Origin of the sequence: Nostoc sp. LEGE 06077, from assembly GCF_015207705.1 — a bacterium.
GTDB lineage: Bacteria > Cyanobacteriota > Cyanobacteriia > Cyanobacteriales > Nostocaceae > Nostoc_B.
Genome location: NZ_JADEWI010000011.1, coordinates 115344 through 157110, shown reverse-complemented (window position 1 = coordinate 157110; position 41767 = coordinate 115344). Strand labels below are relative to the sequence as shown.

The window sequence follows — 41767 nt, the reverse complement described above, 5'->3', positions numbered from 1 at the left end:
CCCCTGCCCCCTGCCTCCTGCCTCCCTCTCACCTTCCCTTCACCGGCGGTTGGCTAGGATGGCTTGGCTATGATGTGGCTTGGGAAATTGAACAGCTACCTTTTGTTAAATCTGACACCTTACCCTTCCCTGTAGCTTTTTGGTATGAACCCGCCTCTTTTGCCATTTTGGATCATGTTAAACAAATTCTCTGGTTGGCAGGTAGTGACATTGATGATGTTAATAGGTTAAAAATTCTTTTAGAAGAGAAAAAATCAGGGGATTCACTCTACCAAGTTACCTCCTCACAAGATAAACCCATCAGTTTCGCCCCTGAGTTCTTCACATCGCAGTCAGATTATGAAACATCCGTCAACCGCGTCAAAAAATATATTCAGGCTGGAGATATCTTTCAGGCAAATCTTTCTTTGCGATTTGCAGCATCTACAACAGCTTCTGGCTGGTCAATCTACCAAGCATTACAAAAAATTAATCCTTCACCTTTTGCCAGCTACTGGCAGACTCCTTGGGGTGAAGTAGTTAGCTGTTCACCAGAACGGTTGGTGCTATTACAAAATCAGCAAGCCGAGACTCGACCAATTGCCGGAACGCGATCGCGTGGTGCTACCCCAGAACAAGATAATCAATTGGCACAAGAACTACTCAGCAATACTAAAGAACGGGCAGAACACATCATGCTGGTAGATTTAGAACGCAATGATTTAGGGCGAGTTTGTGAATGGGGAACAGTAAAAGTTGATGAATTGCTCACAATTGAGCGCTATAGCCACGTTATGCACCTTGTTAGCAACGTTAAAGGTACTTTACAATCCGACCAGAGCGCCGTTGATTTAATTCGTGCCATGTTCCCTGGCGGCACAATCACAGGGTGTCCAAAAGTGCGGTGCATGGAAATCATCGAAGAACTAGAGCCTGTGCGGCGTAGCCTATTCTACGGTTCCTGCGGCTATCTCGACTGGCGCGGTAACTTAGATTTGAATATTTTAATTCGTACCCTGCTATTAGCTCCAGCATCTCCAGTAGAGGAGCAGAAGAGTAAGGGTGTAGGGGTGCATACTTCGGCTTACCTCGACTTCGCTCGGTACAAGTCGCTCAGTAACCAAGGGGGTAGGGGTGTAAGGGCGGCTCAACTCCCGCTACCGCTAACAGCACTTAACACTCAGCACTCAGCACTCAAAACTGTTTGGGGACAAGTGGGAGCAGGTATTGTGGCAGACAGTGATCCTGAAAAAGAATGGTACGAATCTCTGCACAAAGCACAGGCACAACTAGCAGCCCTAAAAATCATCAATTACCAGTAGTTGGCAATTATTGGTTATTTTGTGCCACAGAATAATAATTATGGCAACATGGAGAGAAGCCAGCGCCAATATCAATTTGCGAGTCAGCCTTGGCTATTACTTTAGAGGGTAAATCTTTTTGCGATCGGCAAAATTCAACAAAAAGTAGAGATTTTTTGTTTTGTCCATCGCAAATAAGTCCGAGTTATCAAAGAAGTCTCATCAACCCTTGCGTGCCTTTACCTTCTCCTAACTATTAGCTTCATTTGCCTAGTGGGCATCAGATTAATGATTTCATAACTGCTATGTGATGGCAGAAGTTACTCAATTGGAGTAGTTTTAACTAAATATTCTGACGAATAGTATGATCATCGTCTGAATGTTTTGTAAGAACTACGAATAAATATTCATACTCCTACCTTGATTCCTAAATGACTTCAGAAACCTCCGAAATTTACATAAATCATCCAACTTGGGGCTTACTTTATCGAATCTGTATGGTTGACGACAACCAAGATATGTTCACTACACTTTATGCCCAACGCTTATTTTTTCTGGTCACAAACGACGTTAAAGGTGTTAAATTTCAATCCATTGGACGCACAGAGGCCAGGATGATGTTAGAAAATCGTTTGCGTACCCTGCGACGCAATGGGCAATCTCAGGAGTACGATCAGCTTCAGAGTGTTTTCCAACGCACCTTCCAATGAGTAGTTCGATTGACGAACATATTGCCAATATTCGTGCCTCACTGCCTCCTTCTGTCAGGTTAATTGCTGTCAGCAAGCAAGTTTCGGCAGAGGTGATTCGTTTAGCTTATAATGCCGGAATTCGTGATTTTGGCGAAAGTCGTATCCAAGAAGCTGCCAGTAAACAAGCTCAGTTGCAAGACTTATCAGATATTACTTGGCATTTTATTGGACATTTACAAAGCAACAAAGCCAAAAAGGCACTGGAATTATTTGAGTGGATTCACTCTGTAGATAATTTGAATTTGGCGCAGCGCTTAAATCAATTAGCACAACAGATGGGAGTGAGTCCAAAAGTGTGTCTGCAAGTCAAAATACTTCCTGACCCGCAAAAGTCGGGTTGGAGTGTTCGAGAATTACTTGCTGACTTAGGGGAACTCAACCAGTGTAAGTATTTACAAATTCAGGGATTGATGACAATTCCGCCTTTAGGGTTGACTGAGGCGGAAATCATGGATGTATTTAATAGCACTTGCCAGTTAGCGAAAGAAATCCAGTTACAAAATTTGCCGAATATTCACATAGAGCAACTTTCAATGGGGATGTCAGGCGATTATCAACTGGCAGTACAAGCTGGAGCAACGATGGTAAGATTGGGAACTATTTTATTCGGCGATCGCCATTAATTTCGCTGGCAGCAATTCTTAACTAGTTGTAGCAGTAGCTCTAGGTAGACAATACAGATAATTTTCCTAGACTACTGGTACAATCAGGCACTAAAAAAATATTAAAAAAAGTAACGAATAATCAAAAAAACCTGTAATTAAGCTTTATATCCTAAAATCTTTGGGATATAATCTTGACTCATTATTGTATCTAGGTTAAGGTACAGGCGTTTACAAAAGCGTCAGTTCGTTATCCATAGTTGTAATAGAAGCTACAAACAACGATAAGATTACTAGATTGTCCGTCCTTTGTAGTGATCTTTAGTGGCTACATCAACTAACAGCCAAATCGATAAAGGTAATTTGCATCAGGAGCGTACCAAATGAACAATATCTTTTCTAAACTTCGAGACTTTGTAGGGCTAAATGAGCAGGTAGAATACGAATATTACGAAGAAGAAGCAGATACAGATAATTATCAAAATCTGTATCAAGAGGAAAATCCTCAACCTGCGCCCGCAGAAGCTACTACACAAAATCGACGTTGGCGGGAACCCATGACTACAATGGGTAATGATGTAGCAACAGGATCAAAGTCTACGATGGGGAACGTAATTGGTATGCCAGGAGCAGTGAACGGGATTTCAGAAGTATTAGTACTTGAGCCTCGTACATTTGAAGAAATGCCCCAGGCTATTCAAGCCTTGCGTGAGCGGAAGTCAGTAGTACTCAACCTGACAATCATGGATCCAGATCAAGCACAACGTGCCGTTGATTTTGTTGCTGGTGGAACTTACGCATTAGATGGACATCAAGAACGGATTGGAGAAAGCATCTTTTTGTTTACGCCAAGCTGTGTGCAAGTCAGCACCCAAGGTGGAGTTATTCATGAAGTACCACAACCGCCAGCTCGTCCTGTACGCACCACCCCAACTGCCACACCAAACTGGGGAAATGAACCGAATCGCATGGCACAATAAGTTTAAATTAGTTAATAGTCCAGAGTCAAAAGTTCAGAGTCCCAAGTTTTTGACTCTAGGCTATTAACTATGGACTATTGACCATGAACTAATGACTAAAAAATTTGGCTTAATTGGTGGTGGGGTAATGGGAGAAGCGCTGTTATCCCGCCTCATTGCACATGGCATCTACCAACCCTCAGAAGTAATTGTTAGCGAACCCCAAGGGGCGCGGCAAAATTTTTTACAGCAGCAATATGATGTGACTGTGACAGCAGATAATAGCTTGGTGTTTGAGCAAGCGCAGGAAGTCATATTTTTAGCTGTTAAACCGCAAGTATTTAGTGCGATCGCTCAAGAATTAGCAGATATTATTTCGGTAGAACACTCACCTTTGGTGATTTCGATTTTGGCAGGAGTGCCTTTACATCACATAGAAGCGGCATTTCCCCAACTCCCAGTCATTAGAGCCATGCCTAATACCCCAGCAACTGTAGGGGCAGGGATTACAGCAATCTGTTTAGGTGCATACACAAACGCCAAACACCACCAAAAAGCTTTGCAAATATTTTCCGCAGTGGGAGAAGTTGTCGAAGTTTCCGAAAGCTTGATGGATGCTGTCACGGGACTATCTGGTAGTGGCCCCGCTTATGTCTCTATTTTAGTAGAAGCCTTAGCCGATGGTGGAGTTGCCGCAGGCTTACCCAGAGGTGTTGCCAACCAACTCGCCCTACAAACAGTCTTGGGAACTGCACAATTACTGCATAACAGTAAAATGCACCCAGCAGAATTGAAAGACCGAGTGACCAGTCCTGGTGGTACTACAATTGCTGGCATTAGCCAATTAGAAAAAGCCGGATTTCGTTCCGCTTTAATTGAAGCAGTCAAAGCCGCCACAGTGCGATCGCAAGAATTGGGGAAATGAAAAAGTGTGAAATATGAAGTATGAAATTTCATCCTTCTGTTCCCTGCCTTCTGGTTCCTAATCCCTATTCCCTACTTTCTATAACGAAGTTGACAAAAGACCCGTTAATATAGTAAACAGTCTGGTTGCAAATGTGATTGAGTGAATTATCCCGCACCGTCTCCAGAAATTAACTTAGGGTCGATATTTCCCTTTGATCTGGATCAGTTTCAGAAAGATGCGATCGCGTCCCTTAACGCTGGACGCTCCGTAGTTGTATGTGCGCCCACAGGTTCGGGCAAAACATTAGTCGGAGAATACGCTATTTATCGCGCCCTAGCGCGAAGAAAACGTGTATTCTACACTACACCCCTCAAAGCGCTGTCAAATCAAAAATTACGCGATTTCCGGGAAAAATTTGGTTCCGATTTGGTAGGACTGTTAACCGGGGATGCCTCCATTAACAGAGATGCACCAATTCTGGTGATGACCACAGAAATCTTCCGCAATATGCTCTATGGCACACCCATCGGGCAAGTTGGCATTTCCTTAGTAGATGTGGAAGCGGTGGTATTAGATGAATGCCACTACATGAACGATCGCCAACGCGGTACAGTTTGGGAAGAATCAATTATCTACTGTCCCCGTGAAGTGCAACTAGCAGCCCTCTCTGCCACAGTTGCCAACAGCGAACAACTAACAGATTGGTTAAATCACGTCCACGGCCCCACCGACCTGATTTACTCTGATTTTCGCCCAGTACCCTTGGAATTTCACTACTGCAATCCCAAAGGTCTGTTTCCCCTACTGAATGAGAGCAAGAACAAAATTAATCCCCGCCTAGTTAAGAAACACCGCAAAGGACAAGGGGACAGAGGTAAAAACGGCAGACCAGAAGCCCCAGGTATCATCTATACCTTGAGCCAGCTACAACAGCGAGATATGCTCCCCGCTATTTACTTCATCTTCAGTCGCCGGGGATGCGATAAAGCGGTTGCAGAAGTAGGTGATTTATGGTTGGTTAATGGTCAAGAGTCACAAATATTACGGGAGCAAATCGACGATTTTTTAAACCGTAACCCTGAAGCTGGTCGTTCGGGACAAATTGCCCCCCTTTATCGCGGGGTTGCTGCCCACCATGCGGGAATTTTACCTGCGTGGAAAGTGCTAGTGGAAGAACTATTCCAGCAGGGATTGATTAAGGTGGTATTTGCGACTGAAACTTTAGCAGCAGGGATTAATATGCCTGCCCGTACCACAGTTATTTCTACTCTTTCTAAACGTACCGATACCGGACACCGCTTGTTGAATGCTTCAGAATTTCTCCAAATGGCTGGTCGGGCTGGTCGTCGTGGTATGGATAAACAAGGTTATGTAGTGACCGTCCAAACGCCCTTTGAAGGATCTAAAGAAGCAGCGTATCTGGCTACCTCTAAGGCAGACCCCTTAGTTAGCCAATTTACACCTAGTTATGGGATGGTGCTGAACTTACTGCAAACTCACACCATAGAGCAAGCCAGAGAACTAGTAGAACGCAGTTTTGGGCAGTATATAGCTAACTTGCACCTCAAACCAGAATATGACGAGATAGCCGAACTGCAAGCCCAACTAGACCAACTCCAAGCACAAATCGCCGCTGTAGATGAAAACGAAATTGCTGTCTACGAGAAATTGCGGCAACGTCTGAAAGTAGAACGCCAGTTATTAAAAACTCTGCAACAACAAGCTCAGGATGACCGCCAAGAAGAATTGGTGATGATGTTGGGCTTTGCTGTCTCTGGAACACTGTTAAGTCTTAAAGGCAAAAATATTACAGTATCTACACCCATAACGGCAGTTTTAGTTGGTAAAAGTCCTGGTTTAGCACAAGCGCCGTATTTTGTCTGTTTAGGGCAGGATAACCGTTGGTATGTGGCCACAACTGAAGATGTAATGAATTTACACGCCGAATTACCCAGGCTGGATGTACCAGAAGATATATTACCGCCTCCAGAGTTGCTCTTCAAACCAGGACAGTCTTACCGGGGAAATGAACAAACAGCTGCGATCGCCCAAAGCATTCCTGACCCTGGAGAACCTTTTCATCTGTCACCAGAAGTAGCAGAACAACTCAGCCGCGTTACCGCCATTGAAGAACAAATAGAAAATCATCCTTTGCGACAATCAGGTAATGCCTCGACAATTTTTAAACGCAGAGCGCGTTATGTGGAACTCGAAGCCGAACTTGAACAACTGCAAGGGCAAGTTGAGCAACAATCACAACGTCATTGGGAAGAATTTCTCAATTTAATTACGATTTTGCAACACTTTGGTGGTTTGGATAACCTCATACCCACAGAATTAGGGCGAATAGCCGCGGCTATTCGTGGAGAAAACGAATTGTGGCTAGGTTTAGTATTTGGCAGTGGTGAACTGAACCAATTAGATCCTCACCACTTAGCCGCCGCCATAGCCGCTTTAGTCACAGAAACCCCACGTCCAGATAGTAGAGTCAACTTTGATTTGAGTGAGGAAGTAGTCGAGGCTTTAGCAAAACTGCGGGGCATTCGTCGCCAAATATTCCAACTGCAACGGCGATATAATGTAGCACTGCCAATCTGGTTAGAATTTGAGTTAATTGCCCTTGTTGAAAAGTGGGCATTAGGCATGGAATGGACAGAACTATGCAGCCACACCACTTTAGATGAAGGTGATGTCGTGAGGATTTTACGCCGAACTTTGGATTTATTATCCCAAATTCCCCACGTTCCCCATTTACCAGATATTTTTCAGCGTAATGCCTACCGTGCTATGCAATTAATTGATAGATTCCCAGTAAATGAGGTCGTTGAGTAAATTGTTTAGGGTGGAGGAAATGGGAATAGCTAAAAAAACCTACACCTCTACCCTAAAATATTAGGGTGCTAATCGAGCTTTACCTAAACGCTGCTTTTCATACCATTGGGCGATCGCTGGTGTCCACTCGGCAAAATGCGGCCACATTAATTCGCACAGCTTTTGAATTTCTAGTTGGGCATCTTTTTTATTTCTCAAATCACAAAAATGCAGAAATGACCGGAGATTAAAGCTCACTACAAAATGTTGGCGATAATCAAACGGTACTATCCCTCTAGCGTGTTCTTCAGACATTCCCGCCGCAAAACTCGCTGCATATCGTTTCGATGCTTCCATACACCACTCTAAATCTGCGGCACGTTGCTCTGGCGAATAGTAATATTTTTTACCTTGTCTATCTGTGTAATAACCCACAGGACGCAGATAGAATACATCTTCTATATCTTTTTTGCCTTCTATTACTTGTATAAATTGATTACCTGTATAGCGAAATGAATTGTGAACAACTACGCCATTAGCAACAAAATTGTGCCATTTCCCATCTACTTCTAAATCGTAAGTTTTTTGCAACCCCAGATAGCGTACTTGAACAACTTTCATCGGGTGAGCTTTTAATTTTCGTCCTGCTGGTTTAGGTTTTTCAGGAAGAGCAGCAATAGGAACGAAATTTTGGGCAAATTCTAGTTCAAGTCCCTGGTTGTGAATTTGTCGGTGGCAATTTTGACAAACAGTGACTAGATTTTCAAAGTCATATCCTTTTTCAGGATGTGAGTAAACTGGCAATAAATGATGAGCGTGAAGTGAACCTCCACGAACACCGCACGACTGACAAGTGAAATCAAACTTTTCATGTACTTGAGGCGCAACTGTCCGTGTCCAAGCACCAATCGAAACTCGTTCTTCTGTTAAGCCACCTTTCCAAAAATTGCTGTTTTCACCTCTGCGAGTGAAATGTTTTGACCTTTCTCTTCGCTGTTGTCTTTGTTCAGAAGTTAAATTTAGTTGATAAGCTCCTCGGAATCCTTTATTCCAAGGATTTTTTGTTCCAGGTTTACATTTATTTAGCTTCAGATTGTAAAGATAAACCCACTTTTTAATTGCCTCTATTGAACAACCAGCCTTTTCAGCCATTTGTCTAACAGTTAAACCAGCTGATAGCTGTTCTTGGAGCCAAGTTTTATCTCGATACAAGCCTTCACCAACTATGACTCCGTTGGTCATTAAGTAACAATCTTGACTATAGTTAATAACTTGTCTGCTGTGATCTGTTACTAACTCTAAAGCTTCTTTCATCGTTCGCCAACCTTGCTCAGTCAGCAGGCGATGATTTTCTGTACAGTTTAATTTCCTACCATCTTCTAGAGTTAAGCGATAAACGGGTTGTAGTCCTTGATCAAAAACCTCTTTAATGTGGCCGAATTCAAAAATACCCGTTTCTTCATTCAGAACACGCAGGTTCATTTTTCGCAGACGGGTTTTACAATCTCTACGATATGTTCCTGGTTCTTCTCCCTTACGCCCGCGAATTTTTCTTTCACGAACTGCTTTTTCGCCATTAGTCCATAAATCGTAAAGTTCCGAAATCTTAATTTTTGTTAAACCACCTGCCGTTTTCACAAAAGTAATTTCACTATCTCCACTCAGACATTGCACATCAAAACTCACGCTCACGCGATGAGTACGCGCCTGTTGCATGACGCTGTGCGGAAAATAGCCGCAGTTAAACACTATTTGGGGGTGTTCTAACGGCCCGTAGTGTCCCCGTTCTCCTGCTAACAGTCGCTTAACAATCACTTCGCCGCATTGTGATTCCGAAGGCCATGAGTCTCGTTCATCAACCACAAATGCGTCGGTATAGTCCTGGTGCATCGCCGCATAAATTACTTGCTGGGGATTTGGTGTTTTGGTTATAACCTCTACTCGGAATCGCTGCATGGGTTTTCTCAGACTAGGTACAAAGGAGGATGAAAGCCTGTGTATGAAACATGGCTGAAAACTCAATCCATCATCATATAACTTTGGGCAGACTCAGATACTTTACAAAAGTTAATTTAAAAGTTACACTTCTTTACATTAGAACGTGACTGAGGAAAATTTCATGCGTAGTAGTGGTTCGATAGTGGATGATCAGGGCAAAATGAACAACTTTGCGGTTGAGCCAAAAATTTATGTAGATGAACAAGGCGATCGCACTGGCTTTACACCCTATGCGGAAATACTCAATGGCCGTTTAGCAATGATTGGTTTTATCTCGCTGATAGCATTAGAAGCATTTACAGGACATGGTATTTTTGGGCTTTTATCTAGCCTGTAATAGAGTAGGTTACAGAGTTAAGAGCCTTTTTGATGTCTAATTGTGATCATCTATCGATGTCCTAACTAACTAGGCTATTGACATCACTAAAATTTTAAAAAGCTATTCTTCATACATTTATTTAAAGAGACGGGAAATTTCCCGTCTCTTTGTTTTTTAGGTCAAATTATGAGTTGGAATTGCGATGAGCAATCACAGCATAAAAGGGATCTCCAGCGCCAATACCCATCAACTGTAAGAAATATGGCGTTGTTGATTGGCGAACAATCACTTCAGGAGTGGTAAATCCAGGTACTGAGGTGAAGTAGTGCTTGACTAATTTAATTCTGGTGGTTTCGGAAGCATCGCGCCAAGCTTGAATTGCTTTTTGGAAAAACATCCGGTTGGAAAAGCTGATAATCGCAATACCACCGGGTTTGAGAATGCGGTGAATTTCTGAAAAGATGGCTTCTGGATATTGTATGTACTGCACAGAAACGCAGATGAGAACCGCATCAAAATCTTGATCCGCTAGGGGGATTTGGGGTTTATCGTTGAGATTTTGGACAAAGTAATGATTTAAACGCGGATTTCTTGCTAATTCCTCAGCGTTAAGTCCGTGTCCTTCAATATGAGCAAACTCCATTTCTTCTGGCAAATGAGATACCCAACTGCTCATCATATCAAGGATGCGGGTGTTAGGTTGGAGGCGATCGCGGTACAAATCTGTTAACTGTTGAATAAACCCATCATCAACATGAGTAACGAACCGGGGATAGGCATAAAATAACTGATCATCGGTATCATCTAATTTTTCGCGTTGATTTGGACTAAGTGGCATAAATGTCTATTTTGTAAAAGTTTTTGACAAACTATGTGCAAATTTCAATATTCTTCTGCACAAACACTCTGTTACATATTTTAATAAAATCAGGATCAATAAAGTTAACAGCACTCAACTGAACCAAGCAAGAAAATTTTTAATTACATGTTATATAAATCACCTTTGTTGCAATCTATTTGGCGACAATTTCGCTTATCAGCCGTATTTCCTTATATCAGCTTGTTAATTTGGCTACTGCCTTTATTACTATTTACCTCTGGGCAAAATAGCCTGATGGCGCATGATGAAGGGCTGTATGCTTGGCGGGCGAGGCGGATGTTTGATTCTGGTGACTGGATAGCCCCGTGGGGGACTGTGCATCATAAAACCCCTGGTTTTTATTGGCTGATTGCCAGTGCTTATACACTATTTGGGATGAGTGAAGTTAGTACAAGAATTCCTAGTGCGATCGCTGGAATATTCTGCTTATTTTTAATATATGAAATTGGAAAAATTATCCTCAATCAAAAATTAGCTTGGTTAGCTGCTGCAATTTTAAGTGTAGAGTTTCTTTGGTTGCAATATTGCCGTTTAGGCACACCTGATGTGCCGATGTTTTTTTTAGTTTTACTCGCAATTTTTGCTTTACTTAAAGCTGAATCACAACCAAAATATGTTAATTTTTGGCAATTTATAGCAGGTTTATGTTTAGGGTTAGGCTTCTTAGTCAGAAGCTTTATGATTTTTTTGCCAACGATGGCATTATTGCCTTATCTTATTGGTGAACATCGCCGCCACCGTCATCTTAGTAGCCCCATTTTATATTTAGGTTTAATATTAGGTTTTATCCCAACTTTGATTTGGCTATGGTTGAGTTGGCAGCGTTATGGGAGTAATAGTTTAGAAGCCTTATTGCAGTTTGTTTTTCAACTCGGTTCTGAAGAAAGAGAAGGAAACGGCATCATATTTTATTTCTGGAATGTGCCTTTAAAAGCATTCCCTTGGACATTTTTTAGTCTTTTAGGTTTGGTTGTAGTCTTCCGTCGTCCAATCCCTAATTATCATTTATTATTAGTTGGCTTTCCGATAGCTTTATTTACAGAATTAACTATTTTCTCAACCCGTTTATCGCACTATAGTCTTAGTCTTTATCCCTTTATTGCTTTGTTAGCAGCTTTGGGTTTAGATTGGTTAGGCAAAGCTTACGAGAAAACACAACCACCCAGAAACCTTCCTCGTAACTTGAGTTATGGCTTTGGCGGATTAGGTATTTTACTTTTGTTAGCTGGGATATACATTTTCATTTGGGGTAATGCAGATATCCACAAATATACAGCCTTTGGCTTAATCGTTGGGTTGGGTTGGTTAATTTTACCTATAGTGTGGATTTGTCGCCACCACTTTGGGTACAAATTTCTCACAGCACGTTATTGGTTAGCTGGTTGGCTGATTCCCTGTTGGTTAGGTTTAGCTGTGGCTGGTAGTTTGGGATTAATTGGTGATTATAATCCAGCATTTAGAAAATTTTTTCAAGAACCTGCGATCGCCTCAATTTTGCAAAGTCAGCCAATTTACTTTGTCAAGCTTGATGGTAAAAATGCTGTTCTCTTAAATTTCTACACACCTATTCATGGAAACAGGCTAGATACAATTTCTCAACTACCAGCTTCTAGCTACGCTTGGATATATTTAAAAACTTCACCTGAATTATCTCGTCCTCATCGCATTGTTGGGACAGTGCAAGGCTATCAGTTAATTCAAGTTTTTTGAAAAAGGATTCAGGAATCAAAATCAAGACATTAAATAAAATATTGATAATTTTTCAACATTTAATTACTTTTGTTTATGGAATTGAAAAAAAAGAGTATTTGATTTTACTCAATAAAATGAATATTTTGAAGGTGTGCTGTTGTTGCTCACATTAAAAGCAAATTTTTAGAGAAAAAGCAGAATGCTTTTAAAAAGGAGGAAGTTAATGAAATCTTGGAAAATGATACTGTTTGTTGTGTTATTGTTATTTAATTTTGCAGTAGCACAACCTTCTTGGGCAGATAAAATGTCTAAAATTAGCCCAGATTATCCGCTAGTTGTGCAGAATCTGAATAGTCTGTTAATGGCGAGAAATAACCCTGAACAAGCTGGTTATACCCCAGAAGAACTACAGCAAAAAATTGCCGCGCTACAATTACAAAAACAAACTCTAGAAACTTCTGAAGATTGGGCTAGTTGTCGGAATGAAACAGGAAAGCCACTAGCTATTTATAGTCGTAAACCTGAAGACGCAATTCCTAACAGTCTCTACTATTTAGGAAATAGACAAACTACCGATGAAGATTGGGATTGTGATGCTGTCTATTTACCGAATGATGCTCAAGTAGCAGGTTTAAATTTAACAGCGGGAGAACCAGCTATTTTGAAACTGGTGGATGGCGCACGACTTGTTGCGAGAATTAATCCCACTACGCAACAAATACAATTTGATGTTCCGCCTGCATTAGTCGAAGTTCTCAAGTCTGAACAAGTAACTTGGCCAGTTCCTAATTTAACTCAAGCAGATATTGATATCCAAACGCCTAATGCTCCCAATGATTGAAGTTAACTAAAAAAGCGGCGATATTAGTCATAATATCGCCGCTTTTTTATGAGGTTGTGTTTTGTAAAATTAGCGAGATAAAAGTGCATCTTCTGTAACTAAACTGGCTCTGCGGAAATAAGAAGCAGAATTAAGCGCCATTGCTTTGCAGTGTTCGGCACATTTACGGCAAATAGCTGCACAATATCTCATTGTGGCATCGTTACTCATCTGCTCACAAGCCATTGCTGTGCGATCGCACATTTCCGCACACAAGCTACAAGCATTACCCATAAACTCAGAACCGTCGTTCATCATATTGACGCACATCATACACATTTCGGCACAGTCACGCATCATGGACATCATGGCCATATCCAGATGTTGACCTCCATGATTTTTGCTGTATTTGAGGGTATCAATACAAATAGTGTGACATTCGATGCAGGTTTCTTTAGTAGTTTCTACTGCGGTAAGTATAGAGTCAGTCATCATAAGAATAATTTCCTAAAAACTTAAATGCTGTGAGATAGCGCTTAATTAGCAAGGTAAAGGTTTACTTTGGGAAATTCAATAGTTTACTAAATTCCTAGAACTCGAAGATCACTAAATCTATGAACTTGCTGTAAATTTCCCTATATTGAGAGATTTGTGCAGAAGCGAATTAGCCAAAATCCTGATTAATTAAGGCGGGAAAATATTTTATTTTTTGTCAGGCATGAATTATGAGAACTAATCTCCCCTATTGAGGTGGGAGATTCACGGTTGTTTTATCGGTATATATCATCCTCGTCACACGATATTAGTCGCCTGAACACACTCATATTCTACCAATAGCCAAATACGTATAATCTTTATCTAGTAAAGGTTTTAGCTATTTATATCAGCAAGATAATGTGGCAAAAAAATATGCAATGAGTACATTTACTCGAATTTTCTAGATGTCAAATTTTCCTGACTTTATTGCGAAATGTTGCGTTTATGATTCTCAGCTTGAGTGAATTCTTTGCCATTACAGTCAGGTGGGCAATGGGTTTAATTTGTTTCTTGCCTGATTTTGATGTTATTGACATTGCCCACCCTAAAATTATTTGGGTGTGAGCCTAAGAACGAATTTTTTGGGAATAAAAGGAAGCTGATTCTTCGTTTGTGGCACAGTCTTGAGCAAACTTAATTAGATGATGTCCCACTAATCCCACATGAATTAAGTTCTCAATATTTCCTGATTTCAGCGCTGGTTTAGCCATTTGCCAAAAAACTTGACGATAGTTACCCAAAACACCAACACGCAGCAAAATATTAGTTAAATAAGTTAAGCCTTTGCGAATATTTGCCCAAGAAGTTCGTGCAGGGCTGTTAGGTACAACAATGCGGTTGGGGTAAGTGTGTTCCATATTGTAGGCAAACCGCTGATATAAAAATTCTGGCTGATATGCTGCGGTGATACAACGTCGCCACATTTCGACAACTTGCTGATATGGCAGCAAAAACTCCACATTTGATTCCCGATTTTCATCAAAGACGAGCCTTCCTTCTGCTTCTAATCTCCGCCATAAGGGAGTTCTTGGTAGTGCATGAAGCAGGTTGATTGTCAACATAGGAATTTGCGACAGCTGAATAAATTCCAAAATTCGGTCTGCGGTTTCTGGTGTATCTGTATCTAAGCCGATGATGATGCCTGAGACAACTTCCATACCATAGCTATTTAAAACCTTAATAGCTTCTAAGATGGGCATACTGAGATTTTGGTCTTTAGAAATAGAGTGCAGCGCCTCTGGATCTGGTGTTTCAATGCCACAAAATACCGTACAAAAGTAAGCTTCGCGCATCATCGCCAGTAATTTTGGACTTTGCGCGAGGTTGAGAGTGGCTTCACAAGCAAATTGAATCGGATAACCATTGCGCTTTTGCCAGTCAATCAAGTGAGGTAACAACTGCATCGCGGCGCGGCGATCGCCAACAAAGTTATCATCAACAAAATACACTGCGCCTAAATTCCCCGATTGACGCATCGCATCAAGTTCCGCCAAAACTTGTTCTGGGGTTTTCATCCGTGGATTTCTGCCATAGAGTTCAGGAATATCACAAAACTCACAGCGATAAGGACAACCGCTAGAAAACTGGACATTAGCCAGAAAATAATGATTGAGATTCAGCAAATGATAAGCCGGAGTGGGGAACTCAGTCAGCGGTAAACGTTCTTGGGTGACAAAGCGAATTTGTTCTGCCGGACGTGTATGATTTTGGTCAAGATACTCGATCATGCGATCGCTGGCATCTCCCAATTCACCCAAATGTAAAATATCAAAGTCAGGATAATATTCTGGACAACCAGACACCGAAGGGCCGCCCAAAACTGTAATTTTGCCTTCGCAGTGAGCCAGTTGATTAATTTGATGAATCTGCGGTTTTTGGATGTGCATCCCACTCACAATCACCACATCTGCCCATTGATAATCAGCTTTTTTGGCTGGGTGTAAATTTTCATCAATAAAGCGTACTTCCCATTCTTGGGGTAAATAGGCAGCCACAATTAAAATTCCTTGGGGTGGCATAAAAGCCCGAACATTCCCCATCAATGGATAAGCATGATGAAACGTGCCAAAAGAACGACTGTACTTGGGGAAGATGCAGAGAATTCGTCGATGATGTATTGGAAGATAGCGAGCTTTTTTAGTAATAGGAGCGGTTGTCAAATCAGTCGCCACAGAGATTTGATGATCAAAAGGCTTTAGTTGCACCGTCATTGCTAATTTCTCCCCCGAAAAATGAGCAGCTAATTTGAAGATTTATTGGCAAAGTTAGCTGTGATTTTCCATAGATTACAGTGATGTTTGAGAAATTGGTAACTGTCTAGATATATACCTTTTTCTAGAAGCGATGCATGATTGAGTATGTTACAAGCCTGACTTATCAAGGTATGGAGAAAAATTAGGCTTTGATGATTAACTTAATATTCTTACTAATGAGGGAATGAAAATTTACCTGTTTAAGACTTCTGATAGATGTATAAAGAGTAATGCTAATAATGTAATTTGATAAATGAATAACTTGTAAAAACAGGGAAAAGTAAACACTTCGATATATTAGGAATCATATTTGATTTGGAGAAAAAATTCAGTACACCTGTGTTACTCCTTTTTCTGTTCCCTGTTCCCTGCCTTAACGAATAATTTTTACAACTCCTGCAAGGATCGCTATAGTGTTCGAGGGGAATTATCCGCGATCGCAATTTGGAAAACTCCAGTTACAATTGGAGGGTTTGGCTAATAAATCACCGATAATGTTTGCTCAAAACCTGACGCTATATCGGTTATAGCTGAATAAATAAACTGGATCTATTATGGAAACTCCTTATGTAAAATTAGAAAGTCGCAAAAATTAAAAATTGCTAACACTTCTGGCTAACAGTGCTAGAGTTTCAAAAATTCATCAAAAATTTTCAGCGGGTATCAATGCTGAAGCAACTTAAAAAAAACCAGGTTCCTTTAATTATTGGCGCGGCAGTGTTTGCCTTTTCAGCTGGGGCAATGGTGTCCGCACCTGAGATTGGCAAAACATTGGGTCAATGGCTCAAAATAGGTAAAAATCAGCCAGAACAGCTATCAGAAGCGAATAAAGTCAAATCTGCTGTATTTCCACTGATAGGGCAATCTCCAGTGGAAAGAGCCGCAAAATTAGAAGCGATCGCCAAAGGATTTGCTTCAGCAGATCGCAATCGCGCCCGTTATCTTTTAGCCAGTGATTTAATTGAAACTAGAGATGCCCAACAAGCCCTAGATTTGCTCACGGGATTGGAAAAAGATTATCCTGTTTTAGCGCCCTACATATTACTGAAACAAGCCCAAGCTCAGGATATTTTAGGCGAACAAGGCAAAGCTTCCGATCTGCGACAAAAAGTCCTGAAATCTTACCCCAAAGCAGCAGGGGCAGCAAAAGCACTATATTTAATTGGTCAGCCAGAAACTCAAGATACGGCAATTGACCAATTTCCTTCTCATCCCCTCACCTGGGAAATTATTCGCCAGCGGTTGCAGAAAAAACCCAATCAGCCCCAGTTAAAATTAATCTTGGCGAAATATGCTTACAATCAACCAGGAATAGTTGGGATATTAGATCAGCTGGTAAAACAGCCAAATCTCAAAGCCGCAGATTGGGAAATAATTGGCGCAGCTTATTGGGAAAATACCCAATTTCGCAAAGCTGCGATCGCCTATACTAAAGCACCAAAAACGCCCGAAAATCTTTACCGCATAGGACGGGGGTTACAAGTAGGCGGTCAAAGTCAAGACCGAGAAAAAGCGATCGCTACATACAAACAACTAGTACAACAATTCCCCGACGCTCAAGAAACGGGAACTGCATTATTGCGTTTAGCAGATACAGCCAAAACCCGCAAAGATGCCATACCATATCTCAACCAAGTTATAGAGCAATTCCCAGAACAAGCACCCACAGCCCTAGCTACCAAAGCCAAAATTCTTCCAGGTCTGAACGATCAAAAATCGGCGCAACAAGCTTGGGATTTACTTCTGGGCAAGTATGGTAACTCCGATGAAGCCGCAGAATATCGCTGGAAAATAGCCCTAGATAAAGCCAAAGCCAGAGATTACGTCACCGCTTGGGAATGGGCGCAACCAATTACCACAAATAACCCTAACAGCATTTTGGCTCCCAGAGCCGGGTTTTGGGTAGGTAAATGGGCAATTAAACTAGGTAAGCAACAAGAAGCCAAAGCAGCGTTTGAGTACGTAATTAGCCAGTTTCCTCAGTCTTATTATGCTTGGCGATCGGCTAATATTCTGGGGTTGAATGTTGGCAACTTTAACAATGTGCGTCAACTTACTCCTGAAGTTGTTCCCCACCTGCGTCCAGTTCCCACGGCTGGTTCAGACACCTTCAAAGAATTGTATTTATTAGGACAAGACCGTGATGCTTGGTTACAATGGGAAACCGAATTTCTCAATAAAAAGCAGCCCACAGTTGCCGAACAATTCACTGAAGGCTTGATGCGTCTAGCGAGGGGAGAAAATCTTTCGGGAATAGATATTATTTCTAAATTAGAAGATAGAGAAACACCCGCAGAACAAGCGCAATATCAAGCCTTAAGTCAACAAATCATTTACTGGCAAGCACGTTATCCATTTCCCTATCTCAAAGAAATTGAAAAATGGTCTGCCGAACAGAAACTTAATCCTTTACTAGTTACTGCTTTAATCCGTCAAGAATCGCGGTTTGAGGCTAAGATTAAATCCATTGCTGGCGCTACAGGGTTAATGCAGGTACTACCCAGTACAGGGAAATGGATAGCCTCAAAAAATAATTTGGATGGCAACAAACTTGATTTAACCATTCCCAGCGACAACATTCTATTGGGTACATTGTATTTGGATTATACCCATCAGCAGTATGGTAATAATTCATTGCTGGCGATCGCTAGTTATAATGCTGGCCCTGGTAATGTTTCTAAATGGCTACAAACTCTTCCTAAAGAAGATCCTGATGAATTTGTTGAAGAAATTCCCTTTGATGAAACCAAAAATTATGTGCGTCAAGTTTTTGGTAATTATTGGAATTATCTGCGACTGTACAACCCCGAAATTTCTGGTGTAGTGGCAAAATACTCAAAGGAACACCCAAAATTGCCCACCCAGTGATTTTTCAAACAATTACCGAAAAAGCCCCAAAGTTATCTCAAACTTTTTCGGTAAATTCCAGAGTTTTATCAAGCTTCGGCAAAAGGTGATTTTTGCTGTTAATTCTGCTACTGACAGACAAATTTTCTTTTGATCGCAATACCAAAGCCAGCCGCAGTTAAGCTACCCAGAATAGTTAGAGGTTCAGGCACAGATGATCCTGTTGATGGCGTAAAGTTGGCGTAAGTTACTTCGGTAAAGTATAAGGTTGAAGCATTGACTCGCTTGCTTCTACTTAAACCAATATCATTATCATTAATTAATCCACGCCACCAGCCCACTCCAATACCACCACTAAAAACAAAGGGGATGTTCCATTGATGAGATAAATTTCCCTCAACATCTTCTATACTCGAAAATCCATGATCTGATAAGTCATACAAATTAATTAAGCTTTGCCAAAGAATTGTATTAGCCCTTCGCGCATCATTAGCATTTGTATAAAAAGTTGTAATTCCCCGATTTGTGAGCGATAAATCTTCAAATGTTCCAGTGATAAAATTCACATCATACTTTTTGTTGAAAATTTCCAACCGTTTGATAGCCTTTAAAGAATTTTTTTCTTCATTAAGAATAAATGTTGGCCCATTTTTGTCAGGAGTAATGCTAAAAGCTTCAGCCTTAGTTATGAAACCACTGCTAACAAGTACAAATGAGGCGGTTGCAACAGCGAGAAATTTTTGGCTCATATAGAGGGTCAATCTTTTTGAAGTTTATTTGCTGTATCTTATTTGAGATACATTTCTTGTATCGTGTTTTGTTGTCGATTAGCAATATTTACGTAAAATTTTTATAAAAAATATAATGGGGAATCCCAAGTGATCATTGATTTTAGATAAATTTGTGTGAAATTTTCCGTACTTTAGCTGGAGAATATGTGATTACCTTAAACATAAAGCGCGATCGCTCTGACTAATTTTCGGATTAGTCTGGAAATAATCATGTAGTAAATTACAACCCCGTGTAAGTAAATTCTCTAATTTTATATCTGCTAACGGCCGAAAAATTACCATTCCTTTACCACTACCTGCGGCCAAAGTTTTACCATCCGGGCTAAAAGTCACACTAGTTAATTCATCCTTATCGCCTTTCAGGGCAATCAGTAATACGCCATCGCGGTTCCATAACTTGAGTTTATCTTCGCTGGCTGCTACTAGAGTTTTGCCATCAGGACTAAAACTCACACTAATGAAACTATCCCCATCTCCAGAAATATCATTGAGTAATTGACCGTCTCGGCTCCAAATTTTCACTGTACTATCAATACTGGCAGAAGCTAAAGTTTGACCATCCGTTGACCAAGCCACACCATTCACCGGACGGTTGTGACGGTCTAAGGTTTTTTGTGGTTTCCCATCCCGACTCCAAATCATCACTGTTTTATCGTCGCTGGCTGAGGCTAATAATTGACCATCAGGACTAAAATCCACCCAATTCACCGCGTCTCGATGTCCTCTTAAGGTGTGGAGAAGTTTCCCATCTCGACTCCAAAGCTTGACTGTTGCATCCTTACTAGCCGAGGCGATAATTTGACCATCACGAGACCACGCTACACTCAAGACTGTATCTCGATGACCAGTGAAAGTATGCAGTAACTTGCCATCACGTTGCCAAATTTTGACAGTTGCATCTTTACTGGCTGAGGCAATATTTTCACCATCTGGCGACCAAGCTACACCCCAAACTTGACCTTGATGACCTTTTAAGGTGCGTAAAAGTTGCCCTTTGCTATTCAAGAGTTTGACAGTGGAATCTCTACTGGCTGCGGCGATGGTGCGGCTATCAGGGCTAAAACTGATACTAGTAATCCAGTCGGCTTGGTCTGTCTTGAGGTTACGTAGCAGTAAATCATCCCAACGCCACAGTTTCACAGTTTTGTCACGACCTGCGGAAATTAAAGTCCGACCATCAGAACTAAAACTTACACTATTGACCCAATTATTATGCCCTCGCAGAGTTCCCAAGAGTAAACCTTGCAAACTCCATAACTTCACGGTTTCATCGATACTAGCTGAGGCAATTGTATTGTTATCAGGGCTGAAACTGACGCTGGTGATTCCGGCTGTATGTCCAGAGAAAGTTTTGATTAGTTTACCTTGGAGAGTCCACAGTTTAATTGTCTGGTCTAAGCTGCCAGAAACAATAGTTTTACCATCACCAGACCAAGCTATACTCTTAACTGCATCATCATGGGCTTGCCAACTTAGCAGTAATTGACCTTCTCGACTCCATAACTTAATGCTGTCATCCGCACTAGCAGAAGCAATAGTTTTACTGTCTGGCGACCAAGCTACGTCTAATACTGAACTTCGATGTCCGTTTAAAGTGTGGAGTAATTTGCCGTTACGACTCCACAATTTTACGGTGTTGTCGGTACTGGCTGAGGCAATAATTTGTCCATCGGGACTAAAACTCACACGATTAATTACAGCCGTATGACCTTTGAGGATGTTAAGTGGTTTACCGTCCCGACTCCATAATCTCACTGTCATATCTTGACTGCCAGAGGCAATTGTCTGACCATCGGGACTAAAGCTGACACTATTAACTATATCCTGATGTCCCCAGAGGGCTTTGAGCAAAGTCCCATCGGCACGCCAGAGTTTAATTGTATTATCGGCGCTGCCGGAAATAATTAAAGCGCGATCGCGGCTAAATACTGCACTATTGACACCACCTGTATGATTCTCTAGACGGTTAAACTCCCTAACGCCGGAAACTGCTTGATACAGCGCCGTCTGCACTTGCTGTCTGGTTGAAGGGTCTACCCAAAGTGCTTGTTGTAATTTTCTCCCGGCTTTTATCCCTTCTTTTAAAGCATCTATGCCTTTTTGGGAAGCAAACAAAGCTTCACTCGAAACACTCAGGGTTTTAATTTCACTGTCTAAAACGGTGATAATAGAAACTGATAAGCCAAAGATAGCTAAAAAAGCGACAGACAAGGCCACTTTTAAAGAACGATTTAATCGCGCTTCATTAAGTTGTTGCTTTTCTTGAGTTTCTGCTAGTTGTGCTGTTAATTCTTTTTCTTTCAGCACAGATCTTAATTGCTCAATTTCTAATTGACTTAATTCTTCCCGCTTGCGTAATTCTCGCAGTTCTGTAACTAAATCCAACCCTTGTGGGGGTTGAAATTCTGTAAATCTAGCTTGTTGCTTTTTTTGCCGGAGTTCGCTTTTCAGGCGTTCAATTTCTGATTCACTTTGATCAACTTTGCGGCGTAACTGATCAAGTTTGACTTGTAAACTAGATTCTTGTTCTTGCAAGTAGCGAATCAAGTCTACCAAATAATCATGAATTAATTGATAGCGTTCTGGCACATCGGGAAATAACACGACTAAACCAGAACTGACTAAAATATTTAAGACTAATTCTAATTTACCTGCATCTTCTAATTCGGCAATTTCTGTAGCTAATTCCGCACGAGTTTTAAAAGGTCTTTGATTAGTTTCATCGGTGAGTAAATATAAAACTAGTAACGCGGCTCTTTCATTTTCAGGGCCACAGTCTTTAATTAATTCTTTAATATAACGCTCAATCAGTTTGTTTGGTCGATATGGTTGATATTGGGCTAAAGTATTAATTCTCTCATCTTGGAGTTGTGCGCCAACAACTTGCAATTCAATTGGTCTAACTTCGCCCAGGTCTGCTGATAAATCTTCTACCAAAGCATCTATTAAAGCTGGTTCTAAGCTCATTTGTGATCGCTCGGTTAACTTTTGAATAATCACTTTGGTATATTCGGGAGAAAAATTATTTAATTGATAACGAATATTTTTATCGAGGATATTATAATCAATTGCTTCTAATGCTGAGAGATTTTTAAATTCCAGCAACCGATGTAAATAATCTTCTCGTAAAGAGAAGACTATTTTTACAAAGGAAATATTTAAACAATCTCTCAAGAATCGATCAAAATTTTGCCTTTGTACTAGTTGATTACAAGTAAAGAAAAATTCTTCAAATTGGTCGAAGATTAAAACTGTAATGAAATGATTATTGGCATTTGCGGTTAATTTTGCCAAAATATCGGCGATAGTTGTGGGGATATTGCTGTCAGATGCGCCTACTTCTAAGGTTTCCTCGCCGTTAACTTGAGACATCGCCGTCGCTAAAGCCTTACCAAATTCTCGCACCCAATCTGTGTAAACTTGCATAACTACAGGCACGGCAATTTGATCGCCTACGGTACGATTTTGTAAGGCTGGGACAAGTCCGGCGCTGACGGTGGAACTTTTACCTACGCCTGATTGACCGTGAATTACCATCAGCTTTTGGTCAGCACGGCTAATTTTGCCAATTAAGTTATTAATATCCCCTTCTCGACCGGAAGCAGCAATTTCTAAGGCGACGCTGCTAGTCCCAGAAGGAGACATTAAGGCGGGGTTAGTGGCTTGTCTTTGGGGTTGTAAGCGTCCCGCCCCAATAAAAGCCCGAAAGCCGTATTGTTGCTCAACGGAACGCCGTTTTTGTCTGATAGTGTAGGCTTCGAGATATCGCCCCGCAGCAAAATAAAGCGATCGCAATGTCCGCAATAAGCGAATATAACGATGGGCATTATATTGATGGGCGCTATTTTCTAAAGCATTGGGTAGTTCTTGCGCGGCTTTATCTAAATATTCGTTGGCAATTTTATCATCGCCTAAACTTTGCTGTGCTTCCGCTAAAATTAAATAATAAATCTGCGCCAGTAATAACGGAAATAAATATTGATGGGAAGCGCTATATCTTTGGGCTTCTCCTAATTTTAATAAAGAAACATGGGCTAAAATACTTGCTTGCATCCACCGCGACTGCTGCAAAGCAACCTGTGCTAAAAAACCATAGTCACAAGCAAGTTGAATTTGACTTCCATAAATTTGATGCAGTTCTAAAGACTTTTGCGCTACAGTTTGTAACTCTGACCACTCTTGCAAATGTTCTAAAACTTCAGCCAACTGACTAATAAATTCGGCAACTATATCGGGACGTTGCGCTAACTGCAAAACATTACATGATTGCTGTAAATAAGCTTTAGATTCATCCCAACAACGACGATTTTCAATTTGATTTTGTTCGGCGAGGCGAGAATAACATAACCCTAAATAATAAAGTAATACGCCTTGACGGACTAAAGGCGAAGTATGGTTACTAAGGATATCTAATTCGGTGTTCCAAGTATTAGGAATGTTTTGGTGAGAATTTTCTGCATTGTTTTCTAGAGCTAATTGTTGCCAAACCCTTAAGCTTTGCTGAAAATGAGTTAAGGCTCGCCCAATGCGATCGCTAAAATAATTATCTAAACCAAAAACAAATTCTAAACTGGCGTATAGTTCTGGTTCTAAGGTAATTCCTCGCTGGCGCAACTCTTGAATAGCAAAGTGGAGTTCATCGTTATGTTCCCAGATTTGCTCTAAGGTTGAGTAGGTACCTTGATTATCTTGATGCTGTGTCGGTAAAACTGTCGCAAATAAAGAGTCTGTTTCCTGACGCAAAAACTCTTGTAATTGAGTTGTGGTCATTTCAAAACGAATTGGTGTCGCCGCCCAACTCGCAAAATCTGGGGCTAAACGCACTACTTTTTGCAAGATTTCATCATTCACCCAAAAAATCATCGGAAATGAATGACGTTTAGGAAATTCATCACGGATTTGATTAATCGAACTCAGTAAATCATCAATCCGTTCTACTGACTCTAAACCCAAGATATTCAATACAGATGGTTGCTGTTCATCACTCCGCAGTTGAACATGAATGGTGCTGTAAAGACTTCGCGCATTGTGGGGTAAAACGAGTTTCTTGATGGAACCTGGTGAAAGAATTTCTAATTGTTGGAGTATTTGCTCTTGCAAAACACGATAATTGCAACACACCAAAACTACCGAGAATTGTCCTCGTGACAGAGAAATTGCTCTGCTTAAACTCCGCAACGCCCGTTGGTTAGCAGATTTTATGTCTGCTTGTGTATGTTCAACCATGTGGTAAATTTTTGCGTCTCTGCTATGACTGGGTTGACAGCAAACCAAGCACCTCGATGATCACGATATTCAAAGACAAACAAGCTACGTAAGAGGGTGTGATAAGCAATATCCCCACCAACTCGTTGCTGTTCTACCACCTGAAAAATTAGTTCCCACTCATGAGGATCAATGGCGTGGGCGCGGTAGTCTCTCTGGCGTTGAATCACCAGTTCTACGCAGTCGCGCTCAAAGGGTGGATCTTGTTCTCTCAAACAGTCGAACAATAGCCCTAGTAAGTCCCGTACATGACCACCGCTAATTAAGCACAATCGATCTAATGTTTCCAGGTTATCAAATACCTCTGTAGTTAAGCCTAACCGATCGCCCGGTGGGATGTCAGGAAAGGCTCTAGCTAACACCATTTGTCGCATGAGTGTTAACCCTTGGTTAAATATTTCTCCAGAACGCAGGCGCACAGGGATCATAGGTAAAACTTTGGGCGCAACCCCACCACCCAAACGATGCTGAAGTTCGGCGCTATCGTTGGAGAAAATTAAAGATAAAGGAATTGTGTAAACTAAGTGACAGGCGAGTTTACGTAATTGTTCGCCACGTTCAATAAATAAGTATTCTGGCAGCGATCGCCCTGATGGTAAAGGCCGAATCGCCACCCGATCTAAATTATCAACAATTACTACTAGACCTTTTTTACCTTGATTTTTTAGTTCGTTATTGGCGCGTTCTAGGAGTTCTTTATTGATGGACTGCAAAATATTTTGGGTACGCGGTTCCAGATAATCTCTTAACCGTCGCCGCAGTTGGGGACTTTCTTTAGTTTTGGCGGTGATTTTCGCTATCCCCACAGATAATTCTGCTTCTACACCCAAGTCAATTGGTGTTTGGAGAAAATCAACAATTTCTGTAAATAATTTTGTGAAGTAACTCGGCTTGAGGCGGATTTTTCTCGCTTCGAGACTTTCACTCACTTGTCCCGCGATCGCTAGTAAAATATCCGTGATGTCTACGTCGGCCATTTCTAAGACATGGGTAGACTCAAAATAAACTACATGAAATTTTTGCTCTTCTAACTCAGCTTTTAAGCGCAACAATTCTGTAGATTTCCCACAACCTAGATGTCCGGTAAACAATTGACAAGTAGGAATATCCGGTGAAATGCGGGTAATTGTTCGCAGCAAAGCCTCAATAATTTTGCCCCCTCGCACCGCTGCAAAATCGATATAATAGCGGCGATCGCTTGCATCTCCCATCATGAGAGGCCGACTAGGATTACAAGCCTGATAAAATCTTTCTAAATCTAAAGGCATAACTAATCTTATTCACTTTGTAAACAATCAGGGATAGTGCAACCTGCTCAATAAATATATTTCTTTTGGTTAATTGAAGTATTTATACAATAAAAGTTACTGAGTATTCTTACTTTAATCAGTTAGTTTTGCTAAAAATTAATTTATTATATTTATTTTTTTATATCACACAGTAGTGCAATGACACAGCTAATTAGGGGCAATAATCAAAATTATCTCCGCCTTTATCTAGATTCATCTGCGGTTACATATAGGAATCCGACTTGATTATTGAAATTACTTGTGTAGGCAGGGAACAGGGAACAGGAAACAGGGAACAGGAAAAGAAATAACAGAGGTGTACTGAGTTTTTTCTCCAAATCAAATATGATTCCTATATTTATATTTTCTCTCAAATAAAAACATATCCCTGACTTCTTAAAGAAATCGAGGATATGTTTTTCTCATTCGCTGCATATTGATATCAAGGGTTAGAGATAACTCCGCTGATGAAAATCAACTTCGCTTTTTCTGCAACTTAGTTAATCTATCTTTTAATACTAGTTCTCGCTTGGTATCTTTTATCGTGTTGGCGATCGCAATTGCTCTTTCGTAAAAATTCTTGGCAGTAGAATAATTACCTAACTGCTCATAGAACTCAGCGTAAGATTCAAAAGTTTTCAATTGTTCTGGTAAATTTTGTAATTCTTGAGCGATAATTAAACGGTCTTGGAGTAGTTCAAAGGCGCGTTCATTGCGTCCGACAGAAGTATGTGCTTTAACTAAACCATCAATGGCGCGTAACTGAATGGTGCGATCGCCATTGATTTTCGCCAGCCGCATTGCTAACCCATAAGTACCGATAGTATCTGGATAATTCCCCGCAGCCAGATAAGCATCACCTAAATTATTGAGAGTATTTGCTTCCCCAATTGGATCATTTTTTTGGCGGCGATAAGTTAAAGCAGTTTCATAAAGTTTAATCGCTTTATTATAATCACCTAGTCTCGCTGATACTAAGCCTAAATTGCTTAAAGAAAGTCCTTGACCTTCGATATTGTTCACACCTTGAGCAATTGTCAATGCTTCTTGAACTGTACTACCTGCGGCGGCTGTTTCACCTCCTTGAAGGAGAATCGCCGCGATATTATTTAAGGCGAAAATCTGCGCTTGAAAATCTTTGGTATCTCGTGCGATCGCTAATCGTCGGCGTAATGCGTCTTCCCCTTCTTTAAACCGTTCCTCTTGAATATACGCCTTAGCTAATAACTCATAAGTTAAACCAGTAGATCTCACGTCACCAATTGAGTGATAAATATCTAAAGCTTGTAAGCAAGAGTTAATAGTTTTAGCTCCATTACCTGAGCGATATTGCTGTTCACCAACCCGCAACAAACTATCAGCTTCATCCCTTGCATATTGCGAACTCGAACTGCTTAATGGTCGATGAAGTTGTTGGGTAATATCACTCGCCTTGGCGGCGATGGGACTCAATAAAAAAGTAAAAAGTAAAAAGTAAAAACTAAAAAACTGGAATTTATCTACCCGTTGCCCGGTAGTGATACCCTTAAGAAGCCAAAAACCATAGCTTCTGGAATTAAAAGTGTTAGCGGAATCCAAAACAGTGTGCTTTGGGAATAAATGCCGTTGCTGCATAAAACTTACCCGTGAAATTTCGGCTTAAGGTATAAAGTTTCATTAAAAGTTTTATTGTGTGCGGCATAATTACCTTAAGTAACAGCGATATTACGTAGTTAATGATTGAACAAAATCTTCTCCCAAGTAGATAGCGCGGATATCAGCAGGTAATTTGTCCTCTAGCATACGATAGCCTTCTTGGAGAAAATTGGCTACTTCGGCAGGGGCAATTCTTTCGCCTTCCGCTTGCAGATAAGCAGCAATTCGCGTTTCACTCCAATGAAAAGTTTGCGCCATCAGCACCATTAAACGTAATATCGCTGGCAATTGGTCTAAAGCTTTTTCTACATAGCACCATAAAGGTGGGGAAGTAGCTTGGAGAGAATAATGAATGGCTTCTGTTGGCGGAAGTTCAATTTCGTTAATACAAAAAGCTGTAATGTTAATTAGCCAATTTTGTAAAGTTAAGCCTTCTTGTCCCGGCTGAGGGTTGTCTAAATCCAGCCCACCGAGTTCGTAATAAATATGTCGCCAAGTTAGGGCAAACAGATAATCTGCCTGGACAGGCGATCGCGCCGAATGTTGAATTAAGGTATAGACTATCGGGCTATAACGGCAAAAAATCACCGTAAAGTACTTGCCAGCCTCTGGATATCGTTGAAATAGACTCAGCAGTTCCTGGTCATTGTGATGAAACAGCGACTTAACTAGCGGGTGGTTAGTTTCGGGAAAATGAGGAATTTGCATAAGCCTTTTAGCTAAGAGTTGTTAAGATAATGTTTATAACAACAGCCCCAGAGTGCAACCCGTAAAATTTTGCTCGTAAAATTTTGCCCATAAAATTTTAATCAGGGTCTGTTTGCTGCTGAAGCTCAGACTACTTTAGTATTGATACACTAGAAAGAAGGACTTAATCTTAGTCTTTATCAATAAAAATAGAAGCGGCTCCCTTATACAATTTTCGATTTGTTCATGGTTATAGCAGCTAATGTGATGCAGTTTTTGCTTGCCCCGTTGACTTTAGGCTCATTTTTACCATCCCTGCCTTTGGATAGCTTGTTTTCTACTCAAGGCATTATGGTAATGCTGCTTGCAGCTTATGCTGGTGCTATGTGGATGTTCCTCACCAGTGCGCCCAAAGTTCACACCGTTATGGTGTCCGATTTGGAAATTGCGCGACAGTTGTATGAAGGGCTGCTAGATTTGCCAGCCGCTGAAGTGCCTTTGCACTACTACTACAACTATGAACAAACCATCGGCACAACGGCAATTGATCCTTTATATATGTCCACAAGTCCCAGTTGGTCTAGCAAAACGATGAATAATGCTAACGAAGGACTTTGGTATCAACTGAAGAAGAATACCCAGTTACACGTCATTACTGGCGCTAGTTTAGGCACTAAAAATCAACAGCGTCACGTTTGTTTTGACCGCGACTGCTTAGAAATGATTTTATTGCGAGTAGAAACTCGTGGTTTAAAATTCAAAATTCGCAACCAAAAGCCTTTAAATTTCTTAGTCAAAGACTATGAAGGAAGGATTATTGAATTGGCTGAAGTGGCAAATTAGTCCAAAAACTGAAAATCTGAGACAAAATGTAGAGATGTAGCAACGCTACATCTCTACAATGGTTTTGGGTAAGTTTAAAACATTATTTATTCAATGATTACGTGGTAATCATTGAGGCAGTAGAAAAATATTTAAATTTATACTCAATATGAAACCTGAAACCATAAATATTTTATTAAAAGCTTACGCACAATTACAAGAAATTATTGATAAATTATACGAAGCTCATGACAGAGCCATCACAAATAATGACTTTGATGATGCTAGTTTACTGGCTAGTAGAGCAGATAAGCTTTATCAAGAGGCAGAAAATCTAGAAATTTTAATTATAGAACTGGAGGAAAGATGAAAACAATTGAAGAATTAAAGATTCGGATTCAAGAACTCAGTAAGCAAGCCGTTGAACTCAGGCGAAAAGGTTCCGAAGTGTACGAAACTAACCAAGAGCAAGCTAAACAGTTCAGGCAAGAGGCAAGAGAATCTATGAAACGCTGCCAAGTATTAATACAAGAATTGAAAAGAACGGAAGAAATTGACCGCACTGCATAGGTGGATAAAAATGAAGTGCGGAATTTGGTTTACATATAACGCGTCAGTTGGACACGGTAACGGTCTTTTTTCGTAATTGCCACTTCACCCACTTCTAAACGTCCTTTACCGCGAATCGCTACTAAATCGCCGGATTTGACTTGAAAACTAGCTTGGGTAATATCCTTCCAGTTGACGCGCACATCGCCAGCATCAATTAAATCAACCATTTTGCTGCGAGACATCCCAAAACCAGCACTGGCGATCGCATCTAATCTTAAAGAAGCCTCTACAGTCGTTAATTCTTTTTTCTTCGGTTCGCGGATTTTTAACTCACTAATGTCAATCCGCTGGGTTTTCACAGGAACCGATCGCACCTGTTGCAGATTCATTTCTAAAAATTCTGCCATTTCTGGCACAACAATTACTTGCGCCCCGCGTTCGCCCAAAACAATAATATCTCCAGTCTTCTCCCGGACAATTCCTGTGCCTAACATTGCACCTAAAAAGTCCCGGTGAGTAGCTGTATCAAATAAAAAATTGCCGGCAACTTCTAAGACAACCAGCGCAACTTGTGATTGTTCCAGGGGAAGTTCCCCACGGGCGATCGCCATTCTTTGGCGTTCTGCTTGAGGATATCCACCCCAAGCCAGCAACTGCACCTCAGTTAATCGGCTGAAAACTCGTTGAATTTCTGCTAATTCTGGCGGCGATAAAAAATCCGTCAAAACAACTTCCCACGTTTTGATCGCTTGTTCCGCATGATCAATCACACGCGCAACACTATCTCGATTTTCTACACCCTTTAAAAGTTCTTCTCGTGGCAACATGATCAAAAGTCAATAATCATTGGTCAATCCTACACCCATACACACTTATTTCCCTTCTGCATAGCCTTGGATATTTTCTGGTTCAAACTGACGTATTATCCTGGTTGCTTGGCGAGTCAGAATTTCCGAACCCTGAACCACAATTAAATATTTTCCAGCATCTAAGCGATTGCGATAGGGTAAAGCATCACCACTGCCTGCAAGCATACCTACTCCACCACCAACAAATACACTACCCATAGCGCCACTACCAGCGCCTAGCAGTCCGCCAACAACGTGATTGCCAATTTCACCCGCCCAGGCAAAAGTATCTAAACCCGTGATGACGCTAAAGGTAAAACCCGCAAAAAAGCCAAATGGCACTAACCAAAATGCCATCAGCTTTGCTTGTTTTTTAGCTTGCTCTTTGGGATCAATCAAACCAAATTCATCAGCAGTTTTATATCCTCTACCGATGATTGTGCTATTGATGCTGTCTTTTTCCAAAGCTAGATAAGCAGCTTCAGCTTGGATACGGTCTGGTAATACGGCAACAAGGTAATTCATTTATCTAACAACAGTTGTCTGAGAGAAGTTCGCCTTAATTAACAGGGTATCAGTAAAAAAGTGCTGTTAGCGTAGCGGGGTGAAAGCCCGTGCTGAGTAATGAGTGATGAGTGCTGATTTATTATTCTCCCCTTGTAACCCTAGTCCCCATTCCCCATTTCCGATTTAATGGCATCCAATGGTTCACAAAAATTGTTCACACCTTGTTTGAGGACATAGATTAAAACTGGTGTCGCTAAAATTTTGGGAAAAGTTGGCATTGTTTTGAGGTGCGCCATCATCCCTAGAATAGTGTTATTCAGTAATTCTTCTCTAAATTCTGCTTCACAAATTACCGCCCGCCATTTTTTCGCTAAAGCATCTAACCATTCAGAATTTGCCCTTTCTGGTTCTTGTCCGGCTTTGATAGCGAGTGTCATGGCTGCATCTTCTAAATCTCCTTCACAGTCTTCAATCAAATCCAGCACTTCCATCGCTACGGGATCATCGATTAACTGAGAACGAAATAAGGCAATTTCTTGTGATGTAACTTGAGTCATGGGTAGTCAATAGTCAATAGTCCATAGTCAACAGTCTAGAGTCAATAGTCCAGAGTCAATAGTCCAGAGTTAAAAATTTCAACTCTCAGTCTATAACTATTGACTATTGACCATAGACTAATTAACGCAATGACCTAGCGGTAACTGCACGCTGTAACCGAGCTAAGGCACGATTGTAATTTAAGATAGCCGTGACTCGATTACCTTCTGCTCTTGTTAAGTCAGTTTCTGAGTTAATTACATCAGTTTGTGTACCTACCCCAGCTTGGAAGCGTAACCTTGCTAACCGGAGAGCTTCTCTAGCTTGTTCTAAAGCAGTATTAGCTGTTTGAACGTTGTCTAAATTAGCTCGTTGGGTAGAAAAAGCTTGTTCTACTTGGAAGCGGACTTGGTTACGCTGCTCAGAAAATTGTGTTTCCGCGATCGCAATATTAGCTCTTGCTTGAGATGCTCTGGCGCGGGCTGCTCCACCATCAAATAAATTCCAACTAGCTCTTAGCCCAACAGAATAACCATCAGTAATGCTGACGCTATCATCGAACTGATCCAACAAGTTGTAGTTAGCCACAAAACTCAATTGTGGTAGATTAGCGGCTAATGCTTGTCGGCGCTGTTGTTCACTGATATTACGTTGAGCCAACTGCTGTCGTAGTTCTGGGCGATTTTGAAAAGCCAGAATGATACTGTCTTCTAATGACCTGTTCCACAAACCAGCTAATTGCACCGCATCTGCCGTACTAATAGTGATATTTTGCGGCAAACTTAGGGTAGTTACTAACTGCCGTCGGGCTATCAGCTGATTGGAAATCGCATTAGTCAAATCTTGTTGAGCATTGGCTAAATTTACTTGCGATCGCAAAACATCGAAGCGAGTACCAACTCCGGCACGCTCTAAGGCTTCAGCATCACGCAAACTCGCTTGGGCATTTTCCACAGCTGACTGGGCAATACGTACTTGCTCATCGGCTTCTTGCAAGTCGTAATATTGAGTACTAACGTTCAGGCGGATTTCTTCAGATTGGCGCTCCACATCCAATTCATTGAACCGTACCTGTTCCTCAGCTTCTTTGATAGCGGCTTGCCGTCTTCCCGAAGTGTAGATGTTGTATGTCAACTGGGCTTGACCATTAAAACCTGTACTCGGTTCATCGTTGTTAGATCTTACCCCGGCGCGGCTACTTAAAGTATCTTGCAGCTGGCTAGAAGCCGACTGACTGCGAGTCACATCCGCACTCAAATCAACCGAGGGATATAAAGCTGCTTGAGCTTCCTGTAAAGCTGCTTGGCTGCGTTTTAGCTGCAATACAGATACCTGTAGTTCCCGATTATTCCGGCGTGCTAATTCCAAAGCCTGTTCTAAAGTAATCGGTTGATTGCCTTGAACTGTGACTTCCTCTGTCTTTGTGGGATATTGCAGCGAATTGGCGCTAGGAATCAAGTTTTCGGGAACTTGGACAGCACCACCAGAATTCGGACTCACATTGCTAGGAACTGGAGCATTCGGTGCTGCTTCCGGTGAAGTTGGAGTAGCCGTTGGTGCTACCTCAGCAGGAGTAGAATCAGTACTACTCGGCACAGTAGTAGCTGGTGCTGCTTCAGTCGGTTCTGGTGTTGCAGTGTTGTTTTGTGCAGTCAGTTCTCCAGTCAACTTGTGCTGCTCACAACCTCTAGAATACAAAGACAACGTAGTTGATATCCCTATTTGTTGCGAACAACTTCCCACTGCCAACAGCCGCGCTGCCCCTACCCTCTTAATTGGCAATTGAGTTTTTAAACTTGGCTTTGATGCTGCTGGCTGTTGAATTGCAGATAGGAAAACTGGGTTTTTTTGAATAACAGCAGGTTGAGAAGTAGCAGAATTGACAGATGTATTATTTAATTTCTCTCTTGCAGCCGTAGCTGATTTTTTTTGTTTTTGAATTTTGCGGGAATTACGCTGCGTTGAATTTTGAGAAAAATTTAAAGTGGGTGTCGAATCGACAAAACCACCTGGATTTTTCTGAGATATTTGTGCCAGCGGTACACCAGTATTTTCTGTCAATGTGCCTGGGTTACTTTGATTACTTAAATTCGGCACATTGAATGTAGTCAACTCAGAATTAGAGACTAAATCTGGAAAAATCTGGTTGGCAGTTTTCGGCAGTTGCATATTTGTATTGTCCGCCACTAAGTTATGACTTTGAGTGAAAGTCACAACACTAGGAGTAGATTTTGCTTGTATGCTAATTACCTTGACTGTTCCAGCCCAGGCGGGCTGGGTGGTTAATACCGCTGCTGTTACGCCAGGTAAGAAAGTATGAAATAATTGCTGTCTTTTATGAAATAATTGCTGTCCTTTCACCGCATCCCCTCACACGAAAATCAATCTAGCGGCAGAAACCTTTTCTTCACCACAGAATATAGCACGATACTAAATTGAAGAAGGGATATAGCACGATACCAAATTTAGGAATCGGTACTCCGTTTGTCTTCAAAACTTTTAACTATGCGTGAAAGTTCTGCCTTTTCGTCGATGCTAACGCGGGTAGGCGCACCACTGACAATCCTTTCATAATTCCGGAAAGAATCTTTAATTTCTGGGCCGTCAGCCGTAATATTATACTCACGAATTCCCTTATCGTGCCACGAACCTCGCATTTTAAATACGTTAATTGCCCGCGACATTTCCCCACGAATTTCTACGTACTGCAACATCAAAATTGTGTCAGTAATTGTCGAAATATGTGAGTCAGTAATGGAATGAGACCCCATAAATTGGTCAGTTGTGTTGGTAAAAAAACCAGTGATTTCTTCTTGCTTGGCATAACCAGTTACACCAATTACAAACTGGCGAAAAGCATTATTACTCACGCCTCTTGCTAGGGCTGAGAGTGAGTCAATGGCGATTCTAGCTGGTTTAAAATTAGCAATTTCTGACTTAATAATTTGTAAGTGATCTTCTAAACCAGTTGATTCGGGATAGGTACAAATAATTTTGAGTAACCCTTGATCTTCTAATTCCTCAAAATCAATTCCCCAAGAGGAAGCATTCCGTGACAACTGAGCGCGTGATTCTTCATAAGCAAATAAAATGGCACGTTCACCATTAACACAGCCATTTTGTAAAAATTTACTTACAAGTAGTGTTTTCCCCGTACCGGTCGCTCCTGTTGTTAAAATAATCGAATCTTTAAAGAAACCACCACCACACATCTCATCTAGTGTTTTGACACCCGAAGAAACGCGGACATTAGAAGACCTTTGCGTTAAGCGCATTGCGCCTAGAGGGAAGATGTTGACTCCAGCATTGGTAATTGTAAAAGGATACTCACCCTTCATGTGAGTTGTGCCACGTAGCTTGAGGATTTCGCTCGTCCGTCGACGACGTTCTCCTTCTAATACATTCCTGACAATTACCACGTTATCCGAAACAAATTCCTCAACTCCAAAAGATGCCACTGGGCCGTATTCTTCACCTCGTTCGGTAGTAATGATGGTGGTAACATTCAATTGTTTGAGTCGGGCTACAAGGCGAAAAATTTCTCGTCTGACGACTCCAACAGCTTCATATTGCTGAAATACTGCGGTAATTGAGTCAATAGAAACTCGCTTGGCTTTATATTTGCGAATGGCATATTGCAAGCGCTCAATTAATGCTGAAAGGTCAAAATTACCAACAATATCTTGACCTTCAGGATCTGGAGAAGCATCAAGAATAAATAACTTGCCTTCATCAATTAAACGCTGTAAGTTCCAACCAAAAATATGAGCATTTTTAATAATGTCGCTAGGCGATTCTTCAAAGGTAACAAATACGCCTGGCTCATCAAAATAGGTAATGCCGTTATAGAGAAATTGCAGAGATAATAAGGTTTTACCTGTACCAGAGGTGCCGCTGACTAAGGTGGTTCTACCTACTGGCAAACCACCATGACTAATATCATCAAAGCCCTCAATCATTGTCCGAATTTTTTCTACACCCCCAATCGGTGCCTGGTTTTGCTCTTTTTGCTCTTTTTCGCTCATTGCCGGATCGTAAATAGGGCTTTTAACCCAGTTTTTTTATTACTAAAGGTACTAATTTGGCATGAAAAAATTTAACTTAAAGGTTATGCGGCTCTTCCCAGTCTTCTTCACTCAGTTCTTCATAAAGTAAATCTAATCCAATTAATACTCTTTCTCTATCTGAAAGGTCGCCAATAATTTTCCGAACAGGTGGCGGCAAAATTTTTGATAATGTTGGTGTAGCTAAGATTTTATCTTCTTCAGCTAGTTGGGGATTTTTCATTACATCGATGACTTTGAGTGCATAAACACCTTGGAACTCCTGGTCTAATATGTTTTTGAGTGTTTTTAATGCCCGGACTGAGTTGGGGGTATTCCCAGCTACATAAAGCTTGAGAACATAAGTTTTTCTGGCTTTATTCATAAAAATACAAACTTAAACATAAAAACTAAAATAAAATCCAAATTTAGTGATACTAGCAAAATACATAGCTTTGTGGTTTTCTTGATTTTTGAGTATATTTTAGTGAATGGATGCAATGTACTACTATTTAGAAATTGCACATCTATAGGCTTCACATAAATGTGCTAGGACATCGATGAGAGTCAAACGGTAATCAAGTAAGGTATCATCACTCCTTCCTTCTAATTTTAGCTGTTTAGAAAATTCATCAATGAGTTCCATGTGAATTTCTATAATTTGAGGCACAGGAATATTAGCACAAAATACTGTATTGATAAATTTATCAAATTTTTCTTTCAAGGTTTTGTCTGTTGTAAAGTAATCTATAAGAATCTGGCGATAATCAGATTTAATTTGTTGTAACAATACCCGCTTATCCACTTGAGTCATTTGCTGAAAAACCTGTTGTGGTTTTTGCTGCTGGCACGCAAACACGTAAAAATATTTGTCTATAAAATTTTGATTAAGATTCGCTGGCCACCAAGTTAGTAAGTAGTAAAGTCTAACTGTGGTGGCGGCGACTAGAGTTGATGTGCTAAATTGAGCAAAATTAGACCGAATTAAGTAACCATTTCTTGGGTTTAATGGTATTTGAGTGCCTAGCTCATCTAGGTTATCTAAAATTTTTTTAACATTTGCTTGGAAAAGTAGTATAGGTAGTAGCATTTATATATTTAAACATCTTGCTTAATCACTCCAACCAAAGTTGGTTAAGTTGAATAAAGTTTGAGAAAAACTTTAGAGAACATGACTAATAATAAGTCAAGTTGTTAGTTCATTCTCAATTACCGCTCTAGATAAACAAATTTCTACAGTGGCTCAACAACCAAAGACAACAAGTGAGCAGGAAGATTTATTGAGCGGCTGATGAGGTGTTCGTTATTGAGGATACATTAGTTGATTGAGATTCGCATATGTATATCTATCAGACTGTAGATTTTTTGATTTCACCCCTTGATAGGATACTTAAACTAACTTAAAGTATGCGCGTATTCTAAATCATTATAATTCCTCAAGGTTCTAAAGCGAATCTTTGGAGCCATAATTGTTTTAGCTGTCACTTTTGATCAGATGTGACAATACCAGTAAAACACTGTAAGGTTATTTCCCCAAAGTTATAAAGTGGCAAAGGCAAAGACTGACACTGGGAAAACCAAAGTCAACCAGAAAGGCTATGTCTTAAACAACCAAACATATCACAGCAATGGTCTTACGGCTAAAACAAGAATGGTGGAAAGATAAGTCTATGAGGATATGACTGTAAGCGCGAACACTATCTACCCGATCGCCAATGCTCAAGCCAAATGCCGCTAGAGGAAGAATCAACCCCAAAGCCTTATGTCAATGCTACAGTACCCGCTTTATAACTTTCTCGCAACCGTACCCAAATGCGGTGAAACAAGTACATTGGTAGCGGCCTTAGAAGTTTTTGAGCAACAGCGGTGCGATCGCTTAGTAGTAGTCAATCAACAGCAAGCACCAATTGGGTTGTTAAAATCAGCCCAGTTAACGCAAAAACTGTTGGCAGAGTCACCAGAAGATCAATACTGGAATTTGTTACAACAGCCACTGACAATCTGGCAGCAAAGCATTGTTGAGCCATTACAAATATTAGCAGCAAGCGATCGCGTTGAGCAATTTGTGCAGTTTTTGCGTTACTATTCTGCCCCATCTCATAACAATATCAATTGGACACTGGTTGATGCTGAAGGCAAATTTTTAGGGCTGTTAGACAGCAGTCGGTTGTTGAGATTGTTAGCTCAAGAACAGGCAGGTATAGCGACAACTGACACAAAATCTGCCAATTCTTTGAGATCATCTAGCCAGGTTAGCCGAGAACATCAGACCAAGGTGAAAACTACTTGGCGATCGCGCAAAGCTAATCAACTTCACTCATTTTTGCATAAACCACTGATTAAGTTACTCGAACAACTGCCTTGGCCATTGATGTTGCAAAACAGTAATGGTGAAATAGTCGCGCAAAACCCCGCTTGGTGGCAGCAGTTGGGCGGTTTGAAAGATCCAGAAGATGTGCGACAACAAGTAGCAACTATCCTGTCTCCAGTCCCGGACAAACAGCCAGAATACGCTAACCAAACGGCACTTAGATCGCCCCAAGGTGAAGATAGCAGCTTATCACCATTGAAATTGTATTCGGTAGAGCATACTTGGGCGGTAAAGCACGAAGCCTTACCCCAGAACTCAAGCTTTAATCCTCTCCAAGAACCACCCGTTTCGCCAACCAGCAACTTTAATCGCTGCTTTTTAGATAGTCAAATGGGGACTTGTACCTGTGTCGTGGAAGAAAAAAACGGTCAAGAACGCGTCTGGCAATTTGCCAAAATTCCCCTAGATAGTCCAAGATTAAAACCATTAACCGCCCAGCCAAGCGAAAATGCTGATCAACTGTGGTTAGTCTTAGCCACAGATGTTACCGAACAGCAACAATTGTGCAAAGAATTAGCTGCGAAAAATGCTGATTTGATTCAACTCAATCGCTTAAAAGATGAATTTTTAGCTTGTATTAGTCATGAACTCAAGACTCCCCTAACGGCAGTTTTGGGATTATCCAGATTGCTAGTAGACCAACAATTAGGGGAATTAAACGAACGCCAAGCCCGCTACGCGGGATTAATTCATCAAAGCGGTCGTCATTTAATGAGTGTAGTCAACGACATTCTCGATTTGACTCGGATGGAAACCGGTCAGATGGAATTAGCACTTGCACCAGTAAATATACAGGCTGTGTGCGATCGCGCTCAAGCAGAAGTCACGGCTATCCACACTCACGCCAGCAAAACCTCAGCCATTAATTCTTCTGTGCCAAAATTCACCTTGATGATTGAACCAGGCTTAGAGCAAATGGTGGCAGATGAATTGCGCTTGCGGCAAATGTTGGTACACTTGCTTTCTAACGCTTTCAAATTCACGGAAACATCCGGCGAAATTGGTTTGCGTGTCAGTCGTTGGGAAGGCTGGATTGCCTTTACCATTTGGGATACAGGCATTGGTATCCCTGAACATCAGCAACATTTAATTTTTCAGAAATTCCAACAACTCGAAAACCCCCTCACCAGACAGTTTGAAGGAACTGGTTTAGGACTAGTTTTAACCAGAGCTTTAGCCCGCCTCCACGGAGGCGACGTGAGCTTTTTATCCCAAGAAGGTAAAGGTAGCCAATTTACCCTCTTACTCCCACCCAGTCCGCCAACCACAGGTTTTTCGGATACCGAAACAAATAATAAAGAAGAGCGAAACCAGCAGAATCTAGGTATTCAAAAAGTTCCGACTTCTGCCAATTCTCCAGTTAATAATAGTCAACATCTCCCTGGTTGCTCTCAAAGATTAGTGCTGATAGTCGAAGCAGTGGCTCGATATATTGAAGACTTAGCAGAACAACTCAAAGGTTTAGGTTATCGAGTAATCATTGCTCGCTCAGGTACAGAAGCCGTGGAAAAAGCCCGACGCTTGCAACCACAAGCTGTATTTTTAAATCCTTTATTACCATTGCTTTCAGGGTGGGATGTCCTGACATTGGTGAAATCGGATGCGGCGACACGCCATATACCAGTGATTGTCACCGCTACAGGCGCAGAAAGAGAGCAAGCATTTGCTAACCAAGCCGATGGTTTCTTGAGCTTACCAATAGAAAATCAGGCTTTAGCCCCTCTGTTGGAAAAGTTATGTGCTAAACCCACAATTTCAGCCTCAGAAATTGAGGCTACGCAAACTACTGCCAAAAACCAACCATTGCGAATTCTCAGATTGGTCAATCCAGAAATAGCATCAATTAACCCCCACCCTTCACTGCGGGAACATCGGGTAATCGAAGTAGATAACCTCGATCAAGCAGAACTCTTAGCCAGGGTTTGGCAATTTGATGTCATCTTATTAGATGTAGAAACTTCCTTAGCCCAAATTTATTTACAACAATTAATTCAGCATCCCCGATTGGTGGCTTTACCACTGGTGACTTGTGATGTTGCTACTAGTTTGGCAGCTTCTCAGATACCTGGACTTTCCGTCTTTCCCTGCTTAACACCATTTGGAAAAAACAATCGCAGTCGCACTGACAAAATAGATCCGCTGTTATCAGTGTTACAAATTGCTGCTGGTATTTGTTGTCCACCAAGTATTTTAGTCGTGGATTTGACCACCTTACATGATTTACCGCAAATCAGACGTAAACAAGTAAAAAATTATCGCCACACGAAAAACTCTGCCCTGAATAATATCACTGCGGAAAGAGGCTCTGAGTGGTTTCAAGCTTTAATTCAGTATTTACAAACTGCGGGTTTGAAAGCAGCAATTGGCCGCTGTTGGGCAGAAGTAAATCAACAAATCCACCACAATAGTGTTGACTTGTTGCTAATTTGCTTGGGAGAGTCGCCAATTCATCAGGAAGTGTTAAAAGCACTTGCAGCATTACATGATTCACATTTGCATTTGCCCCCGATTTTAGTGCTTGACCAACGTCCCCATCATCATGTCAGGAATTCATCAGCAGAAACCAAGCAGCAGAGCAATAGTAGCCGAGATGATGTAAATAAATCAGTCCGTGCGATCGCCACAGAAATTTTACCCCGATCAATTTCAATGGAAGATTTATTGCATCACATTAATCAGGCTCTACTGCACCATCAATAGGAAAAGAGTTCATTTTTATTGCATAATCTAAAGGCTCAAATCCTCAGATTTTTTGAGAAGTTGCTCATCTTGCGTCTCAGGTTTGAGCGAAATATCTTGCTTTTGTTGTTTCATTTTTTTGAAAGAAATTCTAATCAATTGATAAGCACCTTTTGATGCTAAATTTTCATAATTGTCAGGTGGCAAATCCATTTTGACTAGATTTTTATGTTCTGCTAAAACTATTAATCCAGGAGCTTTTACTGGCATATTTGTTTGGTTTTGGATATAAACAATAGCATCAATCGTAAGTTTGATAAAATTTACTTGTTTATGACTATAAAAAACTACACTTGGTTTTTTAAAGCCAACCATTACCAATTCTTCATTGGGTTGTTTTACCTGAGTAATAACATTAGAAATTTCTCTTAAAGGTAGCTGTCGTTCTTGATCCATCAAAAACATCGCTGGCATCAAAACAACAATTAAAAATGCGACAAACCCCAACAAATTAGCAGCAATAATTCCTGGCCAACGACGGGTAATTAATAAAAATGCCACACTTATAGCACTCAAAAACCAAATAGAACTGCCTAGTTCAATTAAACCCGAATTTTGTAGGGTTTGGCGGAAATTTGGTGCAGCTTGATCGCTACCTAATAACTGAGATATTTGCAATATGGCTACAGACAATGCCGAAAACAAAAAAACATTTGTCCAGCCACTAAACCAGAAGAATTTCTGAGGGGAGCGAGAACTAGATGTAGATAGTGAAGGAAAGTAATCGCTCCACAATAAAGCTACCAAAATAGCAGCAGCAGGCATTAATGGTAAAACATAACTAGGCAGTTTGGTAACAGCAATTGTGAAAAAACCAAACACTCCCAAAAACCAAACGCACGCAAATAAACCTAATTGCAGCGATCGCTCTTGGACTAGCCATTGCGATCGCTGCCAAAATTTCAGTCGCGCGAAGGCTACGGGTAAATATACAGAGTATGGTGCAAAACCTAAAAGTACTACCAAAAAGTAAAAATACCAAGGCGCTGAGTGACCATTCACTACTTCGGTAAAACGGTCTAGGT

The 41767-nt window shown here is 40.9% G+C and carries 30 protein-coding genes and 2 pseudogenes (1 of these 32 running past the window's edge); 14 read left to right on the top strand and 18 right to left on the bottom strand.

The annotated features are described in order from the left end of the window. The 6 genes from IQ244_RS10750 to IQ244_RS10725 all read left to right on the top strand — a co-directional run. Positions 1-1301, top strand: a 1301-nt coding sequence (locus tag IQ244_RS10750) for an anthranilate synthase component I (RefSeq protein ID WP_193893393.1), incomplete at its 5' end; no start/stop codon positions are given. A gap of 410 nt (positions 1302-1711) precedes the next feature. Next, positions 1712-1990, top strand: coding sequence for a transcriptional coactivator PipX (gene pipX / locus IQ244_RS10745; RefSeq protein ID WP_193893390.1), 279 nt, complete (start codon positions 1712-1714; stop codon positions 1988-1990). Then, on the top strand, positions 1987-2655 hold the full coding sequence (locus IQ244_RS10740) for a YggS family pyridoxal phosphate-dependent enzyme (RefSeq protein WP_193893387.1): 669 nt from the start codon (positions 1987-1989) through the stop codon (positions 2653-2655). The genes pipX and IQ244_RS10740 overlap by 4 nt, the downstream gene beginning before the upstream one ends. A gap of 362 nt (positions 2656-3017) precedes the next feature. After that, the gene (locus IQ244_RS10735) at positions 3018-3614 is read left to right on the top strand and encodes a cell division protein SepF (protein WP_193893384.1); all 597 of its coding nucleotides are present in this window, start codon (positions 3018-3020) and stop codon (positions 3612-3614) included. A 91-nt stretch (positions 3615-3705) separates the two neighbouring features. Further along, on the top strand, positions 3706-4518 hold the full coding sequence (gene proC, locus IQ244_RS10730) for a pyrroline-5-carboxylate reductase (RefSeq protein ID WP_193893381.1): 813 nt from the start codon (positions 3706-3708) through the stop codon (positions 4516-4518). 141 nt (positions 4519-4659) lie between these two features. Further along, entirely contained in the window at positions 4660-7332 is a 2673-nt protein-coding gene (locus IQ244_RS10725) for a DEAD/DEAH box helicase (RefSeq protein WP_193893378.1), read from the top strand. Positions 7333-7392: 60 nt separating this feature from the next. Here the strand turns inward: IQ244_RS10725 and thyX are convergent. Further along, positions 7393-7827: pseudogene (thyX, locus tag IQ244_RS33210) on the bottom strand (FAD-dependent thymidylate synthase); the annotation flags it as partial. Positions 7828-7830: 3 nt separating this feature from the next. Next, positions 7831-9267 (bottom strand): annotated as a pseudogene (locus IQ244_RS33205) (FAD-dependent thymidylate synthase); the annotation flags it as partial. Between the two features lie 163 nt (positions 9268-9430). Between IQ244_RS33205 and IQ244_RS10715 the strand changes: the two are divergent. Then, positions 9431-9646, top strand: coding sequence for a chlorophyll a/b-binding protein (locus IQ244_RS10715; protein ID WP_193893372.1), 216 nt, complete (start codon positions 9431-9433; stop codon positions 9644-9646). 166 nt (positions 9647-9812) lie between these two features. Here the strand turns inward: IQ244_RS10715 and IQ244_RS10710 are convergent, their stop codons facing one another. After that, a complete protein-coding gene (locus tag IQ244_RS10710) occupies positions 9813-10466 on the bottom strand; it encodes a class I SAM-dependent methyltransferase (RefSeq protein WP_193893369.1) in 654 nt (217 codons plus the stop codon). Positions 10467-10613: 147 nt separating this feature from the next. Here IQ244_RS10710 and IQ244_RS10705 point away from each other — a divergent pair, with 147 nt between their 5' ends. Both IQ244_RS10705 and IQ244_RS10700 read left to right on the top strand, forming a co-directional pair. Beyond that, on the top strand, positions 10614-12218 hold the full coding sequence (locus tag IQ244_RS10705) for an ArnT family glycosyltransferase (protein ID WP_193893367.1): 1605 nt from the start codon (positions 10614-10616) through the stop codon (positions 12216-12218). Positions 12219-12423: 205 nt separating this feature from the next. Continuing rightward, on the top strand, positions 12424-13041 hold the full coding sequence (locus IQ244_RS10700; RefSeq protein ID WP_193893365.1) for a hypothetical protein: 618 nt from the start codon (positions 12424-12426) through the stop codon (positions 13039-13041). Positions 13042-13110: 69 nt separating this feature from the next. Here IQ244_RS10700 and IQ244_RS10695 read toward each other — a convergent pair whose 3' ends face one another. Further along, complete coding sequence (locus IQ244_RS10695) at positions 13111-13515, bottom strand: four-helix bundle copper-binding protein (RefSeq protein ID WP_193893364.1); 405 nt, start codon at positions 13513-13515, stop codon at positions 13111-13113. Between the two features lie 608 nt (positions 13516-14123). After that, entirely contained in the window at positions 14124-15767 is a 1644-nt protein-coding gene (locus tag IQ244_RS10690) for a B12-binding domain-containing radical SAM protein (protein WP_193893362.1), read from the bottom strand. A gap of 708 nt (positions 15768-16475) precedes the next feature. Here IQ244_RS10690 and IQ244_RS10685 point away from each other — a divergent pair. Next, a complete protein-coding gene (locus tag IQ244_RS10685; protein ID WP_193893360.1) occupies positions 16476-18677 on the top strand; it encodes a transglycosylase SLT domain-containing protein in 2202 nt (733 codons plus the stop codon). A gap of 107 nt (positions 18678-18784) precedes the next feature. On the opposite strand, the gene IQ244_RS10680 is transcribed toward IQ244_RS10685, so the two are convergent. From IQ244_RS10680 to IQ244_RS10660, 5 genes are all read right to left on the bottom strand, one after another. Further along, entirely contained in the window at positions 18785-19405 is a 621-nt protein-coding gene (locus tag IQ244_RS10680; RefSeq protein WP_193893358.1) for a PEP-CTERM sorting domain-containing protein, read from the bottom strand. Between the two features lie 192 nt (positions 19406-19597). Next, positions 19598-24673 carry an eIF2A-related protein gene (locus IQ244_RS10675; RefSeq protein WP_193893356.1) on the bottom strand — a complete coding sequence of 1692 codons (5076 nt, stop codon included), beginning with the start codon at positions 24671-24673 and terminating at the stop codon, positions 19598-19600. Then, the gene (locus IQ244_RS10670) at positions 24646-25980 is read right to left on the bottom strand and encodes a P-loop NTPase fold protein (protein WP_193893354.1); all 1335 of its coding nucleotides are present in this window, start codon (positions 25978-25980) and stop codon (positions 24646-24648) included. The genes IQ244_RS10675 and IQ244_RS10670 overlap by 28 nt, the downstream gene beginning before the upstream one ends. Positions 25981-26475: 495 nt before the next feature. Further along, positions 26476-27615 (bottom strand): tetratricopeptide repeat protein, encoded by a 1140-nt coding sequence (locus tag IQ244_RS10665; protein ID WP_193893351.1) that lies wholly within the window; start codon positions 27613-27615, stop codon positions 26476-26478. Positions 27616-27705: 90 nt separating this feature from the next. After that, the gene (locus IQ244_RS10660) at positions 27706-28344 is read right to left on the bottom strand and encodes a sigma-70 family RNA polymerase sigma factor (RefSeq protein WP_193893349.1); all 639 of its coding nucleotides are present in this window, start codon (positions 28342-28344) and stop codon (positions 27706-27708) included. Positions 28345-28569: 225 nt separating this feature from the next. Here IQ244_RS10660 and IQ244_RS10655 point away from each other — a divergent pair, with 225 nt between their 5' ends. The 3 genes from IQ244_RS10655 (at position 28570) to IQ244_RS10645 (ending at position 29715) form a co-directional block, all read left to right on the top strand. Next, the gene (locus tag IQ244_RS10655; protein WP_193893346.1) at positions 28570-29166 is read left to right on the top strand and encodes a glyoxalase-like domain protein; all 597 of its coding nucleotides are present in this window, start codon (positions 28570-28572) and stop codon (positions 29164-29166) included. Positions 29167-29314: 148 nt separating this feature from the next. Beyond that, the gene (locus IQ244_RS10650; RefSeq protein ID WP_193893344.1) at positions 29315-29515 is read left to right on the top strand and encodes a hypothetical protein; all 201 of its coding nucleotides are present in this window, start codon (positions 29315-29317) and stop codon (positions 29513-29515) included. Next, positions 29512-29715 (top strand): hypothetical protein, encoded by a 204-nt coding sequence (locus tag IQ244_RS10645; protein ID WP_193893341.1) that lies wholly within the window; start codon positions 29512-29514, stop codon positions 29713-29715. The genes IQ244_RS10650 and IQ244_RS10645 overlap by 4 nt, the downstream gene beginning before the upstream one ends. Before the next feature lie 29 nt (positions 29716-29744). Here IQ244_RS10645 and IQ244_RS10640 read toward each other — a convergent pair whose 3' ends face one another. The 7 genes from IQ244_RS10640 to IQ244_RS10610 all read right to left on the bottom strand — a co-directional run bounded on the left by IQ244_RS10640 (position 29745) and on the right by IQ244_RS10610 (position 36722). Then, the gene (locus tag IQ244_RS10640; RefSeq protein WP_193893339.1) at positions 29745-30524 is read right to left on the bottom strand and encodes a photosystem II S4 domain protein; all 780 of its coding nucleotides are present in this window, start codon (positions 30522-30524) and stop codon (positions 29745-29747) included. Between the two features lie 45 nt (positions 30525-30569). Continuing rightward, positions 30570-31070 carry a hypothetical protein gene (locus tag IQ244_RS10635; RefSeq protein WP_193893337.1) on the bottom strand — a complete coding sequence of 167 codons (501 nt, stop codon included), beginning with the start codon at positions 31068-31070 and terminating at the stop codon, positions 30570-30572. 140 nt (positions 31071-31210) lie between these two features. After that, positions 31211-31609, bottom strand: coding sequence for a hypothetical protein (locus tag IQ244_RS10630; protein WP_193893335.1), 399 nt, complete (start codon positions 31607-31609; stop codon positions 31211-31213). A gap of 121 nt (positions 31610-31730) precedes the next feature. After that, entirely contained in the window at positions 31731-33950 is a 2220-nt protein-coding gene (locus IQ244_RS10625; RefSeq protein ID WP_193893333.1) for a TolC family protein, read from the bottom strand. A 104-nt stretch (positions 33951-34054) separates the two neighbouring features. Further along, positions 34055-35614, bottom strand: coding sequence for a circadian clock protein KaiC (kaiC, locus tag IQ244_RS10620; RefSeq protein WP_193893331.1), 1560 nt, complete (start codon positions 35612-35614; stop codon positions 34055-34057). Between the two features lie 76 nt (positions 35615-35690). Further along, complete coding sequence (gene kaiB, locus IQ244_RS10615; RefSeq protein WP_193893330.1) at positions 35691-36017, bottom strand: circadian clock protein KaiB; 327 nt, start codon at positions 36015-36017, stop codon at positions 35691-35693. 123 nt (positions 36018-36140) lie between these two features. Then, the gene (locus IQ244_RS10610; RefSeq protein WP_193893327.1) at positions 36141-36722 is read right to left on the bottom strand and encodes a KaiA family protein; all 582 of its coding nucleotides are present in this window, start codon (positions 36720-36722) and stop codon (positions 36141-36143) included. Positions 36723-37394: 672 nt separating this feature from the next. Between IQ244_RS10610 and IQ244_RS10600 the strand changes: the two genes are divergently transcribed. Beyond that, positions 37395-40703: an ATP-binding protein gene (locus tag IQ244_RS10600; RefSeq protein WP_193893322.1), complete on the top strand. Its 3309-nt coding sequence runs from the start codon at positions 37395-37397 to the stop codon at positions 40701-40703. Between the two features lie 27 nt (positions 40704-40730). Here the strand turns inward: IQ244_RS10600 and IQ244_RS10595 are convergent, their stop codons facing one another. Next, positions 40731-41767, bottom strand: partial view of an ArnT family glycosyltransferase gene (locus IQ244_RS10595; RefSeq protein ID WP_193893320.1) — the 3' portion only. The gene runs 865 nt beyond the window's last position; 1037 of the gene's 1902 nt are visible here — the last part of the coding sequence; the start codon falls outside the window, past its right edge; the stop codon is at positions 40731-40733.

Coding starts and splice junctions, on each gene's coding strand:
- IQ244_RS10670 (WP_193893354.1), bottom strand. CDS start 25,980: ATGCCTTTAGATTTAGAAAGATTTTATCAGGCTTGTAATCCTAGTCGG.
- IQ244_RS10695 (WP_193893364.1), bottom strand. CDS start 13,515: ATGATGACTGACTCTATACTTACCGCAGTAGAAACTACTAAAGAAACC.
- IQ244_RS10655 (WP_193893346.1), top strand. CDS start 28,570: ATGGTTATAGCAGCTAATGTGATGCAGTTTTTGCTTGCCCCGTTGACT.
- pipX (WP_193893390.1), top strand. CDS start 1,712: ATGACTTCAGAAACCTCCGAAATTTACATAAATCATCCAACTTGGGGC.
- IQ244_RS10650 (WP_193893344.1), top strand. CDS start 29,315: ATGAAACCTGAAACCATAAATATTTTATTAAAAGCTTACGCACAATTA.
- IQ244_RS10680 (WP_193893358.1), bottom strand. CDS start 19,405: ATGAGCCAAAAATTTCTCGCTGTTGCAACCGCCTCATTTGTACTTGTT.
- IQ244_RS10635 (WP_193893337.1), bottom strand. CDS start 31,070: ATGAATTACCTTGTTGCCGTATTACCAGACCGTATCCAAGCTGAAGCT.
- IQ244_RS10610 (WP_193893327.1), bottom strand. CDS start 36,722: ATGCTACTACCTATACTACTTTTCCAAGCAAATGTTAAAAAAATTTTA.
- IQ244_RS10645 (WP_193893341.1), top strand. CDS start 29,512: ATGAAAACAATTGAAGAATTAAAGATTCGGATTCAAGAACTCAGTAAG.
- IQ244_RS10705 (WP_193893367.1), top strand. CDS start 10,614: ATGTTATATAAATCACCTTTGTTGCAATCTATTTGGCGACAATTTCGC.
- IQ244_RS10690 (WP_193893362.1), bottom strand. CDS start 15,767: ATGACGGTGCAACTAAAGCCTTTTGATCATCAAATCTCTGTGGCGACT.
- proC (WP_193893381.1), top strand. CDS start 3,706: ATGACTAAAAAATTTGGCTTAATTGGTGGTGGGGTAATGGGAGAAGCG.
- IQ244_RS10740 (WP_193893387.1), top strand. CDS start 1,987: ATGAGTAGTTCGATTGACGAACATATTGCCAATATTCGTGCCTCACTG.
- IQ244_RS10630 (WP_193893335.1), bottom strand. CDS start 31,609: ATGACTCAAGTTACATCACAAGAAATTGCCTTATTTCGTTCTCAGTTA.
- IQ244_RS10710 (WP_193893369.1), bottom strand. CDS start 10,466: ATGCCACTTAGTCCAAATCAACGCGAAAAATTAGATGATACCGATGAT.
- IQ244_RS10685 (WP_193893360.1), top strand. CDS start 16,476: ATGCTGAAGCAACTTAAAAAAAACCAGGTTCCTTTAATTATTGGCGCG.
- IQ244_RS10665 (WP_193893351.1), bottom strand. CDS start 27,615: ATGCAGCAACGGCATTTATTCCCAAAGCACACTGTTTTGGATTCCGCT.
- kaiC (WP_193893331.1), bottom strand. CDS start 35,614: ATGAGCGAAAAAGAGCAAAAAGAGCAAAACCAGGCACCGATTGGGGGT.
- IQ244_RS10675 (WP_193893356.1), bottom strand. CDS start 24,673: ATGGTTGAACATACACAAGCAGACATAAAATCTGCTAACCAACGGGCG.
- IQ244_RS10640 (WP_193893339.1), bottom strand. CDS start 30,524: ATGTTGCCACGAGAAGAACTTTTAAAGGGTGTAGAAAATCGAGATAGT.
- IQ244_RS10735 (WP_193893384.1), top strand. CDS start 3,018: ATGAACAATATCTTTTCTAAACTTCGAGACTTTGTAGGGCTAAATGAG.
- IQ244_RS10660 (WP_193893349.1), bottom strand. CDS start 28,344: ATGCAAATTCCTCATTTTCCCGAAACTAACCACCCGCTAGTTAAGTCG.
- kaiB (WP_193893330.1), bottom strand. CDS start 36,017: ATGAATAAAGCCAGAAAAACTTATGTTCTCAAGCTTTATGTAGCTGGG.
- IQ244_RS10715 (WP_193893372.1), top strand. CDS start 9,431: ATGCGTAGTAGTGGTTCGATAGTGGATGATCAGGGCAAAATGAACAAC.
- IQ244_RS10700 (WP_193893365.1), top strand. CDS start 12,424: ATGAAATCTTGGAAAATGATACTGTTTGTTGTGTTATTGTTATTTAAT.
- IQ244_RS10600 (WP_193893322.1), top strand. CDS start 37,395: ATGTCAATGCTACAGTACCCGCTTTATAACTTTCTCGCAACCGTACCC.